Genomic DNA, 56,152 nt, shown 5'->3' on the forward strand with positions numbered 1-56,152 from the left:
GGTGAGCATGTTCAGCGCGGCCTTGGCCATGTTGGTGTGCGGATGGCCGGCGCCCTTGTAACCGCGGCTGAAGACACCCTCCATCGCGGAGACGTTCACCACGTAGGCCCGCTTCGCCGTCGTCCTGGCCATGGCCGGGCGGAGCCGGCTGATCAGGATGAAGGGAGCGGTGGAGTTGCAGAGCTGGACCTCGAGGAGCTCGATCGGCTCGACCTCCTCGACCGTCTGGATCCAGCTGTTCGTGTCGTGCAGGTCGGGCACGAGGCCGCCCGCGTCGATCGCTGTGCCCGCGGCGATCCTGGCCGGGGAAGCGGATCCGGTCACCAGCGCAAGCCCCGTGACGTCGTCCGCGGTCAGCCCCTCGCCCTCCTTGCGGGCGGCGGGCAGAGCGGCGACCCGGTCGACGGAGCCGCTGCCGAACGTGCCGATCACCTCGGCTACGGGCAGCTCGCCCGCGGGCAGCGGGGCGGACTCGGCACCGAGCAGCTCGCTGTAGGCCTGCGCGGAGCGGCGGACCGTCTGCGCGGCGTTGTTGATCAGGATGTCCAGCGGGCCCTCGGCGGCGACGGAGTCGGCGAGGGCGACGACCTGGGCGGGGTCGCGCAGATCGATCCCCACGATCTTGAGCCGGTGGATCCACTCGTCACTGTCCGGCATCGCCTTGAAGCGGCGGATCGCGTCGTTGGGGAAGCGGGTGGTGATGGTGGTGTGCGCCCCGTCGCGCAGCAGCCGCAGCGCGATGTACATGCCGATCTTGGCCCGGCCGCCGGTGAGCAGGGCCCGACGTCCGGTGAGGTCGGTCCGGGCGTCGCGCCGGGACCGGTTCTCCTTGGCGCACGACTGGCAGAGCTGGTGGTAGAAGGCGTCCACCTCGACGTACCTGGTCTTGCAGATGTAGCAGGACCTGGGGCGCTGGAGTATGCCCGCGATCTCGGCGGTGGCCGTGGACGACGGGAGCACGCCCTGCGTCTCGTCGTCGATGCGCTCGGCGGAGCCGGTCGCGGTGGCTTCGGTGACGGCCTTGTCGTGCGCGGTCTTGGCGGCGCGGCGCTCCTGGCGGCGGCGCTGCTTCACGGTCCGGTAGATGCCGGCGGTCGCCCTGCGGACGGCGATGGCGTCCGGGTGGTCGACCTCGATGGAGTCGAGCTCGTCGAGCACGCTCAGGCAGACGGCCAGCCGCTCCGGGTCGATACCGGGACCGAACTCGTCGATTCCGGGAGCGAGCTCCGGGCTGTCCTCTGTCACCGTCATTGCCGTTCCTCTGTTACTCGTCACTCGCGCCGCTGCCGGGCTCCGGTGGTGGGGAGGAGGTCCGGCCCGGGGCCGGCGGGACCGGCGCGCCATGGGCCGAATGCCCCGGTCAAGTCTGCCATGAGTCGGGCGTTGCTCCGTTCGGCTGTGAGCAGGCGCTCCCACAGGCCGTGACCGGGGTTCCCCGCGGGCTGCGACCGGCGCTCCCGCAGCCTCCGGCCGGGTCCTCGCACGGGCCGGAGAAGAAGATTCCGAATTCGTAGGCATGACTTCCGGAAAGCAGGGCAGATGCCGCTCCGTACACAGGACTCCAGGGAGGGCGACACCATGACGGCCATGTCAGTGCGAACCACCGAGGCGACCGGCACAGCGGCGGCGCGGTGCGACGAGGCCGCCGCGGGTTCCGAGGGGGCCGTGCTGCCGTGGATCGAGGACGCGGGAAAGGTCGCTCCGAAGGACGCACGGGCCATGTCGAAGCTGTTCTTCGACCGGCTCCAGGTCCTCGAGGAGGGCACCCACGAGTACCAGTACGCCCGCAACACCCTGATCGAGATGAACCTCTCACTGGTGCGCTTCGCCGCCTCGCGGTTCCGCAACCGCGGCGGTGACGACACCGAGGACATCATCCAGGTGGGCACGATCGGCCTGATCAAGGCGATCGACCGCTTCGACCTGTCGCGCGAGGTGGAGTTCGCCACGTTCGCGGTGCCGTACATCGTCGGTGAGATCAAGCGGTTCTTCCGTGACACCACCTGGTCCGTCCACGTTCCGCGCCGGCTGCAGGAGCTGCGTGTCGAGCTGGCCAAGGCCAAGGAGCAGTTGTCCGCGGAGCTCGACCGCGATCCGACGGTCGCCGAGCTCGCCACGCATCTGGATCTCCCCGAGGAGGAGATCATCGAGGGTCTGGTCGCGGCCAACGGCTACTCGGCCGGCTCGCTGGACACCCCGAGCGCCGACAGCGACTCCGGCAGCGACCAGCGCGCCTACGCCGATCTGCTCGGCGAGGAGGACCCGGCCATGGAGAGCGTCGAGAATCTGCACGCCCTGGCTCCGCTGCTGCGGCAGCTGGACGAGCGGGAGCGGAAGATCGTCCGGATGCGCTTCGGCCAGGAGATGACGCAGGCCCAGATCGGTGCGGAGCTGGGCGTTTCCCAGATGCACGTGTCTCGGCTGCTCAGCAGGATCGTGCAGCGACTGCGTGCGGGCATGTGCGTCGAAGCCTGAGCGACCGTGACGTGAGAGGAACCACCGGGGTCCGGCTGACCGCCGGAGCCCGGTCACATATGCTTCCTGGCGATATGGCACGGAGTGACTTCCGCGCCGTCCGTTCGAGGGGGTGGAGTGTGGTGGGCGAGCTGCCGTCAGGCACCTCTGCGCGGCTGATGGAGCCCCATAGGGTTCCGGAGCGGCAGCCGGGGACTTCCGCCGACGACGCGTCCGTGTGGGAGGTCGACGCGACGCTTCTTCTGGTCGAGGACGACGCCGGGGACGCACTGCTCGTCGAGGAGATGCTGGCCGACAGCGAGCTGGACTCCTCGCTCACGTGGTGCAAGACGCTGGCCGAGGCACGGCGGTTCCTCAAGGCCTGCCGGACGCCGGTCTGTGTCCTGCTGGATCTGCATCTGCCCGATGTGCACGGTCTGGATGCCGTCAGCCAGCTCGTCGAGTCCTCGCCGGATGCCGCCGTCGTCGTGCTGACGGGTCTGGCCGAGTCCGAGACCGGGCTGTCCGCGGTGGCGCACGGTGCACAGGACTACCTGGTCAAGGGCCGGATCGACCCCGAGGCTCTGGGCCGGGCGGTCCGCTACGCGCTCCAGCGCAAGCACGCCGAGCGCTCCGCGGCGGCGATGCGGACGAGCGTGCTGATAGCGCAGGAGAACGCCCGGCTGGAACGCGCGCTGCTGCCCATCCCCCTGCTGCTCGACGAGAGTTTCGGGGTGGCCGCCCGCTACGAGGCGGGCCGCGCCCACGGGCTTCTGAGCGGTGACTTCTACGACGTGGTGCAGACAGCCGACGGTGTGGTGCACGCCGTGATCGGCGATGTGTCGGGGCACGGTGCCGCGGAGGCCGCGCTGGGCGTCTGCCTCCGGGTGGCCTGGCGCACGGCCGTGCTCACCGGGGTCACCCAGCTGGAGAAGATCGCCCTGCTGGAGGGGATACTCGTCGCCGAGCGGTCCGATCCCCATGTATTCGCCACCGTGACCATGCTCGTCTTCCCGCCGGGGCGTGACCGGGTCCACATCGTGCGGGCCGGTCACCCGGGACTCCTGCTGCGGCGCGGCGGGGACGTCACCTGGGTGGAGCCCGACGTGGGCATGGCCCTGGGGCTGATGCCCGGGGTGGGCCGCTGGACGGTCACCGAGCTGGACCTCGCTCCGGGCAGCGAGCTGGTCCTGTTCACCGACGGTCTGTTCGAGGGCCGGACCGGGCCCCATTCCCGGCTCGGCGAGGAGGGCCTGCTGGCGATGGCGCGCAGGCACGCGGTGCTGGAGCCCCGCCCGTTCGTCGACGCGCTGGTCGCCGAGGCCACCGAGAGCGCCTCGCCGTACGGAGGGCTGGCCGACGACGTCGCCGTCCTGCACCTCGGCTGGCGGGCGGACTCATGAGGCCGGGGAACACCGGGGACGGGCCGGTCGAGCGGCCGGGTCCGTTCGCGCGGCTCTCGGTGCAGAACTGGGTGCATCTGATCCTGGCCGGTTTCGTCCTGGTGGTCTGCGGCTGCCTGGTCGTGGGCGGGCTCGTGCTCTCCCGTATCTCCGACCGGACCACGGATCTGGTCGACCGGATCCAGCCCGCCCGCTCCTCGTCGTTCCAGCTGCAGAACTCGCTGCTCGACCAGGAGACGGGGGTGCGCGGCTTCGCGCTCACCGGTGACGACTCGTTCCTGGAGCCGTACGAGGCGGGCATGCGCGCCGAGCGGCTCATGCTGGACCGGGTGCGCACGCTGGTCGGGGACGAGCAGCCGTTCGCCGCGGACCTGGACCGGATCGAGCGGACCGCCCTGGAGTGGCGCCGGCTGCGGGCCGAGCCGCTGATCGCCTCGGTCCGCAGGGACGGTCCGGCCGGCGAGTCCTCGGCCCCGATCCGGCGGAGCAAGTCGGAATTCGACACACTGCGACGGCTGTACGCCGTGCAGCAGGGGCATCTGGACACCGCACGCGACCAGGCCCGTGCCGAGCTCGACCACGCGCGCACCACCCGCGACCGGGTACTCGTCGCCCTGGTCATCGGCTTCGTGCTGGCGGTCGTGTCGCTCAGCCTGCTTCTGCACCGGGTGGTGGGCCGGCCGCTGAACGCGCTGACCACGTCGTCGGACAACGTGCGGGCGGGTGCCTTCGGCAGCCGGATCGACGTCCGCGGGCCGTCCGACGTCCGAGCGGTGGCCGCCGCGGTCGAGGACATGCGGCGGCGTCTCGTGGCGGAGCTCGCCGAGTCCCAGGAGCGGGAGACCCTGCTGGCCGAGCAGACCGGGGAGCTGCGCCGGTCCAACTCCGAGCTGGAGCAGTTCGCCTACGTCGCCTCGCACGACCTGCAGGAGCCGCTGCGCAAGGTGGCCTCCTTCTGCCAGCTGCTCGAGAAGAGGTACGGAAAGGAGCTGGACGAACGCGGCAAGCAGTACATCGACTTCGCGGTCGACGGCGCCAAGCGGATGCAGGTGCTCATCAACGACCTGCTCACCTTCTCCCGGGTGGGGCGGGTGCACGAGAGCTGGAAGCCCGTGGATCTGGAGCACTCCCTGGACCGGGCCCTCGCCAATCTCGCCCTGATCATCGAGGAGTCGGGCGCCACCGTCGTGCGCGAGGACCCGCTCCCCGAGCTGCTGGGTGACGCGACGTCGCTGGCCATGGTGTGGCAGAACCTCATCGGGAACGCGGTCAAGTTCCGTCGGCCCGATGTCCCGTGCCGGATCACCGTGGGATGCGTGCGCGAGGACGAGGACTGGCACCTGACGGTCGCCGACAACGGCATCGGGATCGCGCCGGAGTTCTCGGAGAAGGTGTTCGTGATCTTCCAGCGGCTGCACGCCCGAGACGAGTACGAGGGTACGGGCATCGGCCTCTCCCTCTGCCGCAAGATCGTCGAATTCCACGGCGGCCGCATCTGGCTGGACCCCGAGCCGGGCGAGGGTACGCTGATCCACTTCACCCTGCCCGTCCTCACCGATGCCCCCACGCACACCACGGCGGAGCTCCTCGCGCCCGCCCTGCTCACCCCCCAGTCGGGAGACACCCCGTGAACGACCCCGTCCAGCCCATCGAGGTCCTGCTCGTGGAGGACGACCCGGGCGACGAGCTGATGACCCGTGAGGCCTTCGCGGACAACAAGATCCGCAACACGCTCCATGTGGTGCGTGACGGCCAGGAGGCGCTGGACTTCCTCTACCGCCGGGGCGAGCACGCAGGGGCGCCGCGGCCTGACCTGGTGCTGCTCGACCTGAATCTGCCGAAGTACGACGGCAGGCAGGTGCTCGAACAGATCAAGACGGACCCCGAACTGGCCCTGATCCCCGTCGTGGTCCTCACCACCTCTTCGGCCGAGGAGGACATCCTGCGCAGCTACAAGCTGCACGCCAACGCCTATGTGACCAAGCCGGTCGACCTGGAGCAGTTCATCGGAGCGGTGCGTCAGATCGACGACTTCTTCGTGAGCGTGGTCCGGCTGCCCGGTCGTGCGTAGGATCTGGATAATCTACCGGAGTGGGATCTCTCGACGCGGGTAGACGAACGGCGAGAAAGAGGTCGTCGACCTCACCCTGCGGCGCCCCTGGCTGGAGCACATGAACGAACAGGCCACCTCACGGCCGGACGACCCCTGGCGGGGGTCTCCGTCCACGGAGGTTCTGCTCACCGCCGAGGTGTTCGACGGCGAACAGGGATGCATCGCGCAGGCCCGTGCCCTGGCCGACCGTTTTCTGGCGCGGCTGGTGGCGGAGTGGCTCGCGGTCCTCGGTGAGCACACCCGAAGCGATCTGATGCTGGCGGTCAGCGAGCTCGTCACCAACGCCGACCGCTACAGCCACGGCCCGTACCTGCTGGAGCTGGAGGGCAACGCGGAGCGCATCAGCGTCACGGTGTACGACAGCAGCACGGCGCTCCCGGTGCTCTACTCCCCCGACCCGGCCCGGCTCGGCGGTCACGGCATGGAGATCGTGGTGGCCCTCTGCGACCGTGTGACGGCGGAGCGGGTGCCGGTCGGCAAGCGCATCCGGGCCGAATTCCAGCTCAGCACCTGAACGGCACGGCGGCGCCCCGCTGCGGACCTCCCGGTCCGCAGCGGGGCGCCGCTGTGCCGGCGCTGGACCGACCTCCGTTCGGCGCAGGGCGGGTGTCCAGGTACTGGACAGGGGGACAGGTCGACTTCTCCTGTTTTCCGATACTTGGCGCAACCATGGGGCAGCGCCGCGTCTCCCCCACCGTCATCTTCTGAGTCCTGGGGCAAGGAGGACTACCGTCGGGAGGAGGACGTAGGAGTGACGTACGTACTACTGGAGCAGTACGCCGAATCGCCGCCTCAGGGACGACGACGCGGTGGCTCCGACGGGACATCGTGGTGCCCATGAGTTTTCTCGCGCTCTCCGTGCTTCTGTCACTGGTCTCCGCGGTCGCCTACGCGGCCGGGGCGATCGTCCAGGAGCGCGTGGCCGCAGCCGGCGACGGCCGCCCGTACACACCGCTGCGCAACGGCGTGTGGTGGGTGGCCGTGGCGCTCAACGGGGTGGGCGCGGTGTTGCACGTGGTGGCGCTGGCCTACGGGCCCCTGAGCCTCGTCCAGCCACTCGGTGCCCTGACGATCGTCTTCGCGCTGCCGATGGCGGCCCTGTTCGTCCGCCGCAGGGCGGGGCGGACCGCCTGGCGCGGCGCCGTGATGGCGACGGTCGGACTGGCCGGACTGCTGGCTCTCACCGGGAACGCCGGGGCACACACGCTGGCCGGCCCGGAGCAGCTGATGCTGGGGGCCGTGACTGCCGGTGCGGTGGTGGCGGTCATCGTGCTCGCCAAGGGACTGCACCGGCCGATGCTGCGCAGTGTCGTGCTGGCCACCGGCGCCGGGATCGCGTTCGGCATCGCCTCGGTGTTCACCAAGACGGTGGCGGTGGAGTGGACGTCCGGCGCGGTGACGTCGGGGCTGCCGACCCTGCTGGTGATCGCGGGCCTCGCCGCCGCGGGGCTGCTGCTGTCCCAGGCCGCGTACCGGGGTGCCGGACTGGCCGCGCCGCTGGCGACGGTCACCGTGGTGAATCCCGTGGTGGCCGCCGCGGTGGGCCTGACCCTGTTCGGGGAGCAGTTCCGCTACGGCATGACGGGCACGCTGCTCGCTCTCGGCTGCGGTGCGCTGGCGGCGGCCGGGCTGGTCCTGCTGACCACGGAGCGGGTGGGAGCCGAGCGGCGTACGGCCGAGCGGACCGGCGCCGACGTGAAGCCTGACGCCGAGGATGCGGGCCGGGCCCCGGTGACGATGCCCGGGCCGATGAGGCGTCCGGCCGTGTCCGGGACAAAGGCGCCGGATCCGTTTCCGGCTCCGACGGCGCTGTCGCTGCCCCTGACCGCGCCGCCGGCGCATGGCGCGCGGCGCGTGGAGTTCAGCGGCAAACGGCCCACGGGAGGGCCGGCCCGGGGCGACTTAGCCGCCCCGGGCACCGACCCGGACGGGGCCGTTCAGACGCTGGCACCGCCTGCCCTGAGGTAGGCCAGCGGGTCGATGTCGGAACCGTAGCCGGGGCCCGTGCGGATCTCGAAGTGCAGGTGCGGGCCGGTGCTGTTGCCCGTGGATCCCGAACGCGCGATCCGCTGGCCGCTGCCGACCTGCTGGCCCTCGCGCACATGGAGCGAGGAGAGGTGCGCGTACTGGCTGTACCGGCCGTCGTCGTGCCGGATGACGACCTCGTAGCCGTACGCGCCCGCCCAGCCTGCCGAGACCACCCTGCCGGACGTCACGGCCTTCACCGAGGTCCCGGTGGGGACCGGGAAGTCGACGCCCGTGTGGTAGCCGCTCGACCACGATCCCGCCTGGTGGTAGGGCGTGCCGGTCCGGGCGGAAACGGGAGCGGTGAAACCGGATTGCGGCTTGGCCGCCTGCTTGGGCTTGGCGGCGGGCCTGCTGTCCTGCTTCGCGGCCGGTCTGCTGTCGTGCTTGGCGGCCGGCTTGCTGTCCTGCTTCACGGCCGGCTTGCCGGCGGGCTTCGGGGCTTGGGCCTTCGGCGTCTGCTTCGCAGGGGCCGGCTCCGGGGCTTCGGCCTTCGGCGTCCCCTGCGGGGCGGCCTGCTCGCGGACCGACTTCTCCGCGGCCTTCGGGGCCGTGCCCGTCTTCGGCGCCCCGGCCACGTCCAGGCTCAGCCGCTGCCCGGGGAGGATGAGGTCGGGGTCGGCACCGACCACGGTCCGGTTCGCCGCGTACAGCCTCTGCCAGCCTCCCTGGACCCGTTCGGTGGCCGCGATGCCGGACAGCGAGTCGCCGCGTGCCACGGTGTACGACGTGCGCGCGCCTGGCACGGAGGCCGGTGAGACGGACGCCGTGCCCGCCTTCGTCTCCTGGGCGGTCTTCGGCCGGCCGGCCTCGGGCGCGGTCGTCGCCGCCTTGGCGGGTGCACTGCGCTCGGCGTGCGGGGCGGTGCCGGGTGCGTCGCCGCCCCGCGTCAGTCCGGCCTGTACGGAACAGGTCGGCCAGGCCCCCGGCCCCTGACCCTCCAGCACCTTCTCGGCAACGGCGATCTGCTCGTCCTTGGTCGCCAGATCGGCCCGCGCGGCGTAGGCGGACCCGCCGTACGCCGCCCATGTCGAGCCGGTGAACTGCAGGCCGCCGTAGTGGCCGTTGCCCGTGTTGATGTGCCAGTTGCTGGTCGACTCGCAGGCGGCGACCTTCTCCCACACATCGGTCGAGGCAGCGCCCGCCGACGCCGCCGTGAGCAGCGGAAGCGCGATGCCCGCGCCGCCCGCCGTCACCGTGAGCGAGGCACGGTTGATCCGGCTGGGCTGATATCTGCGGTGCCGTCCGTTCGCGGCCATGACTCCGACTCCCCCCAATGGTTGTAGGACACGTCGCAAGCGGCCAACTTATGTGCAGGAAAAGGGTGGTGACAAGTGAACATTCGGCGTGTGCTACCCACGAGCCCCCGGCGCACATCGCGTGCGACAGCGCACCTCCTTCCGGTGGCGCCTTGAGGAGAGATGACAGGAGAGCCCTCTCCGGCACCCTTTCCTGAGCGGGAGAAGCGCTCTTGACGGATGTTCAGCGATCGGCCGGTGCCGCGGCACCCCGCAGGACACGGCGCGGGCGGCCGGCGTCTCGCCGGACCGCCCCGCCACCTCGGTGATCTTCGAACCGGAACTGGTGGTACGGGACGCGGCGTAGACCCCTGTCCGGCGCCGGCTGTCCGGGGCGAGCCCTCGGGACCGGCGGACCGGGGAGCCCGAGGGCCCCGCTCACCGACCGGCCAGGCCCGCCGGCAACCCGGCCGGGGTGCGGGCGGGTGCGGGGTCAGGGCCGGCGGCGTCCGGCCGGAAGGCCGGGGCGGGCCGGGTGCCGCCGCGGGCCAGGAAGTCGGAGAGGGGCAGCGTCGCCGCACCGACCGTGACCGCGTCCGGGCCCAGGTGGCCCATCTCGATGGTGGTGCGGGCGATCGCGTGCCGGAGGGCGTACTCCTGGGCGTACCGGCGGATCTCCGGGAGCAGGTGCGGCCCGATCAACAGGCCCGCCCAGCCGCCGAGCAGGATGCGTTCGGGGAGGAAGAGGTTCACCAGGTCGGCCAGGGCGGCACCGAGGCACGCTGCCGTCTCGTCCAGGATCGCCACCGCGACCGGATCCGGCGCGGGCCCTCCGGGACCGGGGTAGGCGGCTGCGAGGAGCGCGGCGAGGGCGGTCTCGTCGTCGGCGTCCGCGGGCAGCGGGCCGCCCGCCTCGTGCCAGCGTTCACGCATGGCCTCCGCGCCCGCGTACGCCTCCAGGCAGCCGACGGAACCGCACCGGCAGCGGCGGCCCCGTAGCTGCACCGTCGTGTGACCCCACTCGAGGGCCGCGTCGGAGAGGTCCTCGTCGAGGACGTCGCCCCTGTTCACGCCGGCGCCGACTCCGGAACCGATGAGGGCGACGGCGGCGGAGCCGGCACCCCGGCCGCCGCCGAACCACATCTCGGCCTGTCCCAGCGTCTTGGCGCCGTTGTCGATGAAGTACGGCACCTCGGGCGGCACGTCGACGGCCTCGCGCAGCATCCGTTCGAAGGGCACGGCGCTCCAGCCGATGGTCTGGCCGTGCACGACCGCCCCCGGTTCGCCGGCGGCCCCACGGCCGTCACGTTCGATGATGCCGGGCACCCCGATCCCGATGCCGAGCAGCCCGGCGGGGTCGGCGCCCGCGTCGCGCAGGACGTCGGACACCCCCGTACGCACATGGCCGACGATGCGCTCGACGTCGTACCCGTGCTGGGCCAGCAGACGGTCGGTGCGGGCCAGTTCGGTGAGCGCGAGGTCGAAGAGGGCGACGCGGACCCTGGTCTCGCCGATGTCGATGCCCACGAACAGGCCGCCGCCCGGGGCGACCCGCAGCAGGGTGCGCGGGCGTCCACCGTCGGATTCGACGATCCCCGCCTCCTCCAGGAGTCCCTCCGCGGCGAGCTCGGCGACGACATTGCTGATGGAACCCGAACTCAGCCCCGTTGCGGGACCGAGCTCCTGACGGCTCAGCGGGCCGTCGAAATACAACCGCTGCAATACCCTCGCCCGATTGCCCCTTCGCAGGTCACGCACGGTCCGTCTGCTGCGCTCAGCCATGTTGCTCCCTTCGTTCCGGAAACATACCCGGCCCAGCTCGCGACCCCGGCTTCCTTCACGTTTTAACTCATGACGTGAAGGAAGTCGCTCCGGGTCCCGAACACCGCCTTCCAGGAAGGGGCCACCATGCACGCGTCACATCCGGCGGGCAACTCGACCCGGTCGCCGCTGGACAACTTCGCGTGGGCGTACGGCTGCGACGGGCGCTTCGGCCTGGTCCACGTCGGCTACGCCACCCGGCGCCGCACGACCGGGAGCAGTGGCCGGCGCCACGCGGAGCTGATGTGCGAGACCTCGTGCGGCAGGCCCCGCGAGGCAGCCTGAGCCCCTTCCCCGGGAAGCGGCCGGAGCCCCCGGCAGGGCATCCCCACGCCGGCGTCAGGGGGCGCCTGCCGTGATCAGGACCGGGGGGCCTGGCACATATGCTCACCGTATGGAGCAGAGCGAAGTCCTCAAGCGAGTGATCGGCATCCTCACGGAGGCGGGCGAGATGCAGCGCCAGGCCGAGGAGGACGGGGGCGACCCGGAAGCGGGCGGCAGCATCGTGACGAGCCTGCTCAACGAGACGATGCCGCACATCGCGATCCCCGGTGACGCGACCGTCGAGGAGATGGCCGCTCTGGTGGGCCGGGAGGTCGGCGGTGCCGTCGAACAGCTTGTCGGTGCGTTCACCCTGGCCTTCATCGCGCTCGCACAGATCCATGACTCGGGGCAGCAGGACGTGACCTCCTCCGACGTGCTCCAGGACCTGGCGCTGCGCGCCGAGGAGCTGAGCTCCGACGACGACGGCCCGGAGGAGTCCCACTAGGGACCCGGGCGGCCGGAGGACTCCCCGGCCATCGGTTGACATGCGGCTGCCTGGTGGGAAGGTGGATAAGGCGCCCCGCCCGGTACCGCGTGGCCGGCGCAGGCGTGTGCGGCTCCGGTGCGGACCGGCCGGCGGCCGCGACGACGGCTGGACCGAGGCCGCTCCCGGCCCCGACGCTCCGGCCGGGACCGACATGAAGGAGGCCCCGCCATGACGGCCGATCCGACAGCGCCGATCTGCGGTCACCTCGACCGGGTACGACGCGTCACCCCGGACAGCGCGGACTCCTGCCCGGAATGCGTCGCGCGGGGAGACACCTGGGTCCATCTGCGGGAATGCCAGACCTGCGGACACGTAGGTTGCTGCGACTCCTCCCGCAACCAGCACGCGACCGCCCACCGCGCCGCGACCGGTCACCCGCTCATCCGCTCCTACGAGCCGGGCGAGACCTGGTGGTGGTGCTACGAGGACCGGATCTCCTTCGACGTCGAGGGGGCTCCGCCCGCCCGGGCCGCCTGAGCGCGGCACACGGCATGCGGCACCCAGGTCGCTCGGCGGTGGGGCCCTCGACGCTGTCCGGGCCCGTCGCGCGGGCGGCCGGCGCGCCGGCAGGACGCGGAGCGCCTCGCGCGTCGTCGCCCTGGGCGGTACGCCCCCTCGACCGTGGTGCGAGAGCCGCTTCCGGCCGCCGGGAGCAGGTTGAACCAGACGCCGGCGAAGTCGTCCTCGGTGAGGCTGTCGGGCGGAGGGCGCGCGCGGAGGGGCGGCCGGCGCAGGAGCCCTTCACCGGACCCGCAGCAGGAGGCCCGGGGCGCATCACCCCGGCGGTCACGGCGACCGGGAGAACGGGCCGGACTCCGGGCCGAGTTCGGGCGTGGCCGGGCGGATACCGGGGGACATCGGCGCCGGGCTCGGACTGACCGGGCGGGCAACGAGGTCTGCTGCGCCAGGGGGCCACCCTGCTGTCGCAGCAGAACCGGTCACATGGCGTCGGATCACCGGATCACCGGGATCCGACGCCATCACGGGTCGGGCCGTGCGGAACGTCGTGCGGTACCGAGCGTTCCGGCGTGCGTGGAAACGGTGTGGAGCGTCAGGCGGTGTGGAGCGTCAGCCCGTAGCGGTTGAGGATCTCGTTGATCGGCTGGTACCAGGTCTGGCCGCCGCTGCTGCAGTTGCCCCAGCCGCCCGAGGTGACACCCTGCGCCTGGTCGCCGCTGATGAACGAGCCGCCCGAGTCACCACCCTCCGCGCACACACTGGTCTTGGTCATCTGACGGACGGCGCCCTGGCTGTAGTTCACGGTCTCGTTCTTGGCCAGCACGTTGCCGCAGTGCCAGTGCGTGGTGGAACCGGAGCGGCAGATCGAGGCACCGATCGGAGCCTCGTTGGAGCCGCGGACCAGCTGGTCGGAGACGGTTCCCCAGCCGAGGACGACCGGGACGGTCCACCAGCCGGCGCCCACGTTCACCCAGGCGTAGTCGTTCTCCGGGAAGGACGATCCCTGGAAGTTGCCGATGGCGGAGCCGTCCCAGCCCCTGACCGCCGCGCCCGTCTGGCCGCAGTGCCCGGCCGTGACGAATCCGCCGTGCACCGAGAACCCTATGGAGCAGCGGACGTTGCCGGTGTAGTAGGGGTCGCCGCCGACCGTTCCGGCGGCGAAGGTCTGCGGAGCCTCGGAGGTCTGCTTCACCGTGACCGGGCCCGCCTCGCGGGCCTTCGCGACGAACGCGCGGACATCGTTGTCACCCTGTTCGGAGGCGACGACGTTCACCACGACGCTGTTCGCCCGGGGGTCGACGTGCCAGCTGCTCACACCGCTGGGTGCGGCAAGAGCGTCGATCCGGCTCTTGGTGGCATCGAGTTGCCGTGCCGTGTGGTCGACCAGGCGGACGTCCGCACCGGTCGCCCGGACCGAACGGGCCTGCGCACCGTCGGTGACGGCGACCGTCAGCCTGCCGCTGTCCGCGTCGAACCAGGAGCCGCCGAACGAGGCTCCTGCCGCGCTCCTGGCGGCGCCCTGCAAAGCCGTCGCCTTCTTCTCCGCGGTGAGCCTGGCCTCGGCCTGACTTTTCGTCAGACCCAGGTCCTTCTGCATGGCCGTGATCAGGCCCGCGGAGGCCTTCGGTTCGGCCGCCGAGGGGGAATCGGCAGCCGCGGCCTGGGTGAGGCCGGCGGTCGCCCAGGTGCCGATGATGAGCAGTGCGGAGAGACCGGTCCGCACCATCGTCGTGTGTCTCAAGGGAGTGGCCCTTCTGTTGTTCCAGCATCGTGGGGGTGGAACAGAAAGCGTCCGAGAGCACGGGGAGCCGTCGATGAGAGCGCTCTCAGAGGAGTCGCAAGGGACTGTAGTCCAGTGAGGCTAGGCAGGTCCATGCCAATGACGGACCAGTTGAGCAGGTGTACTCATCCCGCGAACCGTCAGCGGTCCTACTATCACAGGAAACAGGCACCGGAAGCACCGTGAGGGACAGGCAATGGCCGGATCATGCCGTAGGCAGCTGAGAGCCGGGCTCACCGGCGCCCTGGCCGGTGCGCTCGCACTGCTGCTGGGCGCCTGCGGGAGCGTCGGCACCGAGGAGGATCGCCCTCAGTAGCCTGGGCTGCCGACAGGCCGTCAGGGCACCGGCAACGGGAGTCCGGCGGCCCGCCAGGGCGCCCGGAACGCCCCTTCCGCGCCCACGGCGTCTCCGCCGGCCGTGTCCCAGACCCTCACCGCACCGGTGGAACCACCGACCGGCGGCCAGCCCGGATCGCCCGTGGCGGCGAATTCGGCCCAGGCGCGCATCATGCGCTTCGAGAGGTCGTGGTCGTCAGGAGCCGGAGGTCCTCCGGTCAGGAAGTGCACGCTCTCTTCGTCGAGGTTGCCGAAGGCGAACGGGATGTCCGCGCAGTGCCAGGCCCGGACCTGCTCCCCCGAGCCACCGCGCTGCCGGGCGAACCGGGACAGGAAGGCCCGGCCGCCGGCCCGCGCATGGGATTCGGCGAGTCGGCTGCTGTACTCGCCGAACAGCATGTCCCCGTACACGGCGAGGAACACATCGAGTACGGGAGCGCCGGGCATGAGCGTGCGGTAGGCGTCCAGCAGCGCGGGCGGCAGCTGGAAGTCCGCCGCGAAGAGAGCGAGTCGCTCCTCCGTGGTGATCTTCGCGCTGCTGCCGACGGCGTCCATCAGCCAGTACTCCTCGGTGGTGTGGCAGACCAGCAGGTCCACATCGGCCGCGCGGCGGCCGGCACATGCCGTGAGCGGGTCCAGGGGAAGCGTGTCGCCGCCCGCCACGGGTCCGTAGATGGCCGGATCGTAGTGGCGCTGTCCCGATGCGGGGTCGCGGCGGTAGCCGTCGGCCACGGCGTCCGAGGCCTCGACGAGGGCGCCCGGGGAGGCGGAGAGCAGGCCGTCGTACGTGGCCGGCACGCCCGCCGCGGCAGCCACCTCCCCTGTCGTGCGGGCGGCGGATTCCGGCGAGGCGCAGGAGTTCACGGCGCTGTGGGCGATGGCGCGGCGGAACAGGCCGCGGGCCCGGTCCATCGCCATCAGGCAGGCCACCGCTGTCGCTCCGGAGGACTGTCCGGCCACGGTGACGTTGTCGGCGGCCCCGCCGAACGCGGCGATGTGGTCCCGCACCCACTCCAGGGCGGCGATCTGGTCGAGCAGGCCCCGGTTCTCCGGACAGGACTCCCCGCCGGCGCCGGGCGGGACGTGGCCGAACCCCTCGAAACCGAGGCGGTAGTTGAGCGTGACGACCACGAGCCCCTGGCCGGCCAGGGCGGTGCCGTCGAAGTCGGGCTGCGCGGAGGAGCCGAAGACGTAGGCGCCGCCGTGGATCCAGACGAGCACCGGAAGCGCGTCGCCGGCTCCGCCCGGGGTCCAGATGTTGAGGCTGAGGACGTCCTCGTCGCCGGGTGACCAGCCCGGTGCTCCAGGCAGGTCGGCCGACTGCGGGGCGACGGGTCCGAACGCGACGCAGTCCCGGATGCCGTCCCAGGCGGCGGCAGGACGCGGGGCCCGGAACCGGCGGGCGCCGAACGGCGGTGCGGCGTACGGGATTCCGCGCAGCACGACGACTGCGGGGTCGCGTGCGGTCCGCCGTCCCCGGACCGCTCCCGGCCTCGGCCTGAACACCGTCATCCGCGCTCCCCCGTCTCGCCTTCCACCACCCTTCGGGCGGCGCGGTGTCAGCCTTTCACCAGGCGTCCGGTCCTGGCCAACACCAAAATCGCGTCCGCCGACGCACATCCGATGTGAATCGGGGACCGGCAGTTCCCGCGGCGCGGGCGCTGCCCGCCAGGAGCCACATTCGTGCGGTCGTTCGCCGTGGATACGGGATCCGGGCCGGCAAGGACCGTGCGGCGGGCCACCAGCAGCAGATGCTGGGGAATGGGGGTGCATGCGCCCCGGCGGGACCTACAGCAGGCCCTTGGACCGGGCGCATTCACGCACGGTGGCCATGTCGCTGAACGGAAGCAGCTCGTCGCCGACGATCTGGTGCGGTTCGCTGCCCTTGCCGGCGATCAGCACGATGTCGTCCGGACCTGCCTCGGACAGGGCGAAGCTGATGGCCTGGCGGCGGTCGGCGCATCGCTCGAACGGGGTGCCGGTCGCCTCGATGCCTGGTGCGACCTCGTCCAGGATGGCCTCGGGGTCCTCGTGACGGGGGTTGTCCGACGTGAGGACGCACAGGTCGGAGTGGGTGCCGGCGATCGTTCCCATCTCGGCCCGCTTGGTGGTGTCCCTGTCCCCTCCGCAGCCGAAGACGGTGATGACCCGGGCCCGTGCGAAACCCCGGATGGTGCTGAGGACCTTGTTCAGGGAGTCCGGGGAGTGCGCGTAGTCCACGATCACCGAGGTGCCCTGCGCCGTCGTCAGGCGTTCGAACCTGCCCGGGATCTGCGGCATCCGTTCGAGTGCGGCGACCAGCCCGGCCAGGTCGTGTCCAAGGAGGTGGCAGGCCGCGACCGTGGCGAGGGCGTTGGCCACCGAGAACCTGCCCGGTGAGGGGATGGCCGCCGGGTACTTGCGGCCGTCGTGGTGCAGGGTGAACCGGGTACCCGAGGCGTCCACGATCAGGTCGGTGGCCCGGTAGTCGGCTTCGGTGTCGAGGGCGTACGTGGTCACCGCGCCGGGCATCATCGCCTCGATGGAGGCGCCCACCGGATCGTCGGCGTTGACCACGGCGCGCCGGCAGAGCCCCTGGAAGAGCCGCAGCTTCGCGTCGCGGTAGTGCTCCATCGTGCCGTGGTCGTCCAGGTGGTCCTGGCTCAGGTTGGTGAAGACCCCCACGTCGACGAAGGTGCGGTCCACCCGGTGCGTCAGCAGACCCATCGACGTGGCCTCCAGGACCACGCTGCCCACGCCGCGGTCACGCATGCACCCCAACAGGTACTGCAGGTCGGGCGATTCCGGCGTGGTCAGCACCGACTGCGGCATCGGGATCAGCTCGTCGCCGATCCGGCTGCCGGCCGTGCCGATCACCCCGGCCCGCGCACCCTCGGAGATCCGCAGCACGGACTCGACCATGTACGAGACCGAGGTCTTCCCGTTGGTGCCGGTGATGGCCACCATGTCCATCTGCCGGCCCGGCTCGCCGAAGTAGCGCGAGGCGACGACCGCGGCCGCCGTACGGGTGTCCGGTACGCGCACGACACAGACGTCCCCCTCCATCGTGGGCAGCACGCAGCTGTCGTCCACGACGACCGCGGCCGCGCCCCTGGCGACGGCCGGGGCCACCGCGCCGGGTCCGCCCTCCACGTGCCCGGGCACCGCGATGAACACGGATCCCGGCACGACCCGGTCCGCGTCGAAGGTCGTCCCCGCGGTGATCACGGTCGTGTCCGGGTCGCCCTGGAGGATGTGGTGGGCCTCCCCGGCCAGCAGCTCGCTCAGCTTCAAGATGATCCCTTCGAAGGGCTCGGGCCGCGGGCGGCCGTCGCCGGAGCGCAGCGACGGCGTGCGCCGGGGCTGCGGTGGTGAAGTGGAGCGCGTGCGATGGGTGAGGTGCTGCGCGCTGGGCGGTACGCGTGGCGGGAGCAGTGCGACGGGGCCGTGCCCCGGTCAGGGACCGCCGAAGAACGCTAGCCGTGCCCGTGCGGGGCGATGCGGCAGTTCGCGGGCGCGCCGAGGACGGCCTGGTGCAGGCACGTTCCGATGACACCGATGCGACCCATGGGGCCGAGTGTACGTCCGGTGGGGTGGTCCGGTTCCGCTTCAGGGTCGTACGGCGGCTCCCCAGCGGGCGGACGCCCTGAGCAGGGAGACGGTGAACGAGTGCTCCGGAGCGGTCAGGATCTGCTCCCTGTCCCCCTGTTCCACCACCTCGCCGCCGTCCAGCACGGCGATGCGTGTGGCCTGGGCGGCGGTGTCCAGGTCGTGCGTGATCAGCACGACACAGAGCCCGTCCCGCTGCCGGACCAGTACGGCGAGCAGGTCCAGCAGGGAACGCCGGGTGACCGGGTCGAGCCCGGAGGTGATCTCGTCGCACACCAGGACCCGGGGGCGGGCCAGGAGGGCACGGGCGAGGGCGGCACGCTGGAGTTCGCCGCCGGACAGCCGGGCGGGAAGCCTGCGTACGAGGTCGTCGCCCAGGCCGAGGTCCGCCAGGGTCTGCCGGGCCTCCGCCGTCGCTTCCTCACGGCCGGCGCCGCGCAGCCGTACCGCTGTGCGCGCCACCTGGTCCAGGACGGGCCGGTGCTCGTCGAAGGCGGACCGGGCGTCCTGGAAGACGTACTGCACGGCCGCGAGCTGCTCGCGGCTCCGGTCGCGCAGGCTGCGAGGCAGGGGCGCACCGTCGAGCAGCACCTGTCCCCGGTGGTCGCGGTGGAGTCCGGCGAGGCAGCGGGCGAGGGTGGTCTTGCCGCTGCCGGAGCGTCCGACGACGGCGAGGCATTCACCCGTACGGAGGGTGAGCCCGGCGACCCGCAGCACCGGGACGCGGGTGCCGCCCGCCCGGTGGTGGGCGACGAGCCGGTCGACGCGCAGCACCTGCGGACCGGCTCCGCCGTGCTCCACGTACGGCACGGTCCGGGGCTCGGCGAGGAGCTCCTGGGTCCAGGGGTGGACAGGCTCGTCGAGCACCTGGTGTACGGGACCGTGCTCCACCACCCGGCCGCCGCGCATCACGAGCACCTCGTCGGCGAGTTCACGTACGACGTCGAGGTCGTGGCTGAGCAGCAGCACGGCGATGCCCCGGCCGGCCACCGCTGCCAGCTGGTCGACGATGCGGCGTTTGGTCAGGGTGTCCTGCCCGGTCGTGGGCTCGTCCGCCACGATGACGCGGGCGCCGAGCAGGAGGGCCTGCGCGAGGACGACGCGCTGCTGCTGGCCGCCGGACAGCTGGTGCGGGTACCTGCGCAGCAGCAGGTCAGCGTCGGGGAGCTGGGCGTCGGTGAGCGCTTCGGTCACGCGCTGTCGCGCCGCGGCTCGACGGCGGGAGCGGGGCAGGTCGCGCACCTGCTGCCGCGCCATGTCGAACAGCAGGGCGCCGATGCGGCGGGCCGGGTTGAGTACGGCCGCGGGGTGCTGGGGGATGTAGCCGATCCGCGTGTCGTGGACCGTCACCTCCCCCGTGACCCGGGCTCCGGCGGGGTACTCGCCGAGCAGGGCGAGACCGGTGGTCGTCTTGCCGCTGCCGGACGCGCCGACGAGTGCGGTGACGGTGCCGGGCCGGATGCGGAGGCTGACCCGGTCGACGAGCACCTGTCCGCCGACCTCGACGGTCAGCCCGGTGATGTCGGCGAGCACGGGGTCCTGGGTCATGGGCGTCGGCCCTTCCGGGGCGGGGTGGGGGTGCTGGGGTCGGGTTCGCTCCGGACGCGGTGGCCCGTGGTGCGGTCGCTCGGGGCGCGGGCGCCGGCGGCGCGCTCCTCCATGGCGGCGTCCACGAGCAGGTTGCTGCCCATGGTCAGCGCGACGATGAGGAGGGCGGGGACGACGACCGCCCAGGGCTGGATGAACAGCCCGGTCCTGTTGCGGTCCACCATCACGGCCCAGTCGGCGGCGTCCGGGGCGACCCCGATGCCGAGGAACGCGGCGGTGGCGACCAGGTAGAGCACTCCGGTCAGCCGGATCCCCGCGTCGGCGGCCAGGGTCCGCAGGATGGACCGCCCGACGTAGCCGACGGCCAGCCGCCACCAGCTCTCCCCCTGCATCCGCAGCGCCTCCACGGCGGGCCGGGAGCCGGCCTCCGCGGCGGCCGCGCGCACGATGCGGGCGGCGTCCGGGACGGAGACGAAGGCGACCAGCAGGGCGAGTCCGACGGCACCGGGCGGAAAGGCCGCCGCGACGAGCAGGAGCATGAGCAGCGAGGGCACGGCGAGCAGCACGTCCAGCGGACGCATCAGGGATTCCTCCAGCCACCTGCGGTGGGTGAGGGCGCTGATCAGCCCGACCGGCAGGGCGACGAGATAGGCGAGGGCCGTGGCGGCGAGCGCGACCAGGACAACTGGCCGGCCTCCGAGCAGCACCTGGTCCAGGACGTCGCGGCCGACGAAGTCCGTGCCGAGCCAGTGGCCGCTGCCTAGGGTGAAGGAGGCGGCGCGGGCCGTGGGCTCGCCCACGAGGAACGGCCCGAGTACGGCGAGGCCCAGCGGCACCCCGGCGACGGCCGCCCCGAGCGCGTACCTCCCCGGCCGCTTCACGCCGCCACCTCCGACCTCGGCGCGAGGCGGTGGGTGACGAGGTCGGCGCCGAGGTTGAGGACGACGGTGGCGACGCCGAAGACCACGGCCAGCCCCTGCACCACGGGGATGTCGCGGTCGGCCACGGCGTTCATGAGGACGGTGCCGAGTCCGGGGATCACGTAGAGGGCCTCCACGACGATGACGCCGCACAGCAGCCAGTCGATGGTGCGGGCGAGCTGCTGGGTTGCGGGAGCGAGGGCGTTGGGCAGCGCGTGCGCGTACCGGATGCGGGCGCCGGGGATGTGGTATCGCTCGGCCTGGGCGGTGTACGGGGCGGCGAGCGCGTCGATCATTCCGGCCCGCACCAGCCGTGCGAGCGAGCAGACCGGCCGGGCGAGCAGCACCAGGACGGGCAGGACGAGTGCGGCCGGGTGGGCGAGCAGGTCGGTGCCGTAGCCGACCGCGGTCGGCGGGAACCAGCCGAGCCGCAGCGCGAAGACGGTCACCAGCAGGACCCCGAGGGCGAATTCGGGGACCGCGTAGACACCGAGGGTCGCCGAGCTGATCAGCCGGTCCGTGAGGCGCCCTTCGCGGCGGGCGGCGAGGACACCGAGGCCGACGCCCACGGGGACCAGGAGCAGCACGGTGACGGTCGCGAGGAGCAGGGTGGGCCCGAAACCGTCCGCGAGGAAGCCGGACACGGGCCGCCCCGAGGTGAGGGAGGTCCCGAAGTCGCCGTGCAGCAGCCCCGTGACCCACTCGCCGAGCCGGACGTGGGCGGGCCGGTCGAGTCCCATCGCCTCGCGGACGGCCGCGATGCGTTCCGGGTCGGGCTGGTCACCGGCGAAGGCCACGGCGGCGTCGCCCGGCAGCGCCTCGGTGAGCGCGAAGACCAGCAGCACGACGGCCACGGTCTGCGCCACGCCGAGGAGCAGCCGCCGGGCGATCCAGGAACGCAGTCCGTTCACGCCAGCCAGACCTTGTCGAAGCGCGCCCAGTCCAGGGTGTTGGCGGGTGCCTCGCGTGCCACGCCCCGTACGGAGGGTGCGATGCCCAGGATCCAGTCCCCGAAGCCCCAGACGAGGAACCCGCCCTCGGCGTGCAGCCGGCGCTGCATCCGCCCGTAGAGCGCGCCCCGCTCGGTCCTGTCCTTGGTGGACTGGGCCTGCTGGTAGAGCGTGTCGAAGCTCTTGTCCTGCCATTTGGTGGCGTTGGTGGTGGAGTCGGTGAGGAGCCGCTGGGAGATGTGCGACTCGATGGGCATGGCTCCGGACCGGTAGCAGCACAGGGTGCCGGAGTCGAGGATGTCCTTCCAGTAGGAGTCCTTGCTGCCCATCCGCACGCTGACGGTGACCCCGGCGCGTGCCGCCTGGTCGCGGAAGATCCCGGCGGCCTCGGTGAAGCCCGCGGCGACGGCGGAGGTGTCCAGGGTGACCTTCAGACCTTCCGCCCCGGCCTGCTTGAGCAGGTGGCGGGCGCGGTCGATGTCCTGTTCACGCTGCGGGAGTTCGTCCGCGTAGTACTCGTACCCCTTGCCGAAGAGGTCGTTGCCGATCTCTCCCGCGCCGGAGAGGGCGCCGTCCACGAGTTCCTTGCGTCCGGCGATGTGGAAGAAGGCCTCGCGGACCAGGGGGTCGTCGAAGGGCGGCCGGTCCGTCTTCATGGCGAAGGCCTGCATGGCGCTGTTCCGGAGCCGGACGATCTCGATGCTGCCGGCCTTCTCGTGGGCGCGGCCGGTGGCGGGGTTGAGCTCGTGCGCGTACTCGACCTGGCCGCCGAGGAGGGCGTTGATGCGGGCGGACTCCTCGTTGGCGACGACGAATTCGAGCTCGTCGAGGTGGGGGGCTCCGTCCCAGTGGTCCTCGTAGCGCCGCAGGACGGTGGAGCGGCCGGGGGCGAAGGAGACGAAGCGGAACGGTCCCGAGCCGACCGGCTTCCGGTCGAAGTCGGTGGCGCCCTCCGGAACGATGTAGGTGCCGAACGCGGCGAGTACGTTGGGGAATTCGGCCGTCGGTCGCTTGAGTACGAACTCCACGGTCCGCGTCCCGGTGGCCCGGCTGGCCGACAGGTCGATGGGTTCCAGGGACGCGCGGGCGCGATACGCCTTCCGCGGGTCGGCGATGCGGCGGTAGCTGTACAGGACGTCGGCCGCGGTGACCGGCCTCCCGTCGTGGAAGTCGGCCTGCCGCAGGGTGACCGTCCAGCGGTCGAGCGCGGCGTTCGGCTCCCACTTCTCGGCCAGCCGCGGCTTGGCGGACAGGTCGGCGGCGTAGTCGGCGAGCTTGTCGAAGAGGGCCTTGCTCCGGGCGGCGTCGGCGAACAGGTTGCCCAGGTGCGGGTCGAGGGTCTCGCTCGCGCCCCCTCCGGCGAACGCGGCGCGCAGCCGTCCGCCGCGCCGCGGGGTGCCGTCGCCCTTGCCGGTGCCGCTCGCGGCCGGGCGCTCGCCGGCGCATCCGGCGAGCGCGAGCGCGCCGAGGCCGGCCGCGCCTCCTGCGGCCGCGAGGAAGCCGCGTCTGCGCAGGCCGGGGAAACGCGTCGACGAGTCAGTCGGGTCGGACACAGGTGATCTCCTGTTGATGAGTGGACCGGGCCACGAGATGAAGCCGGTCGCCGTCGGCCGCGCTGCCGGGCTCGGAGCCGGGCTGCCACGGTGGTTCGGTGCGCGGCCCCGGGCCGTCGTACAGACCGAGGACCTCGAAGCCGTGGGAAGTGAGGAAGTGGCGCAGTTCCTGGGGGAACAGCAGCCGCCACGCGGACCGCTCCTCGACGGGCGGGGTGCCGTCGTCCGCCTCCCAGCTGCGGGTGCGCAGCAGGAGTTGGGCGCCGCGGTCCAGGTGGAGGGCGGTGGTCGAGCAGTACGTGGTGCCGTGCCAGGTGAACGCGGAGACGGCGGGGGTGGTGGGAGGTTCGTCCCGGCCGAGGAAGTACGCGCCGTTGCGCATCTCCGCGACCAGCAGACCGCCGGGCACCAGGGCGCGGCGGCAGGACGTCAGGAATCCGTCGAGCTGCTCGTTCGTGTGGCAGTACAACAGCGAACTGTCGAGGCACACCACGGCGTCGAAGGCCCGCTGTCCGAAATCGAACCCACTGAGATCGGCCCGGGCGTAGACCGGACCGGGGTGGTGGACGCGGGCGTGGGCGAGCATCGTCCCGGAGAGGTCGGCGCCTGTGACACGGCGTCCGGCCCGGTGGAGGTACGCGGCGTCGCGGCCGGTGCCGCAGCCGAGGTCCAGGACCGCGGGGCCGGCCCCGTGGCGTCGCAGGCAGTCCTCGGCCCAGCGTGCGGCGAGCCGTGCGGGGTCGGGGAAGCGGGCCTCGTACAGCTCCGGACGATCGGTGAGCAGGTTTCCCTGCCGGCCCTTCATGCCGTCACCGGCACGGGTGTGCGGCGGGCCGGGGGCAGGGTGCCGATCCGGTGCAGCCAGGCCACTCCGCCCGCGGAGGCGAGTCCGAGGAACAGGCAGCAGGCCCAGGGCAGGAGCACGACGGCGTTGCCCGCCCCGCCGCGCTGTGCCGCGTCCATGGCCCAGCCGACGGCCGTGTTGCCGACGGCGGCCGCGATGCCGGACATCGCGTAGAAGATCCCGAAGTACGTGCCCGTCAGCTCGGACCGGCCGAAGCCGGGGATCAGTTCCATGACGAACGGCTGCGCGGTCATGATCCCGAGGTGGAGCAGGAGGGCTCCGGCCAGTACGGGCAGGGCGCGCAGCACGGCGTCCACGGGCCCGTCCGGGGGTGCGGCGGTCCCGGCCGTCAGCATGGGCGGCCCGAAGGCCAGCGCCATCAGGGCCAGTCCGGCGGCGATCCATCGGGCCCGGCTGCCGCGCTTCTTGAGGGCGCGGGTGAGGCGCAGTTGCAGGGTGAGGCCGGCGAGCGTGCCGACGAGGAAGACGAGGCCGGCCGCGCCGTCCCAGCCGGTGGCCTGCCGGGCTCCGTCGGGCAGCAGCAGGTAGAGCTGGTTCTCGAGCGTGAACATGCCGACCATGACCAGCGCGAAGGCGACGAAGGCGCGGTTGCCGACGACCTCCCGCCAGTCCGCGACGACCGTGCTCCTGGCCGGTGGCACGTCGCGGGCGGGGAGCGCCAGGGTCTGGGCGACGGTGAGGACGGCGAAGATCGCGGCTGCGGTGAGTGCGGAGGCGCGGAAGTCGACGAGGAGCAGGGCACTGCCCAGGAGCGGGCCGATGAGGGCGCCGGTGGTCGCGAAGACGTTGAAGAGCGCGAATGCCTCGGCCCTGCGCTCCTCCCCCGCCTCCTGGGCGAGGTAGGTGCGGACGGCGGGGTTGAACAGGGCCCCGGCCACTCCGCTGAGCACGGACGCGGCGAGCAGGACCGGCAGTCCGTCGCCGAGCGCGAACAGGGCGAATCCGACGGTGCGTATCGCGCAGCCGGCGATGATGACGCCGCGGGCCCCGAGCCGGTCCGCGGCCGAGCCGCCTATGAGGAAGAGGCCCTGCTGGCTCAGGTTGCGTACGCCGAGCACGATGCCGACGACGGCGGCCGACATGCCCAGATCGTCGCCGAGGTGGGTGGCGAGGTAGGGGATGAGCAGGTAGAAGCCGGTGTTGACGCCGAGTTGGTTGACCAGCAGGAGGCGGATGGCGAGCGGGAAGCTGCGGATTTCGTGCCAGGTCCTCATGACGCCACGTCCCGGGGGCCGGCGGTCCCGGCGGCACGGGGTTCGGCCGTCTCGGCGCGGGGCCGTACGCCCAGTCCCGGCTGCGCGGACGCCCCGACGAAGCCGTCGCTGCCGCCGATGCCGGTCCAGGGGTCGTGGGCGAGCAGGAGGTGCCCGTCGAGGTCGGTCCACCGGGCGCGGCCGGCGATATGGACGGCCGGGGCGATGCCGAGGGTGCTGGCCGTCAGGCAGCCGAGCATCAGGTCGGTCCCGCTGCCCTCGATCAGGGCGGCGATCCGCAGGGCGGCGTGGACGCCGCCGCACTTGGCGAGTTTGACGTTGATCCCGTGGACGCGTCCCGCCAGTCGGCGCGCGTCCTCGTAGGTGACGGCGTCCTCGTCCGCGATCACGGGCAGGGGCGAGCGGGCCGCGAGGCGTGCGAGGGCCTCCGGGTCGCCGGGCGCGAGGGGCTGTTCCACGGCCTCGACGCCCAGTTCGGCGAACCGGGGCAGCAGCGCGCGCGCCTGTCCGGCGGACCAGGCCCCGTTGGGGTCGAGGAGGAGCCGGGCGGCCGGTGCCGCCGCGCGGACGGCGCGCACCCGGTCCAGGTCTCCCTCCTCGTCCTGGTCTCCCGCCTTGATCTTGATGACGGAGAATCCCGCGTCGGCCAGCCGGCGGGCGTGGGCGGCCGCCCGGCCGGGGGAGGTGAGCGAGATGGTGCGGGCGGTGGCGACCCGTGGTGCCTCGGGGGAACCGAGGAAGCGGTGGACGGCGGTGGCGGTGCGCTTGCCGACCAGGTCGAGGAGCGCCGCCTCGACGGCGGCGATGACCGCGGCGGGGGTGTCCGGGGCGGTGAGTTCGCCGACGCGCAGGGCGTGCAGTGCGGTCTCCGGTCCGGGAAAGCGGGCGAGCCGCTCGGCGGCCCCGGCGACGAGCCGTTGCAGGGTCGGGGTGTCGAGGCCGTAGAAGACGCTGGTGACGGCCTCACCGTGCCCGCTCATTCCTTCGTGCGCGAGGGTCAGCCGCACGGCGTCGCGGGCCGCCATGGTCGAGCGGGAGATGCGCAGCGGCTCGGCGAGGACGAGCCGCACGGTGTGCTGGGTGACCTTCACGGCTGCCTCTCCGGACGTTCTGCGAGCGGGTCGGTGACGGCCGTGCACCTGGCCCAGCCGCCGGCCTGCGCGGCGCGCGGGTGCGCGAGGTCGACGGGCTGGGTCGCCGCGAGGTGCGGTTCCAGCCCGTGGGCGGTGGCGAAGTCGTCGTCGTAGACCGTGCCGAGATAGCGGTGCGGTCCGTCGGGGAAGACCGTGGCGACGGCGGCTCCGGGATGGGTGCGGGCGGCCCACGCGGCGACGCGTGCGACGGCGCCGGTGCTCCAGCCTCCGCTGACGAAGTTGCCCCGGGCGAGGCGCCGGCAGGCGTCGGCGGCCTCGGCCGGACCGATCCAGTGCACCTCGTCGAAGGCGTCGTAGGCGACGTTGCGCGGGTGGATGCTGCTGCCGAGTCCGCGCATCAGCCGGGGGGCGGCGGGCTGCCCGAAGATGGTGGAGCCGGTGGAGTCGACGGCGATCAGGCGCAGCGCCGGCCAGTGCCTGCGCAGCGGTCCGGCGATTCCGGCGCTGTGTCCGCCGGTGCCGACGCTGCACACGAGGATGTCCAGGTGGTCGAGCTGGGTGGCCAGTTCGGCAGCGAGCGAGGCGTATCCGGCGGTGTTGTCGGGGTTGTTGTACTGGTCGGGCCAGTACGCGCCGGGGAGCCGGCCGAGCAGGTCGCGTAGCCGTTCCAGGCGGGCGCCCTGCCAGCCGCCCAGGCGTGCCGGGCGGTCGACGAGCTCCAGCCGGGCCCCGTACGCGCGCAGCAACTGGCGCATGGAGGGCTCCAGTTCGCTGTCGCCGACCAGGACGACCGGGTGGCCGAGGGCCTGCCCGGCGAAGGCGAGCCCTATGCCGAGGGTGCCGGAGGTCGACTCCACCACCGGTGCCCCGGGGAGCAGTTCGCCGCGTTCCTCGGCGCCCAGGAGCATGGACACCGCGGCCCGCGCCTTCATGCCGCCGACGGCGTGGCCTTCCAGCTTCGCCCAGAAGCCGGGGTGGGGGCCGGGGAGTCCGGTCGTGATCCTGGCCAGTGGTGTGCGGCCGAGCAGCGCGAGGAGTTCGCGGTTGGGGGCGAGTGTGTGCGGCGATGCGGTGGTCACGAGGTGCCTCCGTCGTCCGCGCGGTAGCGGTGGATGGTGCCGGGTCCGCCGTCGAGCCAGAAGAAGGGGTAGGGCTCCGCGCACACGGCACTCACCCCGGAGCCGAGGAAGCGGGGCAGCACCGCGCTGCCGGTCTGGGCGAACATGACCAGGGGTTTGCCGTGCTCCAGGGCGTGCTGCCGCAGCGGATCGAAGGTCCCGTTGCCGAGCGTCATGCCGGAGGCCAGCACGGCGTCGCAGCGCCCGATCTCCGCCAGGGCGTCCGTGCCGACGGCTTCGCCCCACTCGGTGGTGCCGCCCTTCAGGTCGCACGGAAGGCCGGTGAGACCGCGCGAACGCAGCTCGGCCAGGAGGGAGTTCACGACTCCGACGACGAGGACGGTGCCGCCGGGCGCGACTGTGTCCAGCAGGTCGACGACGGCCGCCGCCCGCGCCCGGGAGCGCTCCAGCGAGGTGCCCGCGGGCACGGTCACCGGCTCCGCCCCGTGGGCCGGGGTGTGGGGCCGTACGTCCATCAGATAAGCGTCCAGCGCCGCGACCCGCACCGCCGTCAGCGGATGGGCGAGGAGCCCGGCCACGTCGGCTCCGGCGCAGTCCTCGACCGTCCCGCCGGGCAGGGAGCCGGGTTCGACGGAACAGGAGCCGACGGCCCGGTCGAGGCGGAGGCTGAGGACCTCGTTGCGGTATCCGCCGCTCCGCCCGTCGTGCCGTACGGCCTGGGACGTCGTGAAGGCGACGGCGATGCGGCGGGTACGCGGGTCGGGGCCCAGCTCCCCCGCCAGGGCCCGGTCCACGAGCCCGTCGAAGGTGGGGGCGTCCGTGCGCGGGGCGGCGTTCACGACAGCACCAGCCGGGGGCGCACCGCAGCGAGCAGCGACTCGACGCGGTCCCGGGCGCCCAGCCCGGTGGCGTCGCCGGCCATGATGTGTCCCAGGTAGGCGTTGTTGCTGTCCGCCGCCTCGACCTTCCGTCCGGGCTCGGCCAGCTGGACCTCGAGCACGCCGTCGGCGTCCCGCATCCCGGCGGCGCCCTCGACGGACACGAGGGTGCCCGGGGTGTCGGGGACGAGGAACCCGATGGCGGCGCTGCGCAGTCCGGTGTCGCGCCGCCGGAGGTCGGGTGCCCGGCCGAGGGCCACGTCGACGCAGGCCGCGGCAAGGTCGATCCCGGTGACGTGGCGGACCAGCTCGGTGATGCGGTTGCCCGCGGGGCGCGGGTTGACCTCCACCACGCGGGGCCCTTCGGCGGTCAGCTTGATCTCGGTGTGCGCCACGACGTCGTCGAGCCCGAGGGCGGTCACCGCCCGCACGGCGGTCGCCGCGGCGGCCGCGAGGTCGTCCGGGGCGAGGGCGGCCGGGAACATGTGCCCGGTCTCGACGAAGGCGGGCGCCCCTCCGACACTCTTGTCGGTCACTCCGACGACATGGGTGGTGCCCGCGTACGACACGGTTTCGACGCTCACCTCGGGCCCCTGGAGGAACTCCTCCAGCAGGATGTGCGCAGTGCGCCGCTGGCCGCGGGCGTTCACGGGGAAGGCCGCGAGGGCCTCGCAGGCCGCGACCAGTGCGTCCCGGTCGTCCACGCGCCGTACGAGCATGCCCGCGCAGAGGTCGACCGGCTTGACCACCAGCGGGTAGCCGATGTCCTGGGCGGCCTCGGCGGCGGCGACCGCGTCCGTACAGACCGCGAAGCGGGGCCCGGGAAGCCCTGCGGCGTCCAGGATGCGGCGGGTCGCGTCCTTGCGGCAGGCGTTCTCCATCGCTTCGGCCGCGGGGCCCGGCAGGCCGAGCCGGGCGGCGATGCGGGCGGCCGTCGGCAGGTAGTAGTCGCAGGAGGTGATCACTCCGTCGAAGCGGAGCGCCGCGTGCAGCCGCTCGGCCTGCGGAAGGAGCGTGTCGACGTCGTTCGTCGGCGCCGTGACGACATTGCGGGCGGTGAGCAGCGGATGGTCCGTTCCCTCGGGTGCGGAGCGCAGGTAGTGCTGCAGGTCACGGGTGAGGAAGGTGAAGTGATGGCCCCCCTCCCCCAGGGCCCGGGGCAGCAGCCTGCTCATCGATCCGACCCAGCTCTCGACCACCAACAGGTGAGCCACGAGCTCCCCCTTCTCACAGTGCCGTTGGGAATGCGGGCAGGCAGAGGTCACCCCCTCGGAGGGGGTTGCCCGGCCCGACCGGAGACACGCTATCGATAATCATTTTCATTGTCATCTAAAACTCCGTCACAACCATCGGGAGCCTCCTTCCGTTGCGCCCCCGGCAGGACCGGAGTGGAATTGCATACAGGGACCCGGAAAGGGCGCGACCAACCCCGGCACCCCGCGACGCGGCGGCGACCCATCCACCCCGGACCGAAGGGACACGCCATGACCGACACCGACCGGGGGGACGACGTCTACCAGCCTCAGGAACCGGAGGCCTCGGACCCCGCCGACCTGCTCGACGTGGAGGACACCCTGGACACCACCGGGATCACCGATGTCCTGGACGAGGGCTACTCCCCGCCCGACCGGCCGTGGGCGGTCGACGACGAAGGCACCACCGCATCGGAACAGCACACAGGTGAGTCCCTGGACAGCCGTCTGACCAGGGAGGTTCCCGAGACCGTCGGATCCGCCGACGGACCGGGGGATCTGGTGGACGGCGACGGGGAGCTCTACGACACGGAAGTGGGCACCGACCGGGCCGGGCGGCTCACACAGGGTGGCGACGGCCATGTTCCGGCCACGCTGACCGCCCAGGACGTCGGGATCGACGGTGCGGCCGCATCCGCCGAGGAGGCGGCGATGCACGTGATCCCCGAGGAGGAGGACTTCTTCGGGGAAGAAGCCTCGTACTGAACGCACCGCCGGCGGCACCCGCGCCCCTGACCGGTCACCCTCCGTCACCCCCGAACAGATTGCAGGAGCACACAGATGAGCGGCACTGCGCAGATCGGCGTCACAGGACTCGCGGTGATGGGCCGCAACCTGGCCCGGAACTTCGCCCGCAACGGCTTCACCGTCGCCGTGCACAACCGCACCACCGCGAGGACCGACGCCCTGGTCGAGGAGTTCGGCGACGAGGGCACCTTCGTCGCCGCGCACTCCCCGCAGGAGTTCGTCGCCGCCCTGGAGCGCCCCCGCCGCCTGATCGTCATGGTGAAGGCGGGCGAGCCGACCGACGCCGTGATCACGGGGTTCGCGCCGCTCCTGGAGGAGGGCGACGTCATCATCGACGGTGGCAACGCCCACTTCGAGGACACCCGGCGCCGCGAGAAGGAGCTGCGCGGGCGCGGGATCCACTTCGTCGGCGTGGGCATCTCGGGGGGCGAGGAAGGCGCGCTGAACGGGCCGAGCATCATGCCGGGCGGCTCCGAGGAGTCGTACGCCTCGCTGGGCCCGATGCTGGAGAGGATCGCCGCGAAGGCGAAGGACGGCACCCCCTGCGCCACCCACATCGGGCCGGACGCCGCGGGCCACTTCGTGAAAATGGTCCACAACGGCATCGAGTACGCGGACATGCAGCTCATCGCGGAGGCGTACGACCTGCTGCGGTCGGTCGCCGGTTACTCCCCCGCGCAGATCGCCGAGACCTTCCGCGGCTGGAACACCGGGAGGCTCGACTCCTACCTGATCGAGATCACCGCGGAGGTGCTCGCCCACCAGGACGCGGCCACCGGCAGGCCCTTCGTCGACATCGTGCAGGACCGGGCGGAGCAGAAGGGCACCGGCCGCTGGACGGTGCAGATCGCGCTCGACCTGGGCGTGCCGGTGTCAGGGATCGCCGAGGCCGTCTTCGCGCGCTCCCTGTCCGGGCACGCGGAGCTGCGGGAGGCCGCCCGCGGCCTGCCGGGACCGTCGGCCGTGCCGCTCGGCAAGGACGAGGCCGCGGCCTTCGCCGACCGGGTGGAGCAGGCGCTCTACGCGTCCAAGATCGTGTCGTACACCCAGGGCTTCCACCAGATCCGGGCCGGCAGCGAGGCGTACGACTGGGGCATCGGCCTCGGGTCGGTAGCGGCCGTCTGGCGGGCCGGGTGCATCATCCGCGCCGCGTTCCTGGACCGGATCAGGGCGGCGTACGACAGCCGGCCGGACCTGCCGGGCCTCCTCTCCGACCAGCAGTTCGCCCAGGAGATCGGGGCGGCGCAGGACGACTGGCGCAGCGTGATCGCCGAGGCCGTGCGGCAGGGGGTGCCGACTCCCGGCTTCGCCGCCGCGCTCTCGTACTACGACGGCCTGCGTGCGGACCGGCTGCCCGCGGCCCTCACCCAGGGCCAGCGGGACTTCTTCGGGGCGCACACCTACCGGCGTACCGACCGTGAGGGCTCGTTCCACACGCTCTGGGGCGGCGACAGGTCGGAGACGGCCGCCGGCTGACGGCGGTGAGGCCCCTTCGCGGCTGCTCACCCCCGTTCCAGGAGGTGCGGGGTCCGCGGCATCAGGACGCGACGAGCACCCGGTTCCTCACGCGTTCACCTCCGGGCGCTGGCACCCGGGAGACCGTGGTCCCGCTCCTCGCCTGACCGATACGCCGGACCGCGGCGGCCCCTCTCACCGACACTGGCCGTATGACTCCGACACCTCCTGCGAGTGACCTCGGCGGCCCGTCCGCCACGCCCTCGGACCGGTTCGGCGACGCGGTGCGCCAGGCTGTCGCGGAAGGGCTGCTCAGTGAGGGGCAGCCCGTCGCCGGCTTCCTGGACGCCGACGGGGTGCGTGACTCCGTCACCGCGCTGCACGAGGCCTTCGCGGCCGTACCGGGCGTGCGGGTCCTGCACACCTTCGCCGCGAAGGCCGCCTCGCTCGTCCCGGTGCTGCGGCTGCTCGCCGACTGCGGCATGGGCTGCGAGGTGGCGAGTCCGGGCGAGCTGCGGCTCGCCGTAGAGGCGGGATTCGCCCCGGAGAAGATCGTTCTGGACTCCCCCGCCAAGACCCGGGACGAGCTCCGGACGGGACTGGCGCTCGGCGTGGCCGTGAACGCCGACAGCTTCGACGAGCTCCGCCGCATCGGGGAACTGCGCCCGCCCGGATCGGCGTCCGGCGTCGGTCTGCGGATCAATCCGCAGGTGGGTGAGGGCTCCATCGGGGCGATGAGCACGGCGACGGCCACGTCGAAGTTCGGCGTGGCCCTGCGCGATCCCGGGGTCCGCGAACAGATCGTACGGGCGTTCGCCGAGCGGCCCTGGCTGACCCGGCTGCACGCCCATGTCGGCTCGCAGGGCTGCCCGCTGGAGCTCATCGCGGAGGGCATCGCCGAGACGTACCGGCTGGCCGAGGAGATCAACGGGGCGGTGGGCGCCCGGCAGATCACCAGCCTCGACATCGGCGGTGGCCTGCCGGTCAACTTCGCCGACCACGAGGTCCGCCCCTCGTTCGGCGACTACGTGGCCGCCCTCAGGGCATCGGTTCCCGGGCTGTTCGACGGCAGCTACGACCTGGTCACCGAGTTCGGCCGGTCCCTGCTCGCCAAGAACGGCTTCATCGGGGCGCGCGTGGAGTACACGAAGGACGCGGGCGGAAGCCGGATCGCGCTCACCCATGCGGGCGCCCAGGTCGCCACCCGGACGGTCTTCATGCCCGAGGCCTGGCCGCTCCGGGTCGGCGCGTTCGACGCGGAGGGGCGCCCCCGGAGCGGGCCGCCGATGGTCCAGGACATCGCGGGGCCCTGCTGCTTCGCCGGGGACGTCGTGGCGCACGGGCGGGAGCTGCCCGAGCTGCGGGAGGGCGACTACGTGGTCCTGTACGACACCGGCGCGTACTACTTCTCGACCCACTGGGCCTACAACAGTCTGCCCAGACCCGCCGTGTACGGCTTCGCCGGCGGTCCCGGCGGGGGCGTGCGCTTCGTGCCGGTGCGCGACGCGCAGTCGCTGGACTCGGTCGCGCAGGAGAGCGGGCTGGATCACGCGGCCGCGCTGACGGGGCTGGGTACGGGAGTCCCGCGCACTCAGTAGCCATGTACATAATGTCCATGTACTCTATTTTCATGGACAGCCCATCCGTGAGCAGCACTCCTGAAGGACCCACGCCCGGCTTCCTCGTCTGGCGTCTGTCCATGAAGTGGCGCGTCGCCGTGGACAGGGCGCTCGCGCCTCTGGGCCTGACCCATGCGCAGTACTCGCTGATGGGATCGCTGCTCGGCATGCGCGACGCCGGTGTGCGCCCCAGCCAGCGCGGGCTCGCGGACCGTACGGGGCTCGAACCCCTCTACGTCTCGAAGCTGGCCCGTTCCCTGGAGTCGGCCGGCTTCGTCGAGCGCACGCCGGACCCCGCCGACACCCGGGCGGTCCGCCTGGCCCTCACCGACGAGGGCCGGGCGGTCGCCGTGCGCGCGGTCGTGGTCGTGCGGGAGCTCATGGACCGTCTGCTGGCCCCGCTGGGCGGGGCCGGCGGGGCGGGGACCGAGTCGTTCGTCCGGGAGCTGACGGCACTGCTGAACGAGCCATCACACCCCGAGGAGCAGCCATGACCACCACGACCGTCGACGGCCGGATCATCGGCCAGGCGCACTATGCCACGCGAGCCCTGCTCGAAAGCCTGCTGGCCAGGTCCGGGACGACGTTCCACCAGGCCGTGGCGCTCAACGCCACAGCCGACAGCGGCGGGACGACGGAACGGGCCCGGCTCACGGACCGTATGACCGGCACGCTCAAGACCGATGCGGAGACCGCCGGAGCGGCGATCGACTCCCTGGTCGCGGACGGTCTGCTGGCGGACGCCGGATCCCGCCTGGAGCTCACGGCCTCCGGTCGCGCCCTCCAGGACGGGATCCGGACCGGGACGGCCGGGATCACCGCCCGGCTCTACGCGGACCTGCCGGCCGAGGACCTGGCCGCGGCCGGACGCGTCCTGACCGTGGTCACGGAGCGGGCGAACGCGGCCCTGGCCGCGGGGTAGCGCCGGACCGGCGGTTCATCCCGCGGGCTGGGGCGAGGGTTCCGGCTCGGGAACGGGCTCCGGGTTCGGGCTCGGCGGCTGCGGAATCGGGTCCGGCGCCGGGCCGGGAGGCACGGGCCCCGGCGGCACCGGAGGCGGGGAGGGCACCGGCGTCGGCGGACCGGGCATGGGCGGGGGCGTCGGCGCGGGCGGTACGGGGTCGGGGAACGGGTGGGTCATCTCGGGCCTCCAAAGCGGCGAAACGGGCGCGTGGATCTCTTCTCCACCGTCTCCCCGTGCGGCTGCCCGCGCCTGCCGAGTCCACACGTCCGGCCGTGCCGGCCGTCGGCCGTCAGGCGTCGGCCTTCAGAGCAGCTCGGGATGCGACCCGAGCTGCCGACGCGCTCCCCGCACGAGCTCCTCGGGAGCCACGGGAGCCTGCTCGGGGTGACGCTGGGCCCACTTCGCGACGTACGGGCAGAGCGGGACGACCGGAACGCCCTCGCGGGCCGCCATGGCGTAGAACTCCCCGGCCAGGGCACCCGCGATGCCCTTGCCCTCGTGCGCCGGCCGGACGACGGTGTGCACGGCGACGAGAGCACCGGGCTCGGGGGACATCACGAAGTACGCGATGACTCCGGCGGCCGCACCGTCCTCGTACGCCACGAGCTTGCCGTGCGCCCGGTCGTCACGGATCTCGACTGCGGGGTTCTCTGCTGCCATGCCGGGTGCTCCCTCGCTGGGTGGACGCGGACGGTGGGGGATCAGCCGTGCGCGGGGACCGCGTGCGGGCTCCGCTCGGTACGGGTGCCCGGCACGGGTGCCGACGCGTCGGCACCCAGGGCCACGATCCGGTTCCCGGCGTCGACGTGCACGATGCTCGGCACGAGCGCGCGGGCCTCGGCGTCGTCGACCTGGGCGTAGCTGATCAGGATGACCAGGTCACCGGGGTGCACGAGGTGGGCGGCCGCGCCGTTGATCCCGATGACACCGGAGCCGCGTTCACCCTCGATGACATAGGTCTCGAGCCGGGCACCGTTGTCTATGTCAACGATATGGACGAGCTCGCCGGGCAGCAGGTCGGCGGCGTCCATCAGATCCGCGTCGACCGTCACGGAGCCGACATAGTGGAGGTCGGCCTGGGTCACGGTCGCCCGGTGAATCTTGGACTTGAATATTGTTCGCATCATCGAGCTACTCCTGGACATAGGCTCCCTGCCTGCGTTTTTCAGGTCAAGGGCTGTTTCCACACCCTACAACGAGTCGCAAGTTCAGGCAGCTGTCCCCAGGTTTTTCAGGACTCATGCTGACCACTTGCTGACTTTCCTGACGCACCATCAGGCAGCGCCGGGGGCTCCACTCACTTTCCCTGGCTCCACCGCGACGACCCCACAAGCCTACGCAGCACACCCCCAAGAGCCCACGTGATCACCGTCATTCTCACAGAGCGGCGACGCCCGATCCGCGCGTACACGAGGACTCGTCGCCGCAGGGACCCTCAAGACGGCGCGGCAACTTAGCAGTGAATCCCGGATCGGCGAAATCGACGCTTCTCGGCCATCGCAGGCGAGATGGATTTTGGTGGTCAGGCCTCCGCGGGATCGGCCGAGGGCGTGATCGTCCGGTTCGTGCGCCCGGTGCTTCCCCCTTTTCGCCCCGTGGCGGCGGCATGCTGGTGGGCGCGGATGATGGTGGAGTCGATCTGGACCAGCCAGTCGATGTCACCAGCCGCATCGGCCTGGGCCTGGATCTGCTGCAGGGCCCGGGTGAACACTCCAGCGATGGCATAACGGCGGAAGCGGGTGTAGACCGACTTCCACGAGCCGTAACGTTCCGGCAGGTCACGCCAGGAAACCCCGGTCCGGATCTTGTAGACCATCCCGTTGATGACCCTGCGGTCCTCCGCGCGAGGCCGGCCTCTGCCAGCACTCGGTATCAGCGGAGCCAGCAACTCCCACTCAACATCAGACAGTTCATGACGACAAATCACGACACCACGATCCATCATCGAACGATCATTTGAAGACGGACTCTAATGCAGGGCGCAGCGATGTCCATCGTCAGAGTCGCGTGCGACGCCCCGTTTTTCGCGTCGACCCCGCTCAGCGGCCCCGGCTTGAGGGAATCCGCAACAACCTGACCGACTGGATCACCGAAACGAGCGAGAAGGCTGGCTTGGCGAGGCCGAGGGCCTGCGCGTCAGTCTTGCCGCCGCAGATGACAAGCTGGTCCAACTCGACGAACGCAGCCGCCAGGCCATCACCTGCAACCTTGGCATCCCGGCCTTCGGCAAGATCGCCGGCCGGACCGTCACCGTTACCGTGACTCCGACGAGGAGCCGAGACCTCGCGGACAAGTCACCCGACCGAGGGACCAGGCGGTGAACCCTCCGGGCAGCAGCACCACCGCTGCCAGGGCGCGCTCAGCCGTGCGGTGCGGTTTTGCGTCGTGCTCCTTCTCGTGACATGCACGTGCCTTTCGGGTTGGTGGGGTCCGGCGTCCGGAAGCGCCGCGTCCACCGAGTCCGACTCGGGTGGGGCTTCACCACTTGTATGTTCGAATGTCATGAGTGAGTAACTGGAACGCGAGGCGGGCCGTGCCGACGACTTCCACCGGCGAACCGTGCACGGGATTCGTTATGCTCTCCAGCTTCCGAGTGCTGGAGGACGCAATGAGTGAACGCCCGGTCCACACAGTTGAGGTGCCCCTCCGTGACGGTGGCGAAGAGACAATACGGGTGCAGATCCGCGAAGTGGACGAATCCCTGGTGCGGGTGGGTCGCGGTGGCCGTTCCGTGGCGCGGGCCCAGAGATCGTTCGGCGAGATGCTGGACACCGTACGGCCCGTCGCGGAGAGCTTCGTCGGACGGTTCCGGGGGTTGGCCAACGCGCCTGATGAGATCACTCTGGAGTTCGGGGTGTCGCTGTCGGCCGAGGCCGATGTGGTCATCGCGAGCACCGCCACTGCGGCGAACTTTTCTGTGACCCTCACATGGAACAGGAGTGACGATCCTGAGACAACGGTCAATAACTCGTGAGAAGTTGAGCCGGTGGGGATTGTTGGGCCGTGGTGAAACGGAGGCCATGTGACGGGGGCGGAGCCGCAGGAGCCTGACGAGGCGCTGGTCTCATCGGTCGTCCGGATCAAGGGGCAGAACGGTGAGCCCGTGGGCACGGGCTTCCTCCTGGCACCGGACGTCGTGCTGACCTGCGCCCATGTGGTGGCGTACGCCTCGGGGGAGGAACACGGCGCGGCGAGGGTGGCGGCCGGGACCCCGGTCACGCTGGACATGCCGCTGGACGTGGGCCTGGCGGGGCGGTCTTGGACCGCCGAGGTCGAACACTGCGTCGAGGAGAAGGACGATCGCACCGGGGACGTCGCCGTCCTGCGCGTACAGGGCGCGATACCGGGCGGCCGTCCGCTGGCCCTGGCCGAGCCCGCGACCGCCTGGGACAAAAGAGTCGGCATCGTCGGATTCACGGGACGACGGCCGGGTGGATCCTGGTACTGGGGAGTCCTCGGCGGGCCGACGGAGGAGGGCTGGCGACAGCTCTCTCGGACCGATGAGACCAGGCCCTACATCGAGGAGGGCTTCAGCGGCAGCCCTGTCTGGGATTCCCGCGGCCGTGCGGTCGTGGGCCTCGTCGCGGTGACCCAGCGGGGGCGAAACGAGGCCCAACAGACGTTCGTGATCCGCGCGAGCACGGTGCTGAGGCTCATCCCCGAACTCGAGAAGATCGTGGAGCCGCCGTCGCCCTTCCGGAGCCTCAAGACCTTCCAAGAGTGCGACGTGGACGTCTACTTCGGCCGTGACGACGACAAGGCGAAGGTGACCAGAGCCCTGCTGGGCGGGCGCCCGAGCGTCACCGTGTACGGGCCGTCGGGCTCGGGCAAGTCGTCGCTCGCGCTGGCTGGTGTGGTGCCCAAGATGCGTGAGAAGGGGTACGACGTCCTAGTGGTGGACGCCGGGCCAGTCTCCTCGCCGCTGGCCGCGCTCGCCACCGAGCTGTACGAGGCCTACGGCACTGGGCGGCACGGGGCGCGGAACGCCGGTGAAGTACAGGAGTGGCTCACGGAGCTAGGGCTCGTGGACACCCTCCATCGCCTGCGTGGGAAGTCGGGCGGCAAGCTCCTCGTCGTACTCGACCAGGCCGAAGCACTGCTTGCCGGCAAGGAAACCGAGGTCGCCCAGGCGGTCGATGTGCTCTTCCCAGAGAACCGGCCGGTCGGCGCGCCCAGCGTCCTGGTCACACTCCGGGCCGACTTCATCGACGCCGCCCTCAGACACCCGAGCCTCGGTCCCGCGCTGCAACGCGGAGATACCCTGCCGCTGACGCCGATGTCCCGCAAGCAGCTCACGGATGTGATCACCAAGCCGCTGAATGACCTCCCGGGCGTCGCCGTGACCTACGAACCAGGGCTCGTCGAACGGATCCTGGACGATGCCGGCAGCGAAGCGGGGACACTGCCGCTCCTCGGCTTCGTCCTGGAAAAGCTATGGGAGGGCAAGGAGGGCAGCCGACTCCGGACTGCGACGTACGAGGAGGCTGGTGGTATCTCCGGCGCGCTGGCAGGCCATGCCACGCAGGCCTGGGACGAGTGCGTCACAGACGAGGAGAAGCAGAAGGACGGCGAGGCGAGTCGGCTGCTCACCGGGCTCGTCCGGGTGCTGCCAGGCAGCCCTCATCCGCTGCGCCGCAGGCTCACCCGGCAGGAGGCGGGCGACAAGCGATGGGATATCGCGATCCGGCTCGCCAGCTCCGAGCGCCGACTGCTCGTCGTCCACGGCGGGCAGGGAGAACCGGAGGCCGTCGAACTGGCCCATGAAGCGCTGGTCACCGAATGGCCAGCCCTCCAGGAGCAGGTCCGATCCGACAACGAGTTCCTGGCGGCGCGGTGGGAACTCGCCCATGAGCGTGAGCGGTGGGCCGAAGGGGACAAGGCGGCAGGGCTGCTACCCGGGCGCCTTCAACTTGCCGGTCTGGAACGACACTTGAAAAACCGGGAGGCCGAACTCGACCCGGTCGAACGGAATTTCCTCGAACTCACGCGACAGCGCCGCCGCGCGCGACGGAACCAGCTGCGCGCCGCGTGGATCGCGACCGCCATGGTGCTCGCGGTGATCGCCGGGCTCAGCACGTTCCTCGTCTACCAGGGGAAGGTCAGCGAACGGCGGGACACGGAGGCACGCTCCCGGGCGATGTCCGTCCTCGCGGGCCAGTTAGACAGTAGTGATCCGGGACAGGCCGCACTCGTCGCCATGGCGGCGTACGAGATCGCGCCGACGCAGGAGGCCCGCAACGCCGTGCTGCGCGGATACGACCGGTTCAAGCGGGCCGACTGGGTGCTCAGCGGCACCGAGGGGAAGATCGTCGATACGGCGATGAGCACCGACGGCACGGTAACGCTGGTGACGACCCAGCTCGGGCGTGCGTCACTATTCGTCCGCAGAGCCGGGAAGCGCATCACGAGTACGCGGCTTCGTCTCAATGAGATGGCCTTCCGCCCGATGGTAAGCAGGGACGGGCGGCGGATCGCCTACACGTCGGGAGCAGGCGCGCTGGTATGGCACGACCTCGATCCGGAGGCGGACAGTACGGCGGAACTGCTGGGGCCGGCACACACGATCCGTAACGGCGAGTTCATGGACAGGGCTGAGGAACAGGGGCACAGCAGCGATCAGGTCCATACCGCGGACTTCTCCCCGGACGCCCGGCGAGTGGTCACGGTGGCAGCCGACGGGCGGCTGCGACTGTGGGATCTGGAGACGCAACGGCATGAGGGACTTCCCTCGCAGCTGCCCGCGTTCGAGGCCGTGTGGTTCGGATCGGACGGCGACACGCTTGTGGCCCAGCGGCGCAAAGCCGACAAGTACGCGTTCGTGGCGGTGAACACCGGTACCGGCAGGATCCGCGAGCTGGCGACCGACGTGGGGACCTTCTCTCCCACCGACGGCGTGTACAGCGCCCCCGCGGTCAGTCTCTCGGGCGACGGTGGGGTGCTGACGTGGTGTCGGGTGGAGCCTGACAAGGACGGCTTCAACAACGGTGTATACCGTTTCGTGCGCGTGGGTGACGGGCGGGTGCTGAACCGCTACAGCAGCGATTCGTACGGCTGCGACGGTGTCTCTCTGAACGAGTCGGGGCAGCGTTTCGCGGTGTACGGCGGCGAGTGGGTGCTCGGTGACAATCGACAAGGCGGGGGAGAGAGGAAGGCGATGGGGCCGAAGCCGGCCAACTTCGGCAGCCGGCTTCTCGGAGATTCGGCCCATCCCGTAGTCACCACCTGGGACGAGACGACGGTGACGGGGCTGTCCCTGCAACCGATCAGCGGCAGTGAGTACAACATGGTCGCCAGCAACCCGGTGCTGATCGACGAAGGTCGTATCCAGGTTGCCCAGGTGACCCGGACCAGGGGCTCCTCCGGCCTCACCGCTGAAAAGCTCGTGCTCTACGACGTGGTGACCGACAAGGTGACGACCGAGGTGAAGCGGCCCACGACGGATGCGCCTGAAGACCCCAGTCCCAGCAGCGTGCTGGCGGTGAACAACGCCGAGACCCTGGTAGCCGACGTGGTGGGACGCAACAAGATCCTTATCCGGAGTCTTCCGTCCCTACGCGAGGTTGCGGAGATCACCACGCTCATGCCCCCTGTCAGTAAGGACGGGAAGCCGGAGCCGCTGTCGCTCTTCTTTGCGAGAGAAAACGAACTGATCACACGGTCTGGCAGCCGGATCGAGCGATGGAACACCAGGGAGGGCCGACGGCTCTCAGAACCTGTGGACGCGCGTGACCTCGGGCTCGCCAAGGAGAACCCACCGGTGTACACCTCGGAGGAAAAGCCCCTTGACTCCGGCTTCGCGGTGAACAGGCGCCCCGAGCAGGGATACGTACAGATCACGGTCCGGGGTTACCCGACACTGCACGCCATCGATCTGCGCACAGGCAAAGAGAACAAGGCGCTGAGCGTCAGCCTCGCGCCGGACAACGACCGTGCGTTCCTCGACAGCAGCGGGCGATATGCGGCCGCGAAGACGAAGGGCTCCATGCTGGAGCTGTGGTCGGTGCAGCCGGGGCGAAAAGCCCACAGAGTGGTGGGTCCGATAGGGCCACTAGGAGCGAACGACGTGTCCTGGGGGGATGGGTTCCAGCTCGGCTTCACCGGGCACGGGACCGAGTTCTTCGTGGCCAACGAAAACTCGGTGCGTTTCCAGCGGGCGGACGACCCCAGCCACTTCGACTCCTACGACTTCGCGGAGGACCAGCACTTCGTCGCAGCGAGCAGGGACGGCAAGGCGTTGGTACGGGTCGTCGACGGTCGCGGGGACCTGATCCGTCTCGATCCCGGCCTGTGGAAACGCCACCTGTGCGACGTTGTCGGCCGTGACCTCACTCAGGACGAACGCCGTGGGATGCCCGGCGGACTCCCTGACCGGATCTGCTCCTGAACACAGGCGAACCAGTGGGCACTCGGTGAAGTGAGGGGGAAAACCCTTGTACGGCATCGATCCAAGGGGTTCTTCCGGGCGAGGACCGAACCTAGTCCCGGACTTCACAGGTTCCTCGATCGTGAAGTCAGTGGTCATAGCCCAGCCAAGCAACGATCGACTCGGACATGCGGTTACCACTGCCCGCGCTTTGCCGTGTGGCGGTCGGAGGCGGCGAGATGAGCCGCAGGTCCCCGCAAGGCCATCGTCGCCACCCGCCCTTTGCCGACCGGTCCACGGCTACGTCATGCAACCAGGCAGCCCAAGCCCTTCCACCGGCCTGCGGGCGCGGTGGTGGTCCAGGACGACGCCGGCCGGTACAACCTGCCCGGCGGAACGCCGGAGGCGACCGACGCCGGAGGCTACGCTGCGGCGCGAATGCTACGAGAACCAGTTGGTACTGGAAGACTGGCGGCCGGTGGGCTATCAGCTAGTCAGTGAGGACACCGCGTACGTGCAGTGCCGCCGCAGTATGTCAGCCCTCCCCCGCCGACAGCCCGTCGTCACACCCCCGCGCCACCATGGGATGGGATGTGCCCATCTTCAGCCGGGCACTCGTCCAGTTCCTCGCGGCCCCGGGAGCCGGGTAACCTGCTGAGCCGCTGCGAGTTCTTCGCGGGTCTGCTCTAGCTCCAGGGACAGCTCGGTGGCGGCGCGCACGAGGGCGTGAACCCGTTCTCGCTCTGCTGCGAGTTCCCTCTTGATCTTCGCTAAGGTTTCGCGCAGGACGATGTTCTCCTCGGCCATGCTCTGGACGACCTGCGGAGTGAAGTTCTGTGCCCTGGCCCGCGCCCGGAACTCGTCCACAAGCTCTTTGTGATCGCCGTAGACGACGTCGCGCCGTAGCACGCACTCGGCGATCAGCTCGGTCCCCGTGAGCTTTCCGGCGGGCGAGCGCAGGGGCCTCCCGGCCAGAAGGCATTCTGCGGCGGCGCGTATTTCGTCGCGTTCTGTTACCCAGTGTCGCCAGGGTGAAGCCCTTGAAGTCGCATTCCAGCACGGCCGGGTACGTCGACCAGTGGAGCATGATCGGCTGGGTGTGCTGGTCCGGCTGGGCTTCCGCCAGCGACCAGGCGGGATCCCTAACCCGCGACAGTGCCGCACGGTCGGCTCCGTTCCGCAGAGACTGGGCGTGGAGCACTGCTCTGTCCGCGAGATCGCTCAGCAGCGACGGCAAGGTGGCCGCAGCGTTATGGAACGTGGTCATCGCAGATCCATCCGTCCGGCCATCAGGTCATTGATCATTTCTGTCTGCTGCTCTGTGAGACGCTGCCGCGCCTGGTCCTGTTCGGACTTGTGGTACTGGCCCACCAAGTCCTCAAGTCGCTCGTGGTGCACCGCGTGTCGCGCTCTCCACGTCGCCGAGTCGGCGTGAACTTTCAAGATGGTCATCTGCCACAGCGGCACGAGCCCTTCCCCGCCCGCCTGCTTCCAGATCCGCTGGATCCGTTCGTTGGCGGCGGTGAACGTGTCCTCCCAGCCCTCGACCTGACCACTTGCTGACCTTCCTGACGCACCGCAGAGCGTAGGACTGGAAGGGAAGGCCGCGGATCCTCTTACGGATCCGTGACGCGCGGCCCGTCGGACGCCTCGCCGGGACCGAGGCGGCATAGCTTCGGGGCATGCGCGTACTTGTGACTGGAGGAGCGGGCTTCATCGGCTCGCACATCGTCGCCGAGCTGATCGGACGCGGGCACGACCCCGTGGTCTTCGACATGACGGAGGACGGGCGGGACGTACGGGATCCCGCCGCCGTGCGGAAAGCCCTGGCCGGGGCCGATGCGGTCTGTCACCAGGCGGCCAAGGTGGGCCTGGGCAAGGACTTCGGGGACGCACCCGGGTACGTGTCGGTCAACGAGCTCGGTACAGCGGTGCTGCTGGCCGAGATGGCGGAGGCGGGTGTGCGACGGCTGCTGCTCGCCGGGTCGATGGTCGTCTACGGCGAGGGACGGTACGAGTGTGCCGCACACGGCGTGATCCGGCCCGGTCCGCGTGCCGAGGCCGATCTGAAGGCCGGACGGTTCGAGCCGCGCTGTCCTCGCTGTGGTGCCGACCTGGCACCCGGACTGGTCGCCGAGGACGCGCCGATGGACCCGCGGAACGTCTACGCCGCCACCAAGCTCGCCCAAGAGCACCTCGCGTCCTCGTGGGCCCGGGCGATCGACGGACGCGTGATCTCGCTGCGCTACCACAACGTCTACGGGCCGGGGATGCCCCGCGACACCCCGTACGCGGGCGTGGCCGCCCTGTTCCGTTCCGCGCTCGCGCGCGGCGAATCGCCGCGCGTCTTCGAGGACGGCGGACAGCGGCGGGACTTCGTCCACGTACGGGACGTGGCCTCGGCCAACGCGGTGGCGCTGGAGGCTCTGGCGGACGGGCCGGGCTTCGCCGCGTACAACGTCGGCAGCGGCGATCCGAGGACCGTCGGCGACATGGCACAGGCACTGGCCGGCGCGTGCGGAGGCCCGGACCCGGTCGTCACGGGCGAGTACCGGCTGGGCGACGTGCGGCACATCACCGCCGACTCCGCGCGGCTGCGCCGCGAGCTGGGCTGGCGCCCGACCGTGCCGTTCGCCGACGGGATGGCCGAGCTCACGGGCGGTGCGGAAGGCCAGGCCCTGCGGGAGGCCGGGCTCGCCCGGCAGCCGTAGGGCAGCGGTGGGCCGACCTGGCGGGAACGGCTACCCCGCCGGTGCCGGCAGGGTCAGTTCGAAGCGGCAGCCGCCAGAGACGTTGCGGACGTCGGCCCGGCCCGCGTGGGCCTCGACGATGCCCCGGACGATCGCCAGGCCGAGGCCCGCCCCCGAGGGTGGAGTACGTGCCGGGGCGCCACGCCAGCCGGTGTCGAAGACGCGCGGGAGGTCTTCCTCGGGAATGCCTCCACAGGCGTCGGTGACCGAGAGCACCACGGCGTCCGCCCGGCGTTCGGCGGCGATCGCGACGGTGCCGTCGGCGGGGGTGTGGCGGATGGCGTTCACGAGGAGGTTGGAGAGGACTCGGGTCATCTCCTTGCCGTCCACCTCCACCGGGAGCGGTGCGACGCCGTCCCCCGCCAGGCGCACGCCGTGTTCCCGGGCAAGGGCGTCGGCGCCGGCCAGGGCGTCTCCGACCAGGTCGTAGAGGGACATCCGGGTGGGGCTGAGGGACAGCGCGCCGGCGTGGATGCGGGCGAGCTCGAAGAGGTCGCCGACCATGGAGTTGAGGCGGTCGACCTCGGTGCGCATCTGGCGGTGGTAGCGGGCGGGATCGGCCGCCATGCCGTCCTCCAGCGCCTCCGACATGGCGCGCAGCCCGGCCAGTGGGGTGCGCAGGTCGTGCGAGATCCAGGCCACGAGCTCGCGCCGGGACGTCTCCAGGGCCCGCTCGCGTTCGCGGGAGGCGGTCAGCCGTTCGCTGGTGAGGGCGAGCTCGCGGCTCAGGGCCGCGAATTCGGCGGGGGCGGGGGCGAGCGGTGGCGTGAAGGTGCCCTGCTCCCCGAAACCGCGGGCCGCACGGACGAGTTCCCGGCAGCGTCGTACTACCTGGCGGCCGAGGAGCAGCGCGGTGGCCAGCGACACGGCGGCTGCCATCGCGACGACCGTGGTCACCACGGCCAGGTCGTGGGAGGACAGGAACATCGCCCACGCCACCGCGAGCGTCCCGGCGAGCATCGCGGACACGGCGACGGCGGCGACGACGGTGAGGGACACCGCGAGACTCCGGTGCCTGAGGACGCGCAGCGCCACGGCTCCCAGAAGCCCCGCGGCGCCTGCGCCGAGGAGGGCGTACAGGGCGATCAGCAGCAGGTCACGCATGGCCGGCCGCCGTCTCGGCAGCCGTGGCTGGGCTCGCCTCGAAGCGGTAGCCGACGCCCCAGACGGTCTGGATCAGTCGCGGGCTCGCCGGGTCGTCCTCGACCTTTCCGCGGAGCCGGCGCACGTGGACGGTCACGGTGGACAGGTCTCCGAAGTCCCAGCCCCAGACCTCGCGCATCAGCCGCTCCCGGTCGCAGACCCGCCCCGGGTGCCGCAGGAAGTAGGCGAGGAGGTCGAACTCCCGCAGGGTGAGGGCGAGTTCCCCGCCGTTCTTGGTGACCCGACGCGCCGCCGGGTCCAAGGACAGACCCGCCGCGGCAAGGCGTGGCTCACCGGCCGGAGCGGCGGCCTTCGCCCGGCGCAGGACCGACTGCACCCGAAGGACGAGCTCTCGCGGGCTGAAGGGCTTGGTCACGTAGTCGTCCGCGCCCACCTCCAGGCCCAGGATCCGGTCGTCCTCGTCGCCGCGCGCGGTCAGCATGATGACCGGGACGGGCCGTGTGCCGCTCTCCCGCGCGCGCAGTCGGCGGCAGACCTCCAGCCCGTCCATACCGGGCAGCATCAGGTCGAGCACCATGAGGTCGGGCCGGCGCTCTTCGACGGCGCGCAGTGCGGCCGGCCCGTCCGCCGCCAGGCGAACCGCGAAACCGGCCCGCTCCAGATACCCGGCCACGACCTCCGAGACGGTCGGATCATCGTCCACGACGAGAACACCGCCCAGCGCACCGATCTCGCCGGTGCCGTCGGGACGGTGCCCTTCGTACGCGCTCTCCCCATCGCTCACTGCCATGACTCAAGGTTGTCACCCGGCTGGGCCCAGGTGTGGCGCAGGTACCCCTCCTCCAGGATGGCGTCCGCGTTTCGTAAGGACTGGAAGGGCCCTTTCCCGCTACTCCGTTCCTACGGTGTGGAGGGTGACTTCATCTGCTTGCGCACCGCCCAGCACGGACCTCGTACTGCCGTGCCTCGACGAGGCCGAAGCACTCCCCTGGGTGTTGGAGCGTGTGCCCGCCGGGTGGCGGGCCATCGTCGTCGACAACGGGTCGACCGACGGCTCCGCGGAGATCGCCCGAAGCCTCGGGGCGACCGTCGTGCACGAGAGCCGACGTGGTTTCGGTGCGGCCTGCCACGCCGGGCTGCTCGCGGCGCGGGCCGACTTGGTCTGCTTCTGCGACTGCGACGCCTCCATGGACCCGGGGCTGCTCGCCCCGATGGCCGCACGGGTGGCGACGGGTGAGGCCGATCTGCTGCTCGGCCGCCGCCGCCCGCAGGGCTTCGGCGCATGGCCCGCGCACGCCCGCGCCGGGAACCTGGCCCTCGCACGGATGCTGCACCACCGCACCGGCCTGCGGCTCCACGACCTCGGACCGATGCGGGTGGCGCGCCGGGAGGCCCTGCTCGGCCTGAGGCTGACCGACCGGCGCAACGGCTACCCGCTCCAAATGGTGGTACGCGCCGCGGACGCCGGCTGGCGTGTCGCCGAGACGGACGTCCCGTACCTGCCCCGCTCGGGTAAGTCCAAGGTCACCGGGACCTGGCGGGGCACCTGGAACGCCGTACGCGACATGCGCCGGGTCCTGGCGGAGCCGCCCGGCGCACCGTCCGTCTCGGCCGGGGAGGTCTCCGTATGAGCACCCTCCTCGTCATCGCCAAGGCTCCCGTGGCGGGTCGGGTCAAGACACGCCTCACCCCGCACTTCACCCCGCAGCAGGCAGCCGATCTGGCACGCGCCGCACTCGAGGACACGCTTGCGGCCGTGCTCGCGACTCCGGCCGGGCACCGCGTCCTGGTGCTCGACGGGCGGCCGGGGTCCTGGGTGCCCGAGGGCATCGAGGTCGTTCCGCAGACCGCGGGCGGCCTCGACGTCCGACTGGCCTCGGCCTTCTCCCACGTCGACGGACCCGCCCTGCTCATCGGCATGGACACCCCTCAGGTCACCCCGGATCTCCTCGCTCAGGGCCTCGACTTCAGCGAGACCGATGCCTGGTTCGGCCCGGCCGACGACGGCGGGTTCTGGGCGCTCGGCCTGGCCGAGCCCGCCCCGGCGCTGCTCCTCGGTGTCCCCATGTCGGTGGCTCGCACCGGGCGGGAGCAGCGCCGACGGCTGACCGCGTCCGGGCGCGCGGTACGGGACCTGCCCGAGCTGTGCGACGTGGACACTCCGGCCGACGCGGCACACGTCGCGGCCGCCATACCCGGCACACGCTTCGCCACCCTCCATGGTGGCCTCTGCGCGGTGACGCGGTGACCACCCAGCTGACCGAGCCCGCCCTCGCCTGGCGTGCGGACCCGTACGCCAAGGCCCTCCGCTCCGGCCGGGGCCCGCTCTACCTGCGCCGAAGCGACGGCTGGCTGCTTCCCCTGGACGTCGAGCGATGGTGCGCCGAACCCGACGCGGCCGACGTCACCGTCCTCGACCGCTGCGACGGTCCTGTCCTGGACGTCGGCTGCGGCCCCGGCCGCCTCGTCACCGCCCTCGCCGCACGCGGACACCGTGCTCTGGGTGTGGATGTCACCCCGGAGGCGGTGGCCCGCACGGTCCGCGCGGGAGGCAGCGCCCTGTGCAGATCGGTCTTCGATCCCCTGCCTCGTGAGGGCCGCTGGGACACCGTGCTGCTCATCGACGGCAACATCGGCATCGGAGGCGATCCGGCCGCCCTGCTGCGCCGCGCGGCCCGACTCGCCTCGCCGACCGGCTCCCTGCTGGTCGAGGTGGCCACCACCGAGGTCGACGAACGCGTCGAGGTCCACGTCGACGACGGCCGCGGCGGCCGCGGGGCGCCCTTCCGGTGGGCCCGGATCGGCACGCGGGCCCTGTGCGCCGAGGCCCCGGAGACCGGCTGGACCCGCGCCATCACCTGGCAGGCCGCGGGCCGCAGCTTCGTGGGCCTACGCCGCTGACGTCGTGACGTGGAGGGGGGCCGACCCCGGACACGTGTCGGCCCCCTTGTCCGTCGCCCCGGCTCACCGCCGCCGAGCCGCCCGTCGCAGGCATGCGCGCACCCCGACGTACGCGACCGTGATCACGGCGACGGCCGCCATCGCGAGTAGCCAGTTCCGCGCGTAGTCCAGCGGCAGGACCGTCGTGTTGGCCACGCCCTCGGGGCGCAGGAGCGGCGGCAGGGCGACGGCCGTCAGCGAGCCCGCGACGATCAGCGCGGCGCGCGGAACCCCACGCAGACGCAGACCCGCCGCCGCGGCGAGCGCGGCGATCGCGAAGACCAGAGGTGCGATCAGGCCGTCGTGCACGAGGATCCCGGCCGCGAGCCACACGCCGACCCGCCAGGGTTCGGGTTGCTCCAGCACCAGGGCACCGCCGAAGGCCATCAGGACGATCCCGCAGCCGCCCAGCACGTACCGGAACACCATCACAGCACCTCCAGTCGGCCGACCCACTTGGTCTGGAGCACTCCGGGCCGGTTCGGGGCGATGATCCGCGCCGGGTAGCCGTGGTCCAGGGACAGGACTTCGCCGTTCAGGCCCAACGCCAAGAGGGTGAGCGGGTCCTGGGCATACGTGCGGCCCATCTCCATCACCCGGTACGCGCCCGCCGCCTCCAGCGACACCACCCGGCACCTCGCCCCTGGGAGGCCGCCCGCCCGGTCCAGCAGGTCGCGCACGCGTACCCCCGTCCAGCGGGCGGACTTGCTCCAGCCCTCGACGCATGCGAGGGGCAGGCTCACCTCGTACTGCGGCATCGCCCGCAGTTCCTCCAGAGTGAGGCTGTACGGACGCGGCCCGGCGACGGTCAACCGCCAGTCGGTCAGCGACGCCGCGGTGACGCGTGCCGCGGCGGCCGTACGGTTGACCGGCAGTCCCTGCGGCCCGTGGTCCGGACTGCGCGGGCCGAACAGCTCCAGCGGACCGAGGGCGGTGACGGACTGGCCGACCGTCGTCAGGGTGGCGGCGCCGACTCCGGCCGCGGCGGCCGCCAACAGCCGACGGCGGTCCGGTCCGTCGGCGGCGGGAAGGGCCAGGGTTCCGGGCGAACGACGAGTGAAGTGCTCCCGGATCTGCGGCCATTGAACGGCGAAGTGGAGCAGCAGCGCTCCCAGCAACAACCAGGCGACGGCGTAGTGCACGGGCACGAAAGAGAACGGCCAGGGGTACCACTGGAAGGTGTTCAGCAGCCCGGTGAACAGCTCGAAGATCCCCGCGGCGACGAGCACGGCCACCGAGAGGCGCTCCAACGCGTGACGGACCGACCGGACCGGTGGCCACGTGAAGAGTCGGGGGTAGACCGCCCACAACTTGGCGAGCAGCAGCGGGATCGCGGCGATGCCGGAGGCCACGTGCAGCCCCTGGGTGAGCCGGTAGCCCCAGTACGGGCGGCTCGGCAGCCGGTCGGCGAGCCAGGCGGGCGGGTGCTGGAGGTAGTGGCTGAGCACGCCGGTCGCGAAACAGACGACGACGGCGAGCCCGAGCCAACGGCCGATCGCGGTCGCGGTACGGGCATCATGCAGACGCGCCCTGAAGGTGATCGGCGGTCCAGGAGGTGGAGTTGAGCGCATGAGCCCATGACACCCCCGGCAGGGCCCCCGCGGGTGGTCGGAACACCTTACGAAACACGGACACGCGGGATGCCCGACCCCACTTCCAGGGCCGTTCCTGGAACGCTGCGGACGTGAACGCACGCACCGCCCTCACCGCCACGGCCCTCGCCGCACTCACCACCGTCCTTGTCCTCACCATCCGGTACGACGGCTACGTCACCGACCCCGGCGGGCTGTTCTGGTGGTACGCGGCGTGCTGGGTGCTGTTCGCCGGCGCTCTGCTCGCGCTGCGCCGGGTTCCGTCCTCCCACGTCCTACCCCTGCTCGTGACCGGGGCGATCGCCGTCACGGTGACCGGACTGGTGGCGCCGCCCCGGACCAGCACCGATTCGTACCGCTACGCCTGGGACGGCCGCGTCCAGTCGGCCGGCGTCTCCCCGTACGACCACGCTCCGCAGGACCCGGAGCTCGTCCGGCTGCGCGACCCGTGGCTCTTTCCCACGGGGGCGGCCTGCACCGGCCCAGACCGTGCCCGCATCCCGCATCCCGGCCCGGTGCCACACTGCACCCGTCTCAACCGGCCCGCCGTACACACCATCTACCCGCCCGTCGCCGAGGCGTACTTCCTGACCGTCGACCAGCTCTCCCCGAAGGGGGACCGGCACAAACCCCTCCAGATCGGCTCCGGCCTGATCTCCCTGGGCGTGACCGGTGCGGTGCTGCTCATCCTGCGCCGCAGGGGCACGGACCCGCGGCGGGCCGCGTACTGGGCGTGGTGCCCCGTCGTGCCCATCGAGGCGGTCAACAACGCGCATGTGGACGTCCTCGGAGCGCTGCTGGCCGTGATTGGCCTCGGGCTCCTCGCCGTCCATCCGGACCGTCGCTCGGCCGGCGGACTGGTCCTCGGCGCCGCCGTCGCCACCAAACTCATGCCCGCCGTCGTCCTGCCGGGCGCGCTGTCCGGAGTCCGTCGCGTCCGCGACGCGGCCGCCGTGCTGCTGCCCGCCGCCGCGTTCACCGCGCTCGCCTATCTCCCGTACGTCCTCCTCTCGGACGGTTCCGTCTTCGGCTACCTCGGCGGCTATGTGGAGGAGGAAGGCTACGACGACGCCGCGGACGGCCCCCGGTACGCGCTGCTCCGCCTGGTCCTGCCCGACAGCTGGGCGCTCCCCGTGGTCGTCGTCGTCATGGCGGGCGTGTCCCTGTACGTGATGTGGCGCGGTGACCCGCACCGGCCATGGAGCGGCTCACTCCTGGTCACCGGCTGGGCCTTCGCCCTCCTCACGCCCGGCTACTCCTGGTACGCCCTCCTCCTGGTCGCCCTCGTCGCACTGGACGGACGCTGGGAATGGCTCGGCGTCGCCCTGGCCGGCCCAGCCATCTACGTCTTCGGCCGGGTCTTCGACCACCGGGAGCCGACGGCCGCGATCTCGTACGGTCTCGCGGCCCTCCTCGTCCTCGCGGCCGCTGCCGTGCGGCGGCGTCGCGGGACCGGAACGAGTCAGCCTGAGGTCTCCATCCAGGCATCCGGACTGGGGTCGCCGCCCTCGGCCCGGACCGCGAGCTGGCCGACGTAGTGGCGCCAGCCCTCGGCGTGCGCGGCGCATGCCTCCGGGGAGGGGAGTCCGCTGTGGACCAGGCGCAGCAAGGTGCCCTCCGCCGTGGGCTCCAGGGTGATCTCCACCGTGCTGGATCCGGGTGGGACGGGCATGGGGCCAGTCTCCGAGCCCCAGGTGAAGACGATCCGCTTGGGCGGGTCGACGGTGAGGAAGCGGCCGGAGGCGACGTTCTCGCCGGTGACTCGGGTGCGGTACGCGCCGCCGGGCTCGAAGGAGAAGGGGCCGTCGGCGCCCATCCAGGACAGCCACTTCTCGCGGTCGGTGAAGAAGCCGAAGACGATCTCGGGGCGGGGGGCCGATGTGCCGCTCCAGGGTGACGCTGTCCGTGGCAGGCGGAGGTGTCGTCATGAGCGCTTCTCGTTCCGTTCGGCCTCTTCGGCGAGCCGGGCCAGGGTGTCGAGCTTCGTGGCCCACATGGCCTGGAGGTAGTCGGCGAGCCGGCCCAGCGCCTCCCGGTAGGCGCGGTAGAACCGCTTGGTCCCGTCCTTGCGCAGCGTAACGAGACCGGTGTCCCGCAGCACCTTGAGGTGCTGGGAGACCGCGCCGAAGGTGACCTCGAAGCGGGCCGCGATGCCCCCCGCGGACAGCTCGTCGTCCCACGCGACCGGGTCGCCACCTATGCGGCCGACCCCTCGCACGCCCCAGAGTGGTACGCCAACATCGACTCCGTCGCCTGGCAGACCCCGCCGCCCGTCGCGATCGGCTCCCGCATCGCGTTCACTGCCCGGTTCCTCGGCCGGCGCCTCGCCTACACCTACGAGATCACCGCGTACGAGCCGGGCCGGAGGCTGGTGATGCGGACCGGCGAGGGCCCCTTCCCCCATGGAGACCACGTACGCGTGGGAACCGCGCGGGGAAGCCGGCGAGCGCACCCGCATGACACTGCGAAACGGAGCCCAGCGGCTTCGCCGCACTCGCCGCCCCCCGCGATCACGTCCGCGATGCGCCACGCCCAGAGCAAGGACCTGGCACGTCTCAAGGCGCTGCTGGACCAGCAGGTCTGAGGCCGGCCATCCGGCCTCGGTCCCCCGTCACTTGGGCGGCAGTGTGCTCGCGAAACCCACGGCCGTCGTGATCCAGTGGTCGAGGACCTGATCCTCCGCGAGCGCGGGACCGCCGACGGTCACCCAGCCGCGCATCGGCTTGCCGGTGAAGTCCATCGGGCGGGCCTCCGGGCGGGCCAGGGGCTACCTCGGCGTGCTCGGGGCCCACCCGGGCGATCAGCTCGTCGCCGACCACTCCCACGGTCATGTTCCCGCCGAGCAGGAAGGCCAGGCCGCCGAACATGCGCTTCTAGGTGAGGTCCGGCCGCTCACCGAGCCCGTCCCTGATCCGCTGGGCCAGCCCTTCGTCATACGTCATGGAACCAACTCTTCCGCACGACCTGACGACGCGGCACGCGGGAGGCCGTCGGCCGACGGGCACCGCTCGGGTCTCGAGCCGTCGCCCCTCGCCGTCACCGCGCGGCTTCGCGTGCTCGTCGCTCGCGTCGTGCCGATCGTCGTCGAGGCGCCGATTCGTGCCACCTTCGGACGAGGAGCGTCGCTGCCGAGGCGACGAAGAGGGCAGCCGTGATCAGCAGCCAGCGTCCCAGGAACCCGTCGGCCGGGAGCCCTGTGTACGCGGCGTAGCGGTCGACCCGGCCCAGGATCAGTGGCCACCAGACCAGCAGCAGCCCCGACAGGAAGACCGGAACCCGCACGTAGTTGACGGCCGGCCCCGGCGGCCCCTCCCCCGCACCTGCCTCCTCCCTGAACAGGCGCTGCGCGGCCCGGTCGGTCACCGCGTAGAAGGGAAGCAGGACGAGGTCGTGGAGGAGTGCCGCACCGACGAACCACAGGGCCACGCCCAGGGTGTCCCCCTTGAGCAGCCGGACGCCGGCGTCCGCGGCGAGTGCGAAGGAGGCCAGCACGAGGAGCAGGTGGAGCGGGGAAGCTCCGTAGCGGCGGCGGAAGGCGGCCATATGGCTCATGCCGGCTCCCCGAAGGTGATCCGGGTGACCCATTTGGTGTTGTGGACGCCGGGCGCGCCCGGGACGATCACGCGGGCCGGGTAGCCGTGGTCCCGCGAGAGCGCGGCTCCGTTGACGCCTACGGCCAGAAGTGAACGGTGGTCGCGTACCTGGTTGTCCCTCAGAACGACGGAGCTGAACGACCCTACGCCGCCCTGCCGCTGTTCCTGGCCGCGCGTGGGGCGCGCGGCCAGGGGACGCGGTTCGCCATCGTCCGCGCGCATGGTCAGCCGGCGGTGATGGTGCGCAGGATGGGTCTGGAGCGCTATCTGTCCGCGGGAGGTTCCAGCAGGTAGTCAGTGGGTGTTGGGGGTGCCGAGTGTGACCGGCCATGGGGACCCGCGGTACAGCCGTTGGCGCTAAGCGCTTGATCGCGGCTGTCGGCTGCGGATCTCGGCGTTCGGATGGGGCTGGGACTGGAGCCGCTCGCGGAGGTCGATCTCCTCGGCGGTAAGCGGGTAATGGTGAGCTTCTTGACGATCTCCGGGACGGGGACGTCCTTACCCTTGAGTGCGACGGCGAAGGTGAGCATGTCGTCGTCGATGACCTTCGGGCGTCCACCGTGGTTGTCCTTGGACGCGGCGGTGACCTGGCCTTCGATGGGCGTCTCGGGGGCGGCCACCTTGAACTGGTGGACCAGGGCGAGAGCCTTCTCCAGCTCGGGCCGCAGCTTCACCCGGGTGCTGATCTGCTCCTTGAACATGGTACGAAGCACGGAGGAACTCCCGATGTGTCTGCTCCCTGCCTGCTTCTACAGGTCAAGGGCGGAGTTCGAAGCCTACAGCCATCCGCATGTCCCCGTCAGCTGTCGCCAGGTGCCGCAAGCCCCTCACCGACCCGCTGCCGACTCCCGAGGAACGACCGGGCCGACCGGTCCGGACGCGCCCCGCGGGCGGCGACACCGCACGGCGCGGACCGCGCGCTCGTAACACCCGGTAGCCCGACGGGGCGCCCCACAGGCCACACTGTTCACTCATGCACATTCACTGAAGCGCTTTCTGACAACGTTCGACAATCCCGTCCCCCGGTCGGCGAAGCCAACCCTCGCAGGTAGAGACCACTGCTCGCACCCTCCGCAGGGTCGATAACGTTTTGTGTTTGGTTCCGTGATTTTCCGATCGAATGTGTTGACTTCACAAGTCGTTAACAGTCAATGTGTGCGCACCCCGACCGCTCTGGGACCTATATCAGAGCGGCACGCACCTGAGGAGACGCCATGTCACTGCGGACCCATCGCCCTGTGCTCCGCCGGGCCCTGGTGGCCTTTGCCGCACTTCCCCTGCTCGCGACGGCGGCGTGCGGGGGCGGCTCCGGCACCGAGGACCGCGCCTCGGGCGGTCAGGGCACGTGCGAGAAGAGCAAGGGCAAGGTCGAGCTGACGTACTGGTCCTGGATCCCCGGCGTCGAGAAGGCGGTGGCCGAATGGAACCGCCAGAACCCGGACGTCCAGGTGTCCGTCAAGTCGACCCCGAACGGCAACGCCGGCACGTACCAGAACATGTCCAACGCCCTGAAGGCGGGCGACGCCCCCGACCTCGGCCAGATCGAGTACGACTCGCTGGCGAGCTTCCGCCTCCAGGAAGGCCTCACCGACATCGCCGCGTGCGCGGGGGTCAAGGAGGCCGAGGACGACTTCGTGAAGTGGACCTGGTCGCAGGTGACCTTCGGGTCCGGTGGCGAGGACGGGGTCTGGGCGGTGCCGCAGGACACGGGCCCGATGGCCCTCTTCTACCGCAAGGACCTGTTCGAGAAGCACGGCATATCCGTCCCGAAGACCTGGGAGGAGTACTACGAGGCGGCCAGGAAGCTGAAGAAGGCCGACCCCAAGGCGTACATGACGCACTTCTCGCAGACCGACCCGAACTGGTTCAGCGGCCTGCTGTGGCAGAAGGGCGCGAGCATGTTCGCCCAGGAAGGCGACGCGTGGAAGGTCGACGTCGACAGCCCGGCCGCCGGCGAGGTGGCGGACTACTGGCAGAAGATGATCGACGAGAAGCTGGTCGCGACGAACCTGCAGGGCTTCTCCCCGGCGCTCTACAAGGCGTGGAACGACGGCGAGGTGGCGACCTGGGTCAGCGCCGCCTGGGGCTACAGCACCATCCGTGACAACGCCAAGGCGACCTCCGGCAAGTGGGGCGTCGCGCCGATGCCGCAGTGGTCGGCGGGCGACAGCACCGCCGGCAACTGGGGCGGCTCGACCACGGCGGTCCTCGGCAAGAGCGAGCACCCCTACGAGGCGGCTCAGTTCGCGCTGTGGCTGAACACGGACCCGAAGGCGCTGGAGATCCTCAACCGTGAGGGTGGTCTCTACCCGGCGGCCACCGAGGGACTCGGGATGGAGGCCCTGCAGCAGCCGGTGGACTTCTACGGCGGCCAGAAGGTCTTCGACGTCTTCGCGGACGCCTCCAAGAACGTCACCACGGACTGGACCTTCGGCCCGACGATGACGGACACCTACCGCTTCATGGGCGACGGCATCGCGGGAGCGCTGGGCGGCGAGGGGACGCTCAAGGACGCGCTCGCGCAGACGGACGCCAAGACGGTGGACTCCCTGGAGAAGCAGTCCCTCGAGGTCGCCAAGTAAGTGCCGGGGACCGGCGGCGCGTGGGAACACGCCGCCGGTCCTCTCCCCCCTCGTCGAGCAA

53 protein-coding genes and 1 pseudogene (1 of these 54 only partly in view) are annotated in these 56,152 nt (G+C 71.5%); 23 read left to right on the forward strand and 31 right to left on the reverse strand.

Translation table 11 applies throughout. From position 1 onward, the window contains the following. On the reverse strand, positions 1-1,251 hold the 5' portion of the coding sequence (locus tag AB0F38_RS21700) for an SDR family NAD(P)-dependent oxidoreductase (protein WP_361895723.1). 240 nt of this gene lie to the left of the window's left edge; only the first 1,251 of its 1,491 coding nucleotides appear in the window; the start codon lies at positions 1,249-1,251; its stop codon lies off the left edge, out of view. A gap of 327 nt (positions 1,252-1,578) precedes the next feature. On the opposite strand from AB0F38_RS21700, the gene AB0F38_RS21705 reads away from it, so the two are divergent. From AB0F38_RS21705 to AB0F38_RS21730, 6 genes are all read left to right on the forward strand, one after another. Continuing rightward, entirely contained in the window at positions 1,579-2,475 is an 897-nt protein-coding gene (locus tag AB0F38_RS21705) for an RNA polymerase sigma factor SigF (RefSeq protein WP_361895726.1), read from the forward strand. A 158-nt stretch (positions 2,476-2,633) separates the two neighbouring features. Beyond that, on the forward strand, positions 2,634-3,857 hold the full coding sequence (locus tag AB0F38_RS21710) for a fused response regulator/phosphatase (protein WP_361895729.1): 1,224 nt from the start codon (positions 2,634-2,636) through the stop codon (positions 3,855-3,857). Further along, positions 3,854-5,488: an ATP-binding protein gene (locus AB0F38_RS21715; protein ID WP_361895732.1), complete on the forward strand. Its 1,635-nt coding sequence runs from the start codon at positions 3,854-3,856 to the stop codon at positions 5,486-5,488. The genes AB0F38_RS21710 and AB0F38_RS21715 overlap by 4 nt, the downstream gene beginning before the upstream one ends. Beyond that, a complete protein-coding gene (locus AB0F38_RS21720; protein ID WP_361895735.1) occupies positions 5,485-5,928 on the forward strand; it encodes a response regulator in 444 nt (147 codons plus the stop codon). The genes AB0F38_RS21715 and AB0F38_RS21720 overlap by 4 nt, the downstream gene beginning before the upstream one ends. 100 nt (positions 5,929-6,028) lie before the next feature. Continuing rightward, positions 6,029-6,484, forward strand: coding sequence for an ATP-binding protein (locus AB0F38_RS21725; RefSeq protein ID WP_361895738.1), 456 nt, complete (start codon positions 6,029-6,031; stop codon positions 6,482-6,484). Positions 6,485-6,807: 323 nt separating this feature from the next. Continuing rightward, positions 6,808-7,938, forward strand: a complete 1,131-nt coding sequence (locus tag AB0F38_RS21730; RefSeq protein WP_361895741.1) for a DMT family transporter — start codon at positions 6,808-6,810, stop codon at positions 7,936-7,938. Here AB0F38_RS21730 and AB0F38_RS21735 read toward each other — a convergent pair. Together AB0F38_RS21735 and AB0F38_RS21740 are read right to left on the reverse strand one after the other, a co-directional pair. Continuing rightward, positions 7,908-9,254, reverse strand: coding sequence for a peptidoglycan DD-metalloendopeptidase family protein (locus AB0F38_RS21735; RefSeq protein ID WP_361895744.1), 1,347 nt, complete (start codon positions 9,252-9,254; stop codon positions 7,908-7,910). The genes AB0F38_RS21730 and AB0F38_RS21735 overlap by 31 nt on opposite strands. Positions 9,255-9,671: 417 nt before the next feature. Beyond that, positions 9,672-11,015: an ROK family transcriptional regulator gene (locus AB0F38_RS21740; protein ID WP_361895747.1), complete on the reverse strand. Its 1,344-nt coding sequence runs from the start codon at positions 11,013-11,015 to the stop codon at positions 9,672-9,674. A gap of 126 nt (positions 11,016-11,141) precedes the next feature. On the opposite strand from AB0F38_RS21740, the gene AB0F38_RS21745 reads away from it, so the two are divergent. The 3 genes from AB0F38_RS21745 to AB0F38_RS21755 all read left to right on the forward strand — a co-directional run bounded on the left by AB0F38_RS21745 (position 11,142) and on the right by AB0F38_RS21755 (position 12,342). Then, positions 11,142-11,339 (forward strand): family 1 glycosylhydrolase, encoded by a 198-nt coding sequence (locus AB0F38_RS21745; RefSeq protein WP_361895749.1) that lies wholly within the window; start codon positions 11,142-11,144, stop codon positions 11,337-11,339. Positions 11,340-11,448: 109 nt separating this feature from the next. Then, complete coding sequence (locus AB0F38_RS21750; protein ID WP_361895752.1) at positions 11,449-11,823, forward strand: hypothetical protein; 375 nt, start codon at positions 11,449-11,451, stop codon at positions 11,821-11,823. Between the two features lie 210 nt (positions 11,824-12,033). Then, complete coding sequence (locus AB0F38_RS21755) at positions 12,034-12,342, forward strand: UBP-type zinc finger domain-containing protein (RefSeq protein WP_361895755.1); 309 nt, start codon at positions 12,034-12,036, stop codon at positions 12,340-12,342. A 574-nt stretch (positions 12,343-12,916) separates the two neighbouring features. Here the strand turns inward: AB0F38_RS21755 and AB0F38_RS21760 are convergent. The 13 genes from AB0F38_RS21760 to AB0F38_RS21820 form a co-directional block, all read right to left on the reverse strand. Continuing rightward, entirely contained in the window at positions 12,917-14,050 is a 1,134-nt protein-coding gene (locus tag AB0F38_RS21760; protein ID WP_361895976.1) for a S1 family peptidase, read from the reverse strand. A gap of 390 nt (positions 14,051-14,440) precedes the next feature. After that, positions 14,441-15,952, reverse strand: coding sequence for a carboxylesterase family protein (locus AB0F38_RS21765; protein WP_361895758.1), 1,512 nt, complete (start codon positions 15,950-15,952; stop codon positions 14,441-14,443). A gap of 276 nt (positions 15,953-16,228) precedes the next feature. Then, a complete protein-coding gene (locus AB0F38_RS21770; RefSeq protein ID WP_361895761.1) occupies positions 16,229-17,713 on the reverse strand; it encodes a UDP-N-acetylmuramoyl-L-alanyl-D-glutamate--2,6-diaminopimelate ligase in 1,485 nt (494 codons plus the stop codon). A gap of 315 nt (positions 17,714-18,028) precedes the next feature. After that, a complete protein-coding gene (locus tag AB0F38_RS21775) occupies positions 18,029-19,576 on the reverse strand; it encodes an ATP-binding cassette domain-containing protein (protein WP_361895764.1) in 1,548 nt (515 codons plus the stop codon). Next, on the reverse strand, positions 19,573-20,457 hold the full coding sequence (locus tag AB0F38_RS21780) for an ABC transporter permease subunit (protein ID WP_361895767.1): 885 nt from the start codon (positions 20,455-20,457) through the stop codon (positions 19,573-19,575). The genes AB0F38_RS21775 and AB0F38_RS21780 overlap by 4 nt, the downstream gene beginning before the upstream one ends. Beyond that, entirely contained in the window at positions 20,454-21,407 is a 954-nt protein-coding gene (locus AB0F38_RS21785; RefSeq protein ID WP_361895770.1) for an ABC transporter permease, read from the reverse strand. The genes AB0F38_RS21780 and AB0F38_RS21785 overlap by 4 nt, the downstream gene beginning before the upstream one ends. Then, entirely contained in the window at positions 21,404-22,999 is a 1,596-nt protein-coding gene (locus tag AB0F38_RS21790; RefSeq protein ID WP_361895773.1) for an ABC transporter substrate-binding protein, read from the reverse strand. The genes AB0F38_RS21785 and AB0F38_RS21790 overlap by 4 nt, the downstream gene beginning before the upstream one ends. Continuing rightward, the gene (locus AB0F38_RS21795; RefSeq protein WP_361895777.1) at positions 22,983-23,804 is read right to left on the reverse strand and encodes a class I SAM-dependent methyltransferase; all 822 of its coding nucleotides are present in this window, start codon (positions 23,802-23,804) and stop codon (positions 22,983-22,985) included. Before AB0F38_RS21795 ends, AB0F38_RS21790 begins: the two co-directional genes overlap by 17 nt. Next, positions 23,801-25,078, reverse strand: a complete 1,278-nt coding sequence (locus tag AB0F38_RS21800; RefSeq protein WP_361895780.1) for an MFS transporter — start codon at positions 25,076-25,078, stop codon at positions 23,801-23,803. The genes AB0F38_RS21795 and AB0F38_RS21800 overlap by 4 nt, the downstream gene beginning before the upstream one ends. Beyond that, a complete protein-coding gene (locus AB0F38_RS21805; protein ID WP_361895783.1) occupies positions 25,075-26,169 on the reverse strand; it encodes an enolase C-terminal domain-like protein in 1,095 nt (364 codons plus the stop codon). The genes AB0F38_RS21800 and AB0F38_RS21805 overlap by 4 nt, the downstream gene beginning before the upstream one ends. Beyond that, positions 26,166-27,251, reverse strand: a complete 1,086-nt coding sequence (locus AB0F38_RS21810; RefSeq protein WP_361895786.1) for a pyridoxal-phosphate dependent enzyme — start codon at positions 27,249-27,251, stop codon at positions 26,166-26,168. The genes AB0F38_RS21805 and AB0F38_RS21810 overlap by 4 nt, the downstream gene beginning before the upstream one ends. After that, positions 27,248-28,090 carry a DUF364 domain-containing protein gene (locus AB0F38_RS21815; protein ID WP_361895789.1) on the reverse strand — a complete coding sequence of 281 codons (843 nt, stop codon included), beginning with the start codon at positions 28,088-28,090 and terminating at the stop codon, positions 27,248-27,250. Before AB0F38_RS21815 ends, AB0F38_RS21810 begins: the two co-directional genes overlap by 4 nt. Then, entirely contained in the window at positions 28,087-29,343 is a 1,257-nt protein-coding gene (locus AB0F38_RS21820; protein ID WP_361895792.1) for an ATP-grasp domain-containing protein, read from the reverse strand. Before AB0F38_RS21820 ends, AB0F38_RS21815 begins: the two co-directional genes overlap by 4 nt. 270 nt (positions 29,344-29,613) lie before the next feature. Between AB0F38_RS21820 and AB0F38_RS21825 the strand changes: the two genes are divergently transcribed. The 5 genes from AB0F38_RS21825 to AB0F38_RS21845 all read left to right on the forward strand — a co-directional run bounded on the left by AB0F38_RS21825 (position 29,614) and on the right by AB0F38_RS21845 (position 34,125). After that, positions 29,614-30,087, forward strand: coding sequence for a DUF5709 domain-containing protein (locus AB0F38_RS21825; protein WP_361895795.1), 474 nt, complete (start codon positions 29,614-29,616; stop codon positions 30,085-30,087). Positions 30,088-30,162: 75 nt separating this feature from the next. Then, positions 30,163-31,605, forward strand: a complete 1,443-nt coding sequence (gene gndA / locus AB0F38_RS21830) for an NADP-dependent phosphogluconate dehydrogenase (RefSeq protein ID WP_361895798.1) — start codon at positions 30,163-30,165, stop codon at positions 31,603-31,605. Positions 31,606-31,796: 191 nt separating this feature from the next. After that, positions 31,797-33,182 carry a diaminopimelate decarboxylase gene (locus AB0F38_RS21835; protein WP_361895801.1) on the forward strand — a complete coding sequence of 462 codons (1,386 nt, stop codon included), beginning with the start codon at positions 31,797-31,799 and terminating at the stop codon, positions 33,180-33,182. A 47-nt stretch (positions 33,183-33,229) separates the two neighbouring features. After that, positions 33,230-33,697, forward strand: a complete 468-nt coding sequence (locus AB0F38_RS21840) for a MarR family transcriptional regulator (RefSeq protein WP_361895979.1) — start codon at positions 33,230-33,232, stop codon at positions 33,695-33,697. Further along, on the forward strand, positions 33,694-34,125 hold the full coding sequence (locus AB0F38_RS21845) for a hypothetical protein (RefSeq protein ID WP_361895804.1): 432 nt from the start codon (positions 33,694-33,696) through the stop codon (positions 34,123-34,125). Before AB0F38_RS21840 ends, AB0F38_RS21845 begins: the two co-directional genes overlap by 4 nt. 345 nt (positions 34,126-34,470) lie before the next feature. Here AB0F38_RS21845 and AB0F38_RS21850 read toward each other — a convergent pair whose 3' ends face one another. The 3 genes from AB0F38_RS21850 to AB0F38_RS21860 form a co-directional block, all read right to left on the reverse strand. Next, positions 34,471-34,827 carry a GNAT family N-acetyltransferase gene (locus tag AB0F38_RS21850; protein WP_361895807.1) on the reverse strand — a complete coding sequence of 119 codons (357 nt, stop codon included), beginning with the start codon at positions 34,825-34,827 and terminating at the stop codon, positions 34,471-34,473. Between the two features lie 41 nt (positions 34,828-34,868). Then, on the reverse strand, positions 34,869-35,294 hold the full coding sequence (panD, locus tag AB0F38_RS21855; protein WP_361895810.1) for an aspartate 1-decarboxylase: 426 nt from the start codon (positions 35,292-35,294) through the stop codon (positions 34,869-34,871). Positions 35,295-35,689: 395 nt separating this feature from the next. Beyond that, complete coding sequence (locus AB0F38_RS21860) at positions 35,690-36,112, reverse strand: IS5 family transposase (protein ID WP_361895813.1); 423 nt, start codon at positions 36,110-36,112, stop codon at positions 35,690-35,692. Between the two features lie 663 nt (positions 36,113-36,775). On the opposite strand from AB0F38_RS21860, the gene AB0F38_RS21865 reads away from it, so the two are divergent. Further along, positions 36,776-37,141, forward strand: coding sequence for a CU044_2847 family protein (locus AB0F38_RS21865; RefSeq protein ID WP_361895816.1), 366 nt, complete (start codon positions 36,776-36,778; stop codon positions 37,139-37,141). Between the two features lie 48 nt (positions 37,142-37,189). Further along, positions 37,190-41,551 (forward strand): trypsin-like peptidase domain-containing protein, encoded by a 4,362-nt coding sequence (locus AB0F38_RS21870; RefSeq protein WP_361895819.1) that lies wholly within the window; start codon positions 37,190-37,192, stop codon positions 41,549-41,551. Between the two features lie 582 nt (positions 41,552-42,133). On the opposite strand, the gene AB0F38_RS21875 is transcribed toward AB0F38_RS21870, so the two are convergent. Further along, positions 42,134-42,439 (reverse strand): hypothetical protein, encoded by a 306-nt coding sequence (locus tag AB0F38_RS21875; protein WP_361895822.1) that lies wholly within the window; start codon positions 42,437-42,439, stop codon positions 42,134-42,136. A 354-nt stretch (positions 42,440-42,793) separates the two neighbouring features. Continuing rightward, positions 42,794-42,997, reverse strand: coding sequence for a hypothetical protein (locus tag AB0F38_RS21880; RefSeq protein WP_361895825.1), 204 nt, complete (start codon positions 42,995-42,997; stop codon positions 42,794-42,796). Positions 42,998-43,212: 215 nt separating this feature from the next. On the opposite strand from AB0F38_RS21880, the gene AB0F38_RS21885 reads away from it, so the two are divergent. After that, positions 43,213-44,241 carry an NAD-dependent epimerase/dehydratase family protein gene (locus tag AB0F38_RS21885; RefSeq protein WP_361895828.1) on the forward strand — a complete coding sequence of 343 codons (1,029 nt, stop codon included), beginning with the start codon at positions 43,213-43,215 and terminating at the stop codon, positions 44,239-44,241. Between the two features lie 30 nt (positions 44,242-44,271). Here the strand turns inward: AB0F38_RS21885 and AB0F38_RS21890 are convergent, their stop codons facing one another. Together AB0F38_RS21890 and AB0F38_RS21895 are read right to left on the reverse strand one after the other, a co-directional pair. Continuing rightward, on the reverse strand, positions 44,272-45,384 hold the full coding sequence (locus AB0F38_RS21890) for a HAMP domain-containing sensor histidine kinase (RefSeq protein WP_361895830.1): 1,113 nt from the start codon (positions 45,382-45,384) through the stop codon (positions 44,272-44,274). Further along, positions 45,377-46,174 (reverse strand): response regulator transcription factor, encoded by a 798-nt coding sequence (locus AB0F38_RS21895; RefSeq protein WP_361895833.1) that lies wholly within the window; start codon positions 46,172-46,174, stop codon positions 45,377-45,379. The genes AB0F38_RS21890 and AB0F38_RS21895 overlap by 8 nt, the downstream gene beginning before the upstream one ends. A gap of 124 nt (positions 46,175-46,298) precedes the next feature. On the opposite strand from AB0F38_RS21895, the gene AB0F38_RS21900 reads away from it, so the two are divergent. Genes AB0F38_RS21900 through AB0F38_RS21910 form a run of 3 tightly spaced genes read left to right on the forward strand, consistent with a single transcriptional unit; the run spans position 46,299 to position 48,285 of the window. Beyond that, entirely contained in the window at positions 46,299-47,015 is a 717-nt protein-coding gene (locus tag AB0F38_RS21900; RefSeq protein ID WP_361895835.1) for a glycosyltransferase family 2 protein, read from the forward strand. Further along, entirely contained in the window at positions 47,012-47,632 is a 621-nt protein-coding gene (locus tag AB0F38_RS21905) for a TIGR04282 family arsenosugar biosynthesis glycosyltransferase (protein WP_361895838.1), read from the forward strand. Before AB0F38_RS21900 ends, AB0F38_RS21905 begins: the two co-directional genes overlap by 4 nt. Then, the gene (locus AB0F38_RS21910; protein WP_361895841.1) at positions 47,629-48,285 is read left to right on the forward strand and encodes a methyltransferase domain-containing protein; all 657 of its coding nucleotides are present in this window, start codon (positions 47,629-47,631) and stop codon (positions 48,283-48,285) included. Before AB0F38_RS21905 ends, AB0F38_RS21910 begins: the two co-directional genes overlap by 4 nt. Positions 48,286-48,348: 63 nt before the next feature. Here AB0F38_RS21910 and AB0F38_RS21915 read toward each other — a convergent pair whose 3' ends face one another. After that, positions 48,349-48,753, reverse strand: a complete 405-nt coding sequence (locus AB0F38_RS21915) for a hypothetical protein (protein WP_361895844.1) — start codon at positions 48,751-48,753, stop codon at positions 48,349-48,351. Further along, positions 48,753-49,895 carry a molybdopterin-dependent oxidoreductase gene (locus tag AB0F38_RS21920; RefSeq protein WP_361895846.1) on the reverse strand — a complete coding sequence of 381 codons (1,143 nt, stop codon included), beginning with the start codon at positions 49,893-49,895 and terminating at the stop codon, positions 48,753-48,755. The genes AB0F38_RS21915 and AB0F38_RS21920 overlap by 1 nt, the downstream gene beginning before the upstream one ends. A gap of 113 nt (positions 49,896-50,008) precedes the next feature. Here AB0F38_RS21920 and AB0F38_RS21925 point away from each other — a divergent pair, with 113 nt between their 5' ends. Continuing rightward, the gene (locus tag AB0F38_RS21925; protein ID WP_361895849.1) at positions 50,009-51,454 is read left to right on the forward strand and encodes a glycosyltransferase 87 family protein; all 1,446 of its coding nucleotides are present in this window, start codon (positions 50,009-50,011) and stop codon (positions 51,452-51,454) included. On the opposite strand, the gene AB0F38_RS21930 is transcribed toward AB0F38_RS21925, so the two are convergent. Both AB0F38_RS21930 and AB0F38_RS21935 read right to left on the reverse strand, forming a co-directional pair. Beyond that, a complete protein-coding gene (locus AB0F38_RS21930) occupies positions 51,379-51,732 on the reverse strand; it encodes an SRPBCC family protein (RefSeq protein ID WP_361895852.1) in 354 nt (117 codons plus the stop codon). The genes AB0F38_RS21925 and AB0F38_RS21930 overlap by 76 nt on opposite strands. A 108-nt stretch (positions 51,733-51,840) precedes the next feature. After that, positions 51,841-52,134, reverse strand: coding sequence for an ArsR family transcriptional regulator (locus tag AB0F38_RS21935; RefSeq protein ID WP_361895855.1), 294 nt, complete (start codon positions 52,132-52,134; stop codon positions 51,841-51,843). Here AB0F38_RS21935 and AB0F38_RS21940 point away from each other — a divergent pair. Continuing rightward, complete coding sequence (locus tag AB0F38_RS21940) at positions 52,024-52,500, forward strand: SRPBCC family protein (RefSeq protein ID WP_361895858.1); 477 nt, start codon at positions 52,024-52,026, stop codon at positions 52,498-52,500. The genes AB0F38_RS21935 and AB0F38_RS21940 overlap by 111 nt on opposite strands. A 27-nt stretch (positions 52,501-52,527) precedes the next feature. Here AB0F38_RS21940 and AB0F38_RS21945 read toward each other — a convergent pair whose 3' ends face one another. From AB0F38_RS21945 to AB0F38_RS21960, 4 genes and pseudogenes are all read right to left on the reverse strand, one after another. Then, the gene (locus AB0F38_RS21945) at positions 52,528-52,656 is read right to left on the reverse strand and encodes a hypothetical protein (RefSeq protein ID WP_361895860.1); all 129 of its coding nucleotides are present in this window, start codon (positions 52,654-52,656) and stop codon (positions 52,528-52,530) included. A gap of 296 nt (positions 52,657-52,952) precedes the next feature. Beyond that, entirely contained in the window at positions 52,953-53,459 is a 507-nt protein-coding gene (locus tag AB0F38_RS21950) for a hypothetical protein (protein WP_361895981.1), read from the reverse strand. 5 nt (positions 53,460-53,464) lie between these two features. Beyond that, positions 53,465-53,653, reverse strand: a pseudogene (locus AB0F38_RS21955) (molybdopterin-dependent oxidoreductase); the annotation flags it as partial. 119 nt (positions 53,654-53,772) lie between these two features. Further along, positions 53,773-54,222 (reverse strand): hypothetical protein, encoded by a 450-nt coding sequence (locus tag AB0F38_RS21960; RefSeq protein WP_361895863.1) that lies wholly within the window; start codon positions 54,220-54,222, stop codon positions 53,773-53,775. Between the two features lie 501 nt (positions 54,223-54,723). Between AB0F38_RS21960 and AB0F38_RS21965 the strand changes: the two genes are divergently transcribed. Continuing rightward, positions 54,724-56,091 carry a sugar ABC transporter substrate-binding protein gene (locus tag AB0F38_RS21965; protein WP_361895865.1) on the forward strand — a complete coding sequence of 456 codons (1,368 nt, stop codon included), beginning with the start codon at positions 54,724-54,726 and terminating at the stop codon, positions 56,089-56,091. Positions 56,092-56,152: the final 61 nt, after the last annotated feature.

The sequence above is a fragment of the Streptomyces sp. NPDC025273 genome, from assembly GCF_040638585.1.
Lineage (GTDB): Bacteria > Actinomycetota > Actinomycetes > Streptomycetales > Streptomycetaceae > Streptomyces > Streptomyces cinereorectus.

Bases quoted from the DNA above. Each gene is read 5' to 3' on its own strand.
- AB0F38_RS21945 (WP_361895860.1), bottom strand. From the start codon at position 52,656: ATGGACTTCACCGGCAAGCCGATGCGCGGCTGGGTGACCGTCGGCGGT.
- AB0F38_RS21905 (WP_361895838.1), top strand. From the start codon at position 47,012: ATGAGCACCCTCCTCGTCATCGCCAAGGCTCCCGTGGCGGGTCGGGTC.
- AB0F38_RS21710 (WP_361895729.1), top strand. From the start codon at position 2,634: ATGGAGCCCCATAGGGTTCCGGAGCGGCAGCCGGGGACTTCCGCCGAC.
- AB0F38_RS21885 (WP_361895828.1), top strand. From the start codon at position 43,213: ATGCGCGTACTTGTGACTGGAGGAGCGGGCTTCATCGGCTCGCACATC.
- AB0F38_RS21965 (WP_361895865.1), top strand. From the start codon at position 54,724: ATGTCACTGCGGACCCATCGCCCTGTGCTCCGCCGGGCCCTGGTGGCC.
- AB0F38_RS21930 (WP_361895852.1), bottom strand. From the start codon at position 51,732: ATGGGCGCCGACGGCCCCTTCTCCTTCGAGCCCGGCGGCGCGTACCGC.
- gndA (WP_361895798.1), top strand. From the start codon at position 30,163: ATGAGCGGCACTGCGCAGATCGGCGTCACAGGACTCGCGGTGATGGGC.
- panD (WP_361895810.1), bottom strand. From the start codon at position 35,294: ATGATGCGAACAATATTCAAGTCCAAGATTCACCGGGCGACCGTGACC.
- AB0F38_RS21715 (WP_361895732.1), top strand. From the start codon at position 3,854: ATGAGGCCGGGGAACACCGGGGACGGGCCGGTCGAGCGGCCGGGTCCG.
- AB0F38_RS21845 (WP_361895804.1), top strand. From the start codon at position 33,694: ATGACCACCACGACCGTCGACGGCCGGATCATCGGCCAGGCGCACTAT.
- AB0F38_RS21865 (WP_361895816.1), top strand. From the start codon at position 36,776: ATGAGTGAACGCCCGGTCCACACAGTTGAGGTGCCCCTCCGTGACGGT.
- AB0F38_RS21775 (WP_361895764.1), bottom strand. From the start codon at position 19,576: ATGACCCAGGACCCCGTGCTCGCCGACATCACCGGGCTGACCGTCGAG.
- AB0F38_RS21835 (WP_361895801.1), top strand. From the start codon at position 31,797: ATGACTCCGACACCTCCTGCGAGTGACCTCGGCGGCCCGTCCGCCACG.
- AB0F38_RS21765 (WP_361895758.1), bottom strand. From the start codon at position 15,952: ATGACGGTGTTCAGGCCGAGGCCGGGAGCGGTCCGGGGACGGCGGACC.
- AB0F38_RS21755 (WP_361895755.1), top strand. From the start codon at position 12,034: ATGACGGCCGATCCGACAGCGCCGATCTGCGGTCACCTCGACCGGGTA.
- AB0F38_RS21825 (WP_361895795.1), top strand. From the start codon at position 29,614: ATGACCGACACCGACCGGGGGGACGACGTCTACCAGCCTCAGGAACCG.
- AB0F38_RS21920 (WP_361895846.1), bottom strand. From the start codon at position 49,895: ATGCGCTCAACTCCACCTCCTGGACCGCCGATCACCTTCAGGGCGCGT.
- AB0F38_RS21760 (WP_361895976.1), bottom strand. From the start codon at position 14,050: ATGGTGCGGACCGGTCTCTCCGCACTGCTCATCATCGGCACCTGGGCG.
- AB0F38_RS21800 (WP_361895780.1), bottom strand. From the start codon at position 25,078: ATGAGGACCTGGCACGAAATCCGCAGCTTCCCGCTCGCCATCCGCCTC.
- AB0F38_RS21850 (WP_361895807.1), bottom strand. From the start codon at position 34,827: ATGGCAGCAGAGAACCCCGCAGTCGAGATCCGTGACGACCGGGCGCAC.
- AB0F38_RS21895 (WP_361895833.1), bottom strand. From the start codon at position 46,174: ATGGCAGTGAGCGATGGGGAGAGCGCGTACGAAGGGCACCGTCCCGAC.
- AB0F38_RS21730 (WP_361895741.1), top strand. From the start codon at position 6,808: ATGAGTTTTCTCGCGCTCTCCGTGCTTCTGTCACTGGTCTCCGCGGTC.
- AB0F38_RS21745 (WP_361895749.1), top strand. From the start codon at position 11,142: ATGCACGCGTCACATCCGGCGGGCAACTCGACCCGGTCGCCGCTGGAC.
- AB0F38_RS21950 (WP_361895981.1), bottom strand. From the start codon at position 53,459: ATGGCCGCCTTCCGCCGCCGCTACGGAGCTTCCCCGCTCCACCTGCTC.
- AB0F38_RS21890 (WP_361895830.1), bottom strand. From the start codon at position 45,384: ATGCGTGACCTGCTGCTGATCGCCCTGTACGCCCTCCTCGGCGCAGGC.
- AB0F38_RS21795 (WP_361895777.1), bottom strand. From the start codon at position 23,804: ATGAAGGGCCGGCAGGGAAACCTGCTCACCGATCGTCCGGAGCTGTAC.
- AB0F38_RS21750 (WP_361895752.1), top strand. From the start codon at position 11,449: ATGGAGCAGAGCGAAGTCCTCAAGCGAGTGATCGGCATCCTCACGGAG.
- AB0F38_RS21705 (WP_361895726.1), top strand. From the start codon at position 1,579: ATGACGGCCATGTCAGTGCGAACCACCGAGGCGACCGGCACAGCGGCG.
- AB0F38_RS21860 (WP_361895813.1), bottom strand. From the start codon at position 36,112: ATGATGGATCGTGGTGTCGTGATTTGTCGTCATGAACTGTCTGATGTT.
- AB0F38_RS21725 (WP_361895738.1), top strand. From the start codon at position 6,029: ATGAACGAACAGGCCACCTCACGGCCGGACGACCCCTGGCGGGGGTCT.
- AB0F38_RS21735 (WP_361895744.1), bottom strand. From the start codon at position 9,254: ATGGCCGCGAACGGACGGCACCGCAGATATCAGCCCAGCCGGATCAAC.
- AB0F38_RS21915 (WP_361895844.1), bottom strand. From the start codon at position 48,753: ATGGTGTTCCGGTACGTGCTGGGCGGCTGCGGGATCGTCCTGATGGCC.
- AB0F38_RS21740 (WP_361895747.1), bottom strand. From the start codon at position 11,015: ATGGCTGAGCGCAGCAGACGGACCGTGCGTGACCTGCGAAGGGGCAAT.